Origin of the sequence: Luteimonas terrae (assembly GCF_004358165.1) — a bacterium.
Classification (GTDB): Bacteria; Pseudomonadota; Gammaproteobacteria; order Xanthomonadales; family Xanthomonadaceae; genus Luteimonas; species Luteimonas terrae.
In genome coordinates this window covers 619960-673592 of record NZ_SMTG01000002.1, presented here as the reverse complement: position 1 = coordinate 673592, position 53633 = coordinate 619960, and the positions used below count along the sequence as shown (strand labels likewise).

General features: G+C 68.8%; 58 protein-coding genes, 2 tRNA genes, 1 other RNA gene, 2 pseudogenes and 1 riboswitch (2 of these 64 only partly in view). Of the genes and pseudogenes, 35 read left to right on the top strand and 28 right to left on the bottom strand.

The features are described from left to right. Nucleotides 1-211 carry the 3' end of an SsrA-binding protein SmpB gene (gene smpB, locus E2F49_RS03365; RefSeq protein ID WP_055247952.1) on the top strand. The gene continues 296 nt to the left of window position 1, outside the view, so 211 of the gene's 507 nt are visible here — the last part of the coding sequence; the start codon falls outside the window, past its left edge; it ends in the stop codon at nt 209-211. A 48-nt stretch (nt 212-259) separates the two neighbouring features. Here the strand turns inward: smpB and E2F49_RS03360 are convergent, their stop codons facing one another. Next, the gene (locus tag E2F49_RS03360) at nt 260-2455 is read right to left on the bottom strand and encodes a CHASE domain-containing protein (RefSeq protein ID WP_133392604.1); all 2196 of its coding nucleotides are present in this window, start codon (nt 2453-2455) and stop codon (nt 260-262) included. 74 nt (nt 2456-2529) lie between these two features. Further along, nucleotides 2530-2882, bottom strand: a transfer-messenger RNA (tmRNA) gene (gene ssrA / locus E2F49_RS03355). A gap of 219 nt (nt 2883-3101) precedes the next feature. After that, a riboswitch (yybP-ykoY riboswitch) is annotated at nt 3102-3262 on the top strand. A 22-nt stretch (nt 3263-3284) separates the two neighbouring features. Here ssrA and mntP point away from each other — a divergent pair. Then, the gene (mntP, locus tag E2F49_RS03350) at nt 3285-3878 is read left to right on the top strand and encodes a manganese efflux pump MntP (protein ID WP_133392603.1); all 594 of its coding nucleotides are present in this window, start codon (nt 3285-3287) and stop codon (nt 3876-3878) included. 64 nt (nt 3879-3942) lie between these two features. Beyond that, nucleotides 3943-4440 (top strand): hypothetical protein, encoded by a 498-nt coding sequence (locus E2F49_RS03345; RefSeq protein WP_133392602.1) that lies wholly within the window; start codon nt 3943-3945, stop codon nt 4438-4440. A 5-nt stretch (nt 4441-4445) separates the two neighbouring features. On the opposite strand, the gene E2F49_RS03340 is transcribed toward E2F49_RS03345, so the two are convergent. The 4 genes from E2F49_RS03340 to serS all read right to left on the bottom strand — a co-directional run bounded on the left by E2F49_RS03340 (nt 4446) and on the right by serS (nt 7781). Further along, nucleotides 4446-4916, bottom strand: coding sequence for a hypothetical protein (locus E2F49_RS03340; protein WP_133392601.1), 471 nt, complete (start codon nt 4914-4916; stop codon nt 4446-4448). 97 nt (nt 4917-5013) lie between these two features. Next, nucleotides 5014-5103: transfer RNA gene (locus E2F49_RS03335), tRNA-Ser, on the bottom strand. Between the two features lie 282 nt (nt 5104-5385). Then, a complete protein-coding gene (locus E2F49_RS03330) occupies nt 5386-6387 on the bottom strand; it encodes a LysR family transcriptional regulator (RefSeq protein ID WP_133392600.1) in 1002 nt (333 codons plus the stop codon). A 113-nt stretch (nt 6388-6500) separates the two neighbouring features. Further along, complete coding sequence (serS, locus tag E2F49_RS03325; RefSeq protein ID WP_133392599.1) at nt 6501-7781, bottom strand: serine--tRNA ligase; 1281 nt, start codon at nt 7779-7781, stop codon at nt 6501-6503. 110 nt (nt 7782-7891) lie between these two features. Between serS and E2F49_RS03320 the strand changes: the two genes are divergently transcribed. Together E2F49_RS03320 and E2F49_RS03315 are read left to right on the top strand one after the other, a co-directional pair. Next, complete coding sequence (locus tag E2F49_RS03320; protein WP_165971107.1) at nt 7892-8551, top strand: energy transducer TonB; 660 nt, start codon at nt 7892-7894, stop codon at nt 8549-8551. 90 nt (nt 8552-8641) lie between these two features. Further along, entirely contained in the window at nt 8642-9178 is a 537-nt protein-coding gene (locus E2F49_RS03315) for an energy transducer TonB (RefSeq protein WP_243713392.1), read from the top strand. Between the two features lie 68 nt (nt 9179-9246). Here E2F49_RS03315 and aroA read toward each other — a convergent pair whose 3' ends face one another. From aroA to serC, 3 genes are read right to left on the bottom strand one after another with little or no spacing between them, the layout of a single operon-like run. Further along, nucleotides 9247-10560, bottom strand: a complete 1314-nt coding sequence (gene aroA, locus E2F49_RS03310) for a 3-phosphoshikimate 1-carboxyvinyltransferase (protein ID WP_133392596.1) — start codon at nt 10558-10560, stop codon at nt 9247-9249. Next, a complete protein-coding gene (gene pheA, locus E2F49_RS03305; RefSeq protein WP_133392595.1) occupies nt 10557-11735 on the bottom strand; it encodes a prephenate dehydratase in 1179 nt (392 codons plus the stop codon). The genes aroA and pheA overlap by 4 nt, the downstream gene beginning before the upstream one ends. After that, nucleotides 11728-12828 carry a 3-phosphoserine/phosphohydroxythreonine transaminase gene (gene serC / locus E2F49_RS03300; RefSeq protein WP_133392594.1) on the bottom strand — a complete coding sequence of 367 codons (1101 nt, stop codon included), beginning with the start codon at nt 12826-12828 and terminating at the stop codon, nt 11728-11730. Before serC ends, pheA begins: the two co-directional genes overlap by 8 nt. 136 nt (nt 12829-12964) lie before the next feature. Here serC and msrP point away from each other — a divergent pair, with 136 nt between their 5' ends. Together msrP and E2F49_RS03290 are read left to right on the top strand one after the other, a co-directional pair. Beyond that, the gene (gene msrP, locus E2F49_RS03295) at nt 12965-13933 is read left to right on the top strand and encodes a protein-methionine-sulfoxide reductase catalytic subunit MsrP (protein ID WP_133392593.1); all 969 of its coding nucleotides are present in this window, start codon (nt 12965-12967) and stop codon (nt 13931-13933) included. Then, nucleotides 13930-14616 carry a protein-methionine-sulfoxide reductase heme-binding subunit MsrQ gene (locus E2F49_RS03290; protein WP_425481352.1) on the top strand — a complete coding sequence of 229 codons (687 nt, stop codon included), beginning with the start codon at nt 13930-13932 and terminating at the stop codon, nt 14614-14616. Before msrP ends, E2F49_RS03290 begins: the two co-directional genes overlap by 4 nt. Before the next feature lie 111 nt (nt 14617-14727). On the opposite strand, the gene E2F49_RS03285 is transcribed toward E2F49_RS03290, so the two are convergent. Continuing rightward, the gene (locus tag E2F49_RS03285) at nt 14728-15525 is read right to left on the bottom strand and encodes an FHA domain-containing protein (protein WP_133392592.1); all 798 of its coding nucleotides are present in this window, start codon (nt 15523-15525) and stop codon (nt 14728-14730) included. A 95-nt stretch (nt 15526-15620) separates the two neighbouring features. Between E2F49_RS03285 and E2F49_RS03280 the strand changes: the two genes are divergently transcribed. Further along, nucleotides 15621-15893 (top strand): polyhydroxyalkanoic acid system family protein, encoded by a 273-nt coding sequence (locus tag E2F49_RS03280; RefSeq protein ID WP_055249810.1) that lies wholly within the window; start codon nt 15621-15623, stop codon nt 15891-15893. A gap of 189 nt (nt 15894-16082) precedes the next feature. Here E2F49_RS03280 and E2F49_RS03275 read toward each other — a convergent pair whose 3' ends face one another. Next, nucleotides 16083-16799 (bottom strand): DUF8198 family protein, encoded by a 717-nt coding sequence (locus E2F49_RS03275; RefSeq protein ID WP_133392591.1) that lies wholly within the window; start codon nt 16797-16799, stop codon nt 16083-16085. Between the two features lie 87 nt (nt 16800-16886). On the opposite strand from E2F49_RS03275, the gene E2F49_RS03270 reads away from it, so the two are divergent. The 3 genes from E2F49_RS03270 to E2F49_RS03260 all read left to right on the top strand — a co-directional run bounded on the left by E2F49_RS03270 (nt 16887) and on the right by E2F49_RS03260 (nt 19838). Further along, nucleotides 16887-18128, top strand: coding sequence for a patatin-like phospholipase family protein (locus E2F49_RS03270; RefSeq protein WP_133392590.1), 1242 nt, complete (start codon nt 16887-16889; stop codon nt 18126-18128). Nucleotides 18129-18187: 59 nt separating this feature from the next. Next, nucleotides 18188-18784, top strand: a complete 597-nt coding sequence (locus tag E2F49_RS03265; protein WP_133392589.1) for a phasin family protein — start codon at nt 18188-18190, stop codon at nt 18782-18784. 142 nt (nt 18785-18926) lie between these two features. Next, a complete protein-coding gene (locus tag E2F49_RS03260) occupies nt 18927-19838 on the top strand; it encodes a restriction endonuclease (protein ID WP_133392588.1) in 912 nt (303 codons plus the stop codon). A gap of 24 nt (nt 19839-19862) precedes the next feature. Here E2F49_RS03260 and E2F49_RS03255 read toward each other — a convergent pair whose 3' ends face one another. Next, nucleotides 19863-21851: an SDR family oxidoreductase gene (locus E2F49_RS03255; protein ID WP_133392587.1), complete on the bottom strand. Its 1989-nt coding sequence runs from the start codon at nt 21849-21851 to the stop codon at nt 19863-19865. Between the two features lie 155 nt (nt 21852-22006). Here E2F49_RS03255 and E2F49_RS03250 point away from each other — a divergent pair, with 155 nt between their 5' ends. From E2F49_RS03250 to E2F49_RS03225, 6 genes are all read left to right on the top strand, one after another. Beyond that, a complete protein-coding gene (locus E2F49_RS03250) occupies nt 22007-22264 on the top strand; it encodes an acyl-CoA-binding protein (protein WP_133392586.1) in 258 nt (85 codons plus the stop codon). A gap of 10 nt (nt 22265-22274) precedes the next feature. Beyond that, a complete protein-coding gene (locus E2F49_RS03245) occupies nt 22275-22901 on the top strand; it encodes a TetR/AcrR family transcriptional regulator (RefSeq protein WP_133392585.1) in 627 nt (208 codons plus the stop codon). A gap of 31 nt (nt 22902-22932) precedes the next feature. Beyond that, entirely contained in the window at nt 22933-23784 is an 852-nt protein-coding gene (locus E2F49_RS03240; protein WP_133392584.1) for a tetratricopeptide repeat protein, read from the top strand. Nucleotides 23785-24080: 296 nt separating this feature from the next. Continuing rightward, nucleotides 24081-24155: transfer RNA gene (locus tag E2F49_RS03235), tRNA-Val, on the top strand. 213 nt (nt 24156-24368) lie between these two features. After that, the gene (locus tag E2F49_RS03230) at nt 24369-25196 is read left to right on the top strand and encodes a transglutaminase domain-containing protein (RefSeq protein ID WP_133392583.1); all 828 of its coding nucleotides are present in this window, start codon (nt 24369-24371) and stop codon (nt 25194-25196) included. Between the two features lie 22 nt (nt 25197-25218). Then, nucleotides 25219-26283, top strand: coding sequence for a zinc-binding metallopeptidase family protein (locus E2F49_RS03225; RefSeq protein WP_133392582.1), 1065 nt, complete (start codon nt 25219-25221; stop codon nt 26281-26283). Nucleotides 26284-26316: 33 nt separating this feature from the next. On the opposite strand, the gene E2F49_RS03220 is transcribed toward E2F49_RS03225, so the two are convergent. Together E2F49_RS03220 and E2F49_RS03215 are read right to left on the bottom strand one after the other, a co-directional pair. Continuing rightward, a complete protein-coding gene (locus E2F49_RS03220) occupies nt 26317-27000 on the bottom strand; it encodes a glutathione S-transferase family protein (protein ID WP_133392581.1) in 684 nt (227 codons plus the stop codon). Nucleotides 27001-27129: 129 nt separating this feature from the next. Continuing rightward, nucleotides 27130-27600 carry an FKBP-type peptidyl-prolyl cis-trans isomerase gene (locus E2F49_RS03215; protein ID WP_133392580.1) on the bottom strand — a complete coding sequence of 157 codons (471 nt, stop codon included), beginning with the start codon at nt 27598-27600 and terminating at the stop codon, nt 27130-27132. Between the two features lie 215 nt (nt 27601-27815). Between E2F49_RS03215 and E2F49_RS03210 the strand changes: the two genes are divergently transcribed. The 3 genes and pseudogenes from E2F49_RS03210 (at nt 27816) to E2F49_RS16305 (ending at nt 29796) form a co-directional block, all read left to right on the top strand. Then, nucleotides 27816-28295: a YaiI/YqxD family protein gene (locus E2F49_RS03210; protein WP_133393431.1), complete on the top strand. Its 480-nt coding sequence runs from the start codon at nt 27816-27818 to the stop codon at nt 28293-28295. Between the two features lie 98 nt (nt 28296-28393). After that, nucleotides 28394-29354: pseudogene (gene rlmF / locus E2F49_RS16775) on the top strand (23S rRNA (adenine(1618)-N(6))-methyltransferase RlmF). Nucleotides 29355-29436: 82 nt separating this feature from the next. After that, nucleotides 29437-29796, top strand: a complete 360-nt coding sequence (locus tag E2F49_RS16305; protein ID WP_165971106.1) for a hypothetical protein — start codon at nt 29437-29439, stop codon at nt 29794-29796. A 16-nt stretch (nt 29797-29812) separates the two neighbouring features. Here the strand turns inward: E2F49_RS16305 and E2F49_RS03195 are convergent, their stop codons facing one another. Beyond that, a complete protein-coding gene (locus E2F49_RS03195; RefSeq protein ID WP_133392578.1) occupies nt 29813-30142 on the bottom strand; it encodes a DUF3140 domain-containing protein in 330 nt (109 codons plus the stop codon). Next, nucleotides 30139-30357, bottom strand: a complete 219-nt coding sequence (locus E2F49_RS03190) for a hypervirulence associated TUDOR domain-containing protein (RefSeq protein WP_133392577.1) — start codon at nt 30355-30357, stop codon at nt 30139-30141. The genes E2F49_RS03195 and E2F49_RS03190 overlap by 4 nt, the downstream gene beginning before the upstream one ends. A 234-nt stretch (nt 30358-30591) precedes the next feature. Between E2F49_RS03190 and E2F49_RS03185 the strand changes: the two genes are divergently transcribed. The 6 genes from E2F49_RS03185 (at nt 30592) to trmY (ending at nt 34515) form a co-directional block, all read left to right on the top strand. Beyond that, entirely contained in the window at nt 30592-31083 is a 492-nt protein-coding gene (locus E2F49_RS03185; protein ID WP_133392576.1) for a DUF4126 family protein, read from the top strand. A 151-nt stretch (nt 31084-31234) separates the two neighbouring features. Then, the gene (locus E2F49_RS03180) at nt 31235-32104 is read left to right on the top strand and encodes an MBL fold metallo-hydrolase (protein ID WP_133392575.1); all 870 of its coding nucleotides are present in this window, start codon (nt 31235-31237) and stop codon (nt 32102-32104) included. Between the two features lie 86 nt (nt 32105-32190). After that, on the top strand, nt 32191-33018 hold the full coding sequence (locus tag E2F49_RS03175; RefSeq protein ID WP_133392574.1) for a plasmid replication/partition related protein: 828 nt from the start codon (nt 32191-32193) through the stop codon (nt 33016-33018). A gap of 88 nt (nt 33019-33106) precedes the next feature. After that, nucleotides 33107-33268 (top strand): hypothetical protein, encoded by a 162-nt coding sequence (locus tag E2F49_RS16300; RefSeq protein ID WP_165971105.1) that lies wholly within the window; start codon nt 33107-33109, stop codon nt 33266-33268. Nucleotides 33269-33355: 87 nt separating this feature from the next. Next, nucleotides 33356-33835 (top strand): VOC family protein, encoded by a 480-nt coding sequence (locus E2F49_RS03170; protein ID WP_133392573.1) that lies wholly within the window; start codon nt 33356-33358, stop codon nt 33833-33835. Nucleotides 33836-33921: 86 nt separating this feature from the next. After that, nucleotides 33922-34515: a tRNA (pseudouridine(54)-N(1))-methyltransferase TrmY gene (trmY, locus tag E2F49_RS03165; protein WP_133392572.1), complete on the top strand. Its 594-nt coding sequence runs from the start codon at nt 33922-33924 to the stop codon at nt 34513-34515. 3 nt (nt 34516-34518) lie between these two features. Here the strand turns inward: trmY and E2F49_RS03160 are convergent, their stop codons facing one another. Both E2F49_RS03160 and E2F49_RS03155 read right to left on the bottom strand, forming a co-directional pair. Continuing rightward, a complete protein-coding gene (locus tag E2F49_RS03160) occupies nt 34519-34989 on the bottom strand; it encodes a YehS family protein (RefSeq protein WP_133392571.1) in 471 nt (156 codons plus the stop codon). 67 nt (nt 34990-35056) lie between these two features. Continuing rightward, complete coding sequence (locus tag E2F49_RS03155) at nt 35057-35590, bottom strand: hypothetical protein (protein ID WP_165971104.1); 534 nt, start codon at nt 35588-35590, stop codon at nt 35057-35059. Nucleotides 35591-35666: 76 nt separating this feature from the next. Between E2F49_RS03155 and E2F49_RS03150 the strand changes: the two genes are divergently transcribed. Next, nucleotides 35667-36389, top strand: a complete 723-nt coding sequence (locus tag E2F49_RS03150; RefSeq protein ID WP_133392569.1) for an rRNA pseudouridine synthase — start codon at nt 35667-35669, stop codon at nt 36387-36389. A gap of 50 nt (nt 36390-36439) precedes the next feature. Here the strand turns inward: E2F49_RS03150 and E2F49_RS03145 are convergent, their stop codons facing one another. Further along, nucleotides 36440-36715 (bottom strand): hypothetical protein, encoded by a 276-nt coding sequence (locus tag E2F49_RS03145; protein WP_055247882.1) that lies wholly within the window; start codon nt 36713-36715, stop codon nt 36440-36442. 707 nt (nt 36716-37422) lie between these two features. Between E2F49_RS03145 and E2F49_RS03140 the strand changes: the two genes are divergently transcribed. From E2F49_RS03140 to E2F49_RS03130, 3 genes are read left to right on the top strand one after another with little or no spacing between them, the layout of a single operon-like run. Further along, entirely contained in the window at nt 37423-38583 is a 1161-nt protein-coding gene (locus E2F49_RS03140; RefSeq protein WP_133392568.1) for an SPFH domain-containing protein, read from the top strand. Between the two features lie 20 nt (nt 38584-38603). After that, entirely contained in the window at nt 38604-39929 is a 1326-nt protein-coding gene (locus E2F49_RS03135; RefSeq protein ID WP_133392567.1) for a TFIIB-type zinc ribbon-containing protein, read from the top strand. Beyond that, a complete protein-coding gene (locus E2F49_RS03130) occupies nt 39926-40216 on the top strand; it encodes a hypothetical protein (protein WP_133392566.1) in 291 nt (96 codons plus the stop codon). The genes E2F49_RS03135 and E2F49_RS03130 overlap by 4 nt, the downstream gene beginning before the upstream one ends. 86 nt (nt 40217-40302) lie before the next feature. Here the strand turns inward: E2F49_RS03130 and E2F49_RS03125 are convergent. Beyond that, nucleotides 40303-40815 (bottom strand): annotated as a pseudogene (locus tag E2F49_RS03125) (hypothetical protein); the annotation flags it as partial. A gap of 141 nt (nt 40816-40956) precedes the next feature. Here E2F49_RS03125 and E2F49_RS03120 point away from each other — a divergent pair. Further along, entirely contained in the window at nt 40957-42141 is a 1185-nt protein-coding gene (locus tag E2F49_RS03120; RefSeq protein ID WP_133392565.1) for an FAD-dependent monooxygenase, read from the top strand. Between the two features lie 4 nt (nt 42142-42145). Here E2F49_RS03120 and E2F49_RS03115 read toward each other — a convergent pair whose 3' ends face one another. The 4 genes from E2F49_RS03115 to E2F49_RS03100 form a co-directional block, all read right to left on the bottom strand. Beyond that, a complete protein-coding gene (locus E2F49_RS03115; protein ID WP_425481351.1) occupies nt 42146-42697 on the bottom strand; it encodes a lipocalin family protein in 552 nt (183 codons plus the stop codon). Nucleotides 42698-42784: 87 nt separating this feature from the next. Beyond that, on the bottom strand, nt 42785-43741 hold the full coding sequence (locus E2F49_RS03110; protein WP_133392563.1) for a D-2-hydroxyacid dehydrogenase family protein: 957 nt from the start codon (nt 43739-43741) through the stop codon (nt 42785-42787). Nucleotides 43742-43747: 6 nt separating this feature from the next. Further along, a complete protein-coding gene (locus tag E2F49_RS03105) occupies nt 43748-44623 on the bottom strand; it encodes an ABC transporter substrate-binding protein (RefSeq protein ID WP_133392562.1) in 876 nt (291 codons plus the stop codon). Nucleotides 44624-44683: 60 nt separating this feature from the next. Further along, nucleotides 44684-44884 (bottom strand): hypothetical protein, encoded by a 201-nt coding sequence (locus tag E2F49_RS03100; RefSeq protein WP_133392561.1) that lies wholly within the window; start codon nt 44882-44884, stop codon nt 44684-44686. Nucleotides 44885-45056: 172 nt separating this feature from the next. Between E2F49_RS03100 and E2F49_RS03095 the strand changes: the two genes are divergently transcribed. After that, entirely contained in the window at nt 45057-45491 is a 435-nt protein-coding gene (locus E2F49_RS03095) for a VOC family protein (protein WP_133392560.1), read from the top strand. A 77-nt stretch (nt 45492-45568) separates the two neighbouring features. Here the strand turns inward: E2F49_RS03095 and E2F49_RS03090 are convergent, their stop codons facing one another. Then, nucleotides 45569-46657 (bottom strand): DNA glycosylase AlkZ-like family protein, encoded by a 1089-nt coding sequence (locus tag E2F49_RS03090; protein ID WP_133392559.1) that lies wholly within the window; start codon nt 46655-46657, stop codon nt 45569-45571. 64 nt (nt 46658-46721) lie between these two features. After that, the gene (locus tag E2F49_RS03085; RefSeq protein ID WP_133392558.1) at nt 46722-48851 is read right to left on the bottom strand and encodes a prolyl oligopeptidase family serine peptidase; all 2130 of its coding nucleotides are present in this window, start codon (nt 48849-48851) and stop codon (nt 46722-46724) included. Nucleotides 48852-49046: 195 nt separating this feature from the next. Here E2F49_RS03085 and E2F49_RS03080 point away from each other — a divergent pair, with 195 nt between their 5' ends. Continuing rightward, nucleotides 49047-49424, top strand: a complete 378-nt coding sequence (locus E2F49_RS03080; protein ID WP_133392557.1) for a VOC family protein — start codon at nt 49047-49049, stop codon at nt 49422-49424. Between the two features lie 15 nt (nt 49425-49439). Here the strand turns inward: E2F49_RS03080 and E2F49_RS03075 are convergent, their stop codons facing one another. Next, nucleotides 49440-50180: an ABC transporter permease gene (locus tag E2F49_RS03075; protein ID WP_133392556.1), complete on the bottom strand. Its 741-nt coding sequence runs from the start codon at nt 50178-50180 to the stop codon at nt 49440-49442. Then, complete coding sequence (locus E2F49_RS03070; protein WP_133392555.1) at nt 50177-51094, bottom strand: ABC transporter ATP-binding protein; 918 nt, start codon at nt 51092-51094, stop codon at nt 50177-50179. Before E2F49_RS03070 ends, E2F49_RS03075 begins: the two co-directional genes overlap by 4 nt. A gap of 408 nt (nt 51095-51502) precedes the next feature. On the opposite strand from E2F49_RS03070, the gene E2F49_RS03065 reads away from it, so the two are divergent. Together E2F49_RS03065 and E2F49_RS03060 are read left to right on the top strand one after the other, a co-directional pair. Further along, the gene (locus tag E2F49_RS03065; RefSeq protein WP_133392554.1) at nt 51503-51943 is read left to right on the top strand and encodes an FKBP-type peptidyl-prolyl cis-trans isomerase; all 441 of its coding nucleotides are present in this window, start codon (nt 51503-51505) and stop codon (nt 51941-51943) included. 541 nt (nt 51944-52484) lie between these two features. Continuing rightward, on the top strand, nt 52485-53633 hold the 5' portion of the coding sequence (locus E2F49_RS03060) for a S1 family peptidase (RefSeq protein WP_165971103.1). Its footprint extends 27 nt past the window's final position; only the first 1149 of its 1176 coding nucleotides appear in the window; the start codon lies at nt 52485-52487; its stop codon lies off the right edge, out of view.

Sequence of the window (53633 nt, the reverse complement as noted above, 5' to 3'; positions counted from 1 at the left end):
CAAGCGCGAGATCGACATGCTGATCGGCCGCGTGCAGCGCGACGGCTACACCATCGTGCCGACCGCGCTCTACTGGAAGGGCAACAAGGTCAAGGCCGAGATCGCACTGGCCAAGGGCAAGCAGAACCACGACAAGCGCAATGCCGAACGCGACAAGGACTGGCAGCGCGACAAGCAGCGCGCGATGCGGGCGCACAACCGGAACGCCTGAGCCGCACCTGCACATCCCGGGGCGCTTGCGGATGCCCCACGCGCCCTCTCAGCGGCGCGGCGACGACGCCAGCGTGAAGCGGAACGTCGCGCCACCGCCCGGGCGTCCCTCGGCGGTGATCGTGCCGCCATGGCGCTCGACGATGCGTCGCACCGACGCCAGCCCCACGCCGTGGCCCTTGAACTCGTCGTCGCGATGCAGCCGCTGGAACGGTCGGAACAGCTTGCTGGCGTAGTCGGCGTTGAACCCCGCGCCGTTGTCGGCGACGTAGAACACGCCACCGGGGGCCATGCCGAATTCGATCGTCGCCTGCGCGGTATTGGCGGTGAATTTCCAGGCATTCCCGAGCAGGTTCTCGAGCAGATTGCGCACCAGCGCCGCGTCACCTTCCGCGCGCAGCTCCGGGGCAATCCGCACCGCGATCTCGCGCGCGGGCTCGGACTGGCGCAGTTCGCCGAGCACCTCGCCGGCCATGCGGCTGAGGTCGAGCGGCGTGCGCTTGAACTCGCCGCGGCTGATGCGCGACATCTTCAGCAGCGCATCGATCAGCGCGTCCATGCGCGCGGCCGCGTTGCGCACGCGCGCCAGATAGTCCTGGCCCTGCGGATCGATGACCGCATCGTAGCGTTCGGAAAGGATGCGGCCGAAGCCGTCGATGCTGCGCAGCGGCGCGCGCAGATCGTGCGAGACGATGTAGGCGAACGATTCCAGCTCGTGGTTCGCCTGGGTGAGCTCGCGGGTGCGCTGCTCGACGCGTGATTCCAGCGTGCGGTTGAGCGCGTGTACCTGCGCCTCGGCGCGCAGGCGCTCGGTGACGTCGTCGACCTGCACCAGCCGGGCGACGTCGCTGCCGTCATCGCCGGGCATCAGGGTCGAGGCCAGATGCACCTCGCGGATGTCGCCGTCGTACCGCTGCAGGCGTCGCGTGCTGCGGAACACGCCTTCGCGCAAGGCCTGCAGCTCCTGGGTGCGCGAGACATCATCGTGCCCGTCGATGAAGTAGCGCTTGAAGGCCGTGCCCGCCAGCGCCGCCTGACTCACCCCTGCGATCTCGGCCATCGCCGGATTGCTTTCCAGAATCGCGCCATTGCGGTCGAGCAGCACCATGCCGATCGCCGAGTACTGCATGGCGTTGCGGAAGCGCTGTTCGCTGCGCCGGTAGGAATCGCTGAGCCGGTGCGCCAGTGTCTCCGCGCGCGACTGGGTCTGCGCCAGCGTCATCACCACCGCGAACAGCAGCAGACAGGCCAGCACGCCGGCGATGAGCGTCGCCTGCAGCTCGCGCATGCCGCCCGAGGTCAACGGTCCCACGTGCTGGAAGTCGTACCGCCAGCTGCGACCGTAGAGCTGCTGCGTCACGCTGTGCAGCGTGTCCGGCGCCTCGGCGCCGTCCACCCAGCCGTCGGACGCAAGCAGGGGCACCTGCTTGCCGTCGGTCACGTCGACGATGCGGAACGCCAGGTTGTAACCGACCGGAATCATCGAGCGGTCGATGAACTCTGCGGTGCGGAACGGCGCATAGACCCAGCCCACCAGTGCATTCTCGCGACCGGCGCGCGACACCGGCAGGCGCGCGGTACGATAGACCGGCGCGAACAGCAGCACGCCCGACTGTCCCTCGCGCCCGTATTGGCGCAGGCGCACCGGCGCGCTCATGCGCACTTCGCCGCTGTCGCGCGCGGCCTCCATCGCCTCGCGCCGCACCGGATCGCTGTACTGGTCGTAGCCAATCGCCAGGCGGCTCGATTCGATCTCAGGCTCGAAGTACAGAATCGCGCCGTAGTTGGGCCGCACGCCGCGCGGCGACAGCATGAAGAGTCCCTCGCCCGCTTCGCGCTGCCGCAACTGCAATTCGGCGAGCGAACGCGGATCGAGCCAGGCCACGTAGCCGATTCCCATCATGCCGGGCAGCTGGCGCCGAATATCCAGTCCGTCCACATAGCCACGCCACTGGCGTGCGGTCGGCGTTTCGACCGCCGCACTGTGCAGCGCGACACCGCCGCGGAGACTCAATTCGTACTGCAACAGGCGCTGGCGCACGGTGTCGGCGAGCTGGTCGGCGTCGGCGATGAAGCTTGCCTCGGCCAGCCGACGCTCGCGCTCGCCGGCGCCGCGCGCATACAGCGCGACCATCAGCAGCGAACCCACCAGCACCAGCACCGCGAGCACGTGGCTGCGACGCGGACGCCGCGGCAGTCGCGCACGCGCGGCTTCGATCTCTTGACGTGGCGTGGACGCGGCCATCACAACAGCATAACGAGCGCATGCGTTTCGGCCAAAGAAAAAGCCGGACCCGAGGGCCCGGCTTTCCTTGAAGATGGTGGAGGTGGCGGGAATTGAACCCGCGTCCGAAGGCACTCCATCCCCGGTACTACATGCTTAGCGCACCGTTGGATCTCGTCCCGGAACAGCACGGTGCGCGAAGCGCATCCCGGAACCAGCCTGTGAGTTCAACCACGGCAGACAGGCGGCCGCCGCGGCTGGTTCTCGTGATAATGACCCTACATCCACGAGCACGAGCACAAGTGGGTTCGGGGCTTACGCCTTAAGCGGCGAGAGCGTAGTTGTCGTCGTTGGCAACTAGAGTTTTGCCGCTGGATTTACGAGGAAAGCTGCCCCCTCGGCATGCACCAGGCAATTTCGCGACCCCCGTCGAAGCCAGTGCACCCCCGGGAATCAGAACATCGCTCTGACGTCGGCAAGTATAGGGCCGCGCACGTGCATCTCAAGCGCCGCGGTCAAGACGGGTGCCGGCGGTTTACATCGGCGGGCGCGATACGGCGTGGTGCGCGCGTGGCGGCAACAACGCGGCATCCCAATCGTTCCATCTATGATGCATGTCATCGGCTATACGTGTGCATTGTGCCGCGCGCGCCATTACCATGCGCGTCCCCTTGGGGAGTAGCCGGCTTCCGCATCGCGGAGGCGCCTGCATCAACACACTCGATCCCATCCGATCGTGGTGCAGGCAACCAGACACGGTAGGCGAGACCAGCGGAGTGCCGGCGCAACGGAGGTTGGGCGTGCCGGCGCGCCGTGCATCGTCTCTGCCCGACCCGAACGCAGTCATCGCATGTCCTTTCTCTCGATCATTCTGATCGGCTTCGCCATGTCCACCGATGCCTTTGCCGCCGCGATCGGCAAGGGCGCGGCAATGCAGCGTCCGCGGTTCCCCGAGGCCTTGCGGGCGGGCGCGATCTTCGGCGCCATCGAAGCGATCACGCCGGTCATCGGCTGGGCGCTCGGCCTGGCCGCGGCCGCCTACGTGACCGCATGGGATCACTGGATCGCGTTCGTGCTGCTGGGTGTACTCGGCCTGCGCATGGTGCGGGCCGGCCTGCAGCAGGACGCCCCGGCGGACGATGACGACGACGCCAGGCCGCACGGCTTCTGGACACTCGCCGCGACCGGCTTCGCGACCAGCATCGACGCGATGGCGGTCGGTGTGGGTCTGGCGTTTCTCGACGTCAACATCCTGCTGGTCGCTGGCGTCATCGGCGTCTGCACGCTGGTCATGGTCACGACTGGCGTCATGCTCGGTCGCGCGCTTGGCGCGATCGTCGGCAAGCGTGCGGAAATCATCGGCGGCCTGATCCTCATCGCGATCGGCAGCGTGATCCTCTACGAACATCTGTCCGGCAAGGGCGGCGGCATCGGCCTGGCGTAGGTTCACGGGCGGCAGACGAGACCGCGGGGAAGCTGCGCGCACCGCTTCCGGCCCGGAGTCGCCCGTGAAAGTCCGCCGTGTCTACAGCACGCCATCGGTGCAGGACGCCGAAGCCGCGGTCCGCGCAGCGCGCGATGCCGGTGTCGAAGACCCCGACGTGTCGCTGATCGCACGCGGCGACATCGAACTGCAAGCGCTGCCCGAGCACAAGAAGGAAGCGCCGACCGACTTCAAGCACGCGATGCTGCGTGGCGCCGGCATCGGCGGCGCGAGCGGACTGCTCGCGGGTCTGGTCGCTGTCGCCGTGCCGCCACTGGGCCTGACCTTGGCCGGCGTTGCACTGACCACACTCGGTGGCGCCGCCGTCGGCACCTGGGCGTCGTCTCTGGTCGGCGCCGCCCTGCCCGACCCGATCCGCCGAAAGTTCGAGGACGAGATCGAGAGCGGCCGCATCCTCGTCGTGATCGATGCCGATGACAAGACGCTCGCCCGCGCAGAGCCCGCGCTGCTGCAGACTGGCGCCCGGCACTTGCCGTTCGAGGAACCGTCCGCACTCAGCTGAGTGGTTCAGGCAAGCTCGCAGGCGATGTGAGCGACCACCTCATGGCCGCGGTCGACCCAGACCGACGGCGCGCGATCCGGCCGGGTGATGACGACCGCCTTCGTGAATGCCGGGGAAGCCCTGTCTTCTTCGGCAGCCACTGCGACCTCCATGCAGACGATTTGGCCGTCCTGCAGCACCCGCTCGTTGCGGAATTGCGCGTCGGCGGTTCCCCGCAGTTGCTGGATGATCAGTGCACGCGCCGCCTGCAGGCGATGTTCGGACGTTGGCATGTGTGCAGTACGCGGCACTGCCTCTGGCGCTTGGGTCGTGGCTGCATCGAGATGACTTGAGACCGCGCCGTCGTCGATCGATAGCGGGGTCGAGGCAATCGCTTCGGGATCCGCCACATTGCGCGAACACGATGCGGGCAGCCCGAGAACCACGCAAGCGAGCAGCACGGTAGAGACTCTTGAATGAATCATCCGGATGCTCACCCGAACGCAATCGCAGTCGCAGTCGCAGTCGATGCTCTCGTCATCCGGGCCCTCTCGCAATCGTGATCCGCGCGCGATCGGCGGCTACGAGCGGAATTGGCGGAGAGAGTGGGATTCGAACCCACGGAAGGTTTGACCCTTCGGCGGTTTTCAAGACCGCTGCCTTAAACCACTCGGCCATCTCTCCGTTGTCTGCTGCTTCGCCACTTGCACCGCTGACGCGGTGGCGGCGGTTTGGCCATCGACCTGCGGTCGACGTCTCCTCCGGCCTTCGGCCTCCGGATCAAGACCGCTGCCTTAAACCACTCGGCCATCTCTCCGTTGTCCACCGCGCTGCTACTGCATGCTGACGGTCTGATCATCGACCTGCCGGCAGATACTCTGCCGGTTCCTCTTTTCGAGCTCGAGATCCGAGCTTCAGGCCGTCCAACCGAAAACAGAACGCCACGCTCCGCGTGGCGTCGCTGCGTCAGGCCATTGTCGCACGCACGGCGGCGTTCGAGATGCGCGGCGGCGGGACGGCGCCCGGCATCGGCTTCTTCTCGCAGTTGCGGCAGTCGAGGCTGGAGGCTTCGATCAGCGGCGGCAGCTTCTCGGCGAGGAAGTCGATGAAGACGCGCACCGCCGGCAGCAGGCCGCGGCGCGAGGCGAACACGGCGTGCGCGATGCCCTGCGGCAGGTGCCAGTCGGGCAGCACCACCTCAAGCTCGCCGTTGCGCACGGCTTCGGCGCACAGGGTCTCGGGCAGCATCGTGATGCCCAGGCCCTGCTTGGCCAGCGCCATCAGCATCGGGAAGTCGAAGCCGGCGACGCGCGGCTTGAGTTCGACGCGGCGCGTCGTGCCGTCGGCGGCCTGCAGGTCCCAGCGCTGCTTCACCTCGTCCTCGCCCATGCTCATCGTGGTGTGCTGGTCGAGTTCGTCGGGATCCTTGGGCCGGCCCATGCGGTCGAGATAGCCGGGGCTGGCGACCAGCAGTTCCTGGATCTGGCCGAAGCTGCGCATCACCAGGCTGCCGTCGTCGTCGAGCTTGGAGCGCACGCGCACTGCGACGTCGAAGCCCTCGTTGATCACGTCGACGCGTCGGTTGCTGACATGCAGCTGCACGCGCACCTGCGGATAGCGCGCGAGGAACTCGGGCAGCATCTGCGGAATCGACTGCTGGGCGATGCTGACCGGCACGCTGGCGCGCACCAGGCCGCGCGGCTCGGCGCTCAGACGGTCGACGACCTCACGCGCGGCCGTGGCCTCGGCCAGCATCGACTGCGCGTGGCGGAACACGCTCTGGCCGACGTCGGTGACCGCGAAGCGGCGCGTGGAACGTTGCAGCAGCCGCACGCCCAGGTCGTTCTCGAGCTGGCTGATGCGACGGCTCAGACGGGACTTCGGAATACCGAGCGCGCGCTCGGCCGCCGCGAAACCGCCGTGCTCGACGACCATCGCGAAGTAGTACAGATCGTTCAAATCCTGCATGGGGGAATCTCGCTATCAGGACAATCCGCGATATTCCACCACTTGCATTCCAATTTTGCAACAGACTATGCCTATCGGCGCGATTCGTTCCAGCAAACGCCTCAAGGGCGTCGTCAGGCGATCCGGGTGAGCCCGCCCATATACGGATGCAGCACCGCGGGCACCTCGATCGAGCCGTCAGCCTGCTGGTAGTTCTCCATGACCGCGATCAGCGTGCGGCCCACCGCGAGTCCCGACCCGTTGAGCGTGTGCACCGGTTCGGGCTTGCCGCTCTCCGGGTTGCGCCAGCGCGCCTGCATGCGCCGCGCCTGGAAGTCGCCGGTGTTGGAGCACGAGGAGATCTCGCGATACGTCTCCTGGGAGGGCAGCCAGACTTCGAGGTCGTAGGTGCGGCGCGCGGCGAAGCCCATGTCGCCGGTGCACAGCAGCAGCTTGCGGTACGGCAGGCCCAGCTTCTCCAGCACGGTCTCCGCGCAGCGGGTCATGCGCTCGAGTTCGGCGTCGCTGTCCTCGGGCCGCACGATCGACACCATCTCGACCTTCTCGAACTGGTGCTGGCGGATCATGCCGCGGGTGTCGCGGCCATGGCTGCCGGCCTCGGAGCGGAAGCACATCGAATGCGCGCTCATGCGCAGCGGCAGGCGATCGGCCTCGACGATGGTGTCGCGGACGATGTTGGTCAGCGGCACTTCGGCCGTCGGAATCAGATAGCGCGTCTCGTCGCCGAATGGCGTCGCGAACAGATCGTCCTCGAACTTCGGCAACTGGCCGGTGCCGCGCATCGTGTCGGCGTTGACGATCAGCGGCACGCTGGTCTCTTCGTAGCCGTGCTCGGTGGTGTGCAGATCGAGCATGAACTGCGCAAGCGCGCGATGCAGGCGCGCCAGCTGGCCACGCAGCACGGTGAAGCGGGCGCCGCTGAGCTTGGCGGCGGTCTCGGCGTCGAGCCAGCCGTGGCGCTCGCCGAGCGCGACGTGATCGCGGACTTCGAAGTCGAACGTGCGCGGCGTGCCCCAGCGCGAGGCCTCGACATTGTCGGACTCGTCGCGACCCACCGGCACACCGTCGTCCGGCAGGTTCGGCACGCCGAGCACGATGGCCTCGATGTCGGCCTGGATCTCGACCAGACGTGCCTCGCTGCTTTTCAGTTCGTCGCCGAAACCGGCGACCTCGGCCAGCAATGGCGCGACGTCCTCGTCCTTGGCCTTGGCCTGCCCGATTGCCTTGCTGCGCGTGTTGCGCAGGTTCTGCAGCTCCTGCGTGCGCACCTGGATCTGCTTGCGTTCGGCCTCCAGCGACTCGAGCTGCGACACCGGCAGGTCGAACCCGCGGCTGTCGCGCAGACGCGCGGCGGTGTCGGCGAGATGCTGGCGCAGGAGGCTGGGATCGAGCATGACGGGTGGTTCGCTTTCGATGAACGGATCGCCATTATCGCCCGGAACCCCGCCGGCCGGGCCGGCGCGATGCCTGTGCCAGAATGCGGCCCCGCGTCGAGGAGTCCGCCATGCCTGCCGCTGCCCCCACGTTCGCCGTGCGTTTGCGTCGCACGGTCCGCGACACGCTGCCGAGCGGGCACGCGTGGTGGCTGGTGCTCGGCGGCTGCGTCGTCGGCGTGCTGCTGTTCGCGGTGCTGTGGCTGGGGCGTCCTGCGCCCGACCAGAATCCCGAGTCCGTCCCCGCGACCGCGGACGGCATGCGCTTGCCGCCGTTGCCCGCCCCGCTGCCGGCCGGTGATGGCGCGCGCGGCGGCTTCGAGTACACCAGTCCGCAGGACACGCAGACGCCGGTGCGCATCGATGCGCACGTGCCGCAGGTCGCGCCCGCACCACCGCCCGTCGCCGAGCCCGCCGCGCCGGCGCCGCCGACGTCGGTCGCCGCGGCCGATCTGCCCAGCAGCCTGCCGCGTCCCGTGACGATGCCGCAGCCGGACTACCCGCGGGCCTCGCTGCGACGCGGCGAACAGGGCGAGGTGCTGCTGCTGGTCAAGGTGGGTGCCGATGGCCGCGTCGATGGCGTCGACGTCATCGGCAGCAGCCAGCATCGGCGACTGGACCGCGCCGCGGTGTCTGCCGTGCGCCGCTGGCGCTTCGAACCGGCGCAGCGCGACGGGCAGCCCGTGGCCGGCGAGCTGCGTGTGCCGATTGCATTCTCGCCGGCCGGCTGACACGTCCGATCGCGGGCGTCGCCCCCGTGACATGACATGCACATCTTGCGTGGGACGCTCCGCCGCACCCATTCAGGAAGGAGGTGCGGCATGAACACGCCCGTGCAGCGTCCCATCGAGCCCCCGCCGCAGGAGCCACCGCGCAAGGGCTCCAGTCCACTGTTGTGGATCCTCTTGCTTGTCGTGCTGGTAATCCTGGGCTGGTACGTGCTGAGCCAACGTGGCGCCCGTGAGACCACCGAACTGCCACCGACGCCGGTCATCGACGATCCCGCCGCTGCGCCGGCCGAGCGCGAGCCCGCCGCACGTACCACGCCGCGCGAGACCGCGCCGGCGCGTCCCGCCGATCGCGAAGCCCGTCCGGTCGCGCAGCCCGAGATCCCCTATCCGCCGGCGGCTGCGCGCAGCCGCGAGGAAGGCTCGCTCGTCCTGCTGGTGCAGGTCGACGCCAACGGCAACGCCACCGACGTCACTGTCGAAAAGCGCAGTGGCTTGCGTGATCTGGACCGTGCCGCGCAGCAGGCGGTGCGCGACTGGAAATTCGAGCCGGCGATCAAGGGCGGCAAGCCGACCGCGAGCGCCGTGCGCGTGCCGATCGACTTCACGCTGGCCGATGCGCCGCGTTGATCTGATCCGATGGAATCTGCAGCCGGAACGCCCGCATCGCAGGATGCGGGCGTTTTCTTTTCGATGGATTACGGCGCGCGTAATGCGAAGCCGACCCGTCCGGCCAACTGCACGAAGCCCGGGAACGACGTCGCGACGTTGGCGGTGTCGCCGATGACGACCTCTCCGCGCGCACGCTGGCCGGCGATCGCGAACGACATCGCGATGCGGTGATCGCCGTGACTGTCAACCGTGCCGCTGCCGAAACCCTCGGCGCTGCCGGTGATCGTCACGCCGTCCTCGGCCTCCTCGATCGCGACACCCAGCGTGCGCAGACCCGCGGCCATCGTCGCGATGCGGTCCGATTCCTTGACCCGCAGCTCGTGGGCGCCCGTGACGCGGGTGGCCCCGGACGCGCAGGCCGCGGCGACAAACAGCGCCGGGAACTCGTCGATCATGTCCGGCACGTGGACTTCCGGCACATCGATGCCACGCAACTGCGCGTGACGCACGCGCAGGTCGGCAACGGGCTCGCCGCCCTCCTCGCCCGCATCGGATTCGACGATGTCGGCGCCCATCAGACGCAGCACGTGCAGCAGGCCGGTGCGGCGCGGATTCATGCCGACGCGGCGCAGCAGCAGGTCGGAGCCGGGAATGATCGACGCGGCGACGAGGAAGAACGCCGCCGACGAGAAATCGGCCGGCACACGCACGTCGGTGGCGCGCAGGCGATGGCCGCCGGTCAGGCGTGCGATACCCGGCGCGAAGGTGATCGGCCATCCGAACGCGGCCAGCATCCGCTCGGTGTAGTCGCGCGTCGGGCGGGCTTCGTGGACGACGGTATCGCCGTCCGCGTACAGACCGGCCAGCAGCAGGCAGGACTTCACCTGTGCGCTGGCCAGCGCATTGTCGAATTCGATGCCGCTGAGCGGCGCGCCGCCATGCACCTGCAGCGGCGGCACGCCGCCTTCGCCGGTGTCGATGCGCGCGCCCATCTGCGCCAGCGGCCCGGTCACGCGGCGCATCGGCCGCTTCGACAGCGAGGCGTCGCCGATCAGCGTGCTGTCGAAGGCCTGGCCCGCGAGCAGGCCGGCGAGCAGGCGCATGCCGGTGCCGGCATTGCCGCAGTCCAGCGGTCCATCGGCGGCGCGCAGGCCATCGATGCCGACGCCGTGCACGATGCGTACGCCGGGCTCGGGCGTTTCGATCGCGACCCCGAGTCTGCGGAAGATTGCCTCGGTCGCGCGGGCGTCCTCGCCTTCGAGAAAGCCGTCGATGCGCGAGGTGCCATCGGCCAGTGCGGCCAGCATGATCGCGCGGTGCGAGACCGACTTGTCGCCGGGCACCCGCACTTCGCCGCGCAGCGGCGCGCCGGGCGCCGCGATCCACAAGGCCTCGCTCACGGCACTGCCACCGGGTAGGAGCCGAGCACACGGACTTCGCCGGCGAAGGCGTCGATCTCGCCAAGGGCATCCTTCAGCGGCGATTCGTCGACGTGTCCGTTGACCTCGATGAAGAACGCGTACTGCCACAGCGCGCCGTGCGCGGGCCGCGACTCGATGCGGTTCATGCTGATGTCGCGGCGCGCCAACGGCTCGAGGATGCGGTACAGCGCGCCGGGCTGGTCGCGGATGAAAACCATCAGTGAGGTGCGGTCGTTGCCCGAGGGCGGGAACGAGGCGCGGCCGATGACGAGAAAGCGCGTGGTGTTGTCGCTGCGGTCCTCGATCGGGCCGGCGATGACCTGCATGCCGTAGACGTGCGCGGCATTCTCGCCTGCGATCGCCGCCGCGTCGTCGGACTTCTTCGCCCGGCGCACCGCCTCGGCGTTGCTGACCACCGCGTGCTTCTCGACGCCCGGCAGATTGGTCCGCAGCCACTGCTTGCACTGTGCCAGGGACAGACCGTGCGAGTAGACGCGCTCGATGTCGTCCAGACGGCCGGTCCGCGACAGCAGGTACTGGTGCACGCGCAGTTCCACTTCGCCGCAGATCTTCAGCGGCGAGGTCAGGAACATGTCGAGCGTCGACTGGATGGTGCCCTGCCCCGAATTCTCGACCGGCACGACGCCGAAGTCGGCATTGCCGGCCGCGACTTCGTCGAACACCTCCTCGATACTCGCCAGCGGCAGGCCCTTGGCCGAATGGCCGAACTGCTTGTGGACCGCCTGCTGCGAGAACGTGCCCTCAGGCCCGAGATAGCCGATCTTCAGCGGCTCCTGCTGGGCCAGGCACGCCGACATGATTTCGCGGAACAGGCGCACCAGCTCGGCGTCCGACAGCGGACCGTCGTTGCGATCGACGACGCGGCGCAGTACCTGCGCCTCGCGTTCGGGCCGGTAGTAATCGACGGCGGCGGCGAGCTTGCCCTTGGCCTTGCCGACCTGCCGCGCGAACTGCGCGCGCTCGGCGATCAGCGTCTGGATCTGGCGATCGATGCCGTCGATCTGCGCGCGCACCGCGTCGAGATCGGGCTTGGCCACGCCTGCCGTCGCGGCCGCCTTCGCCGCCTCCACCTTGGCCGCCGCCGGCGTCTTCGTCCCGGCGGCGCCTGCGGTCTTTTTCTTCGAATCAGCCATTGCGCTTCTGAAAATCCTGCATGTAGTCGACGAGGGCGCGGACGCCGTCGACCGGCATCGCGTTGTAGATGGACGCGCGCATGCCGCCGAGCACGCGGTGTCCCTTGAGGCCGATCAGGCCCGCTTCGCGCGCGCCGGCGAGAAACGCGTCGTTGCGCGCCTCGTCGGCGAGGAAGAACGGCACGTTCATGCGCGAACGCACCGCGACATCGACGTCGTTGCGATAGAAGCCGCCCGAACCGTCGATCGCGCCGTAGAGCAGCGCCGCCTTCTGGTCGCTGAGCCGGTCGAACGCGGCGGTACCGCCTGCGTCGAGCATCCAGCGGAACACCAGACCGGCCAGATACCAGTTCCAGGTCGGCGGCGTGTTGAGCATCGAATCGTTCGCGAGCTGCGCGCGGTAGTCGAAGATGTTCGCGCGCGGCTGGCCGGCACGTTCCAGCAGATCGCGGCGGATGATCACCACCGAGATGCCGACCGGTCCGAGATTCTTCTGCGCGCCGGCGTAGATCACCCCGTAGCGCGAGATGTCGATCGGCTCCGACGCGATGCTGGAACTGAAATCGGCGAACAGCGGCACGTTGCCGGTGTCGGGCGCGGGCTCGCCCCAAGCCGGGCGGAACTCGACGCCGTGGATGGTCTCGTTGGCGGTGATGTGCACGTAGGCCGCGCCGGGGGTCAGGCGCCAGCTGTCGCGCGCGGGAATCGTGCGCCAGCCGTCGGCCTCGCCGCTGGCGGCGACGTTGAGCTGCACCGACGGCGTGAGCTGCTTGAGCGCGGTCTTGCCCCAATGGCCGGTCACGACGTAGTCGACCGTCGCGCCCGCATCGGCGAAGTTCAGGGGCAGCAGCGCCTGGGCGGTGGTCGCGCCGCCGGGCAGGAACAGCACCGCGTAGTCGTCCGGAATCGCCAGCAGCGTGCGCAGGTCGGCCTCGGCACGCGCCGCGACCTCCATGAACTCCGGTCCGCGGTGGCTCATCTCGACGATCGACGCACCGGCATCGCCCCACTCGAGCATGTCCGCCTGTGCCTGTTTCAGCACGCTTTCAGGCAAGGCCGCCGGTCCGGGAGCAAAGTTGTACGCACGCGCCATTGAACACTCCACGGAACGGATTTCGGGGCCGGCAAGTATGCCGCAGCGCAGCAGTTTGACGCGCATCCAATGGTTGCGCTGGCAACGTATGAGTCGATGTTCCAGTCGCGGCGCCGAGCGCCCAGGAGTGTTCCCGATGTCGCTGCGCGAAGCCCTGCGGATCCGAGAATCCGAAGTCACCGACGAGGCCGTCTACCGCGACCGCCGCCGCCTGCTCGCCCTGATGGCGGCCGCGCCGGCGCTCGGCCTGGCCGGGTGCGCGGATGCCGAGCCGCCGCCGGCCTCCACGACCCCGGTGACGCCCGCCCAGGCGCGCAGCGGGTTTCGGACCGACGAGCCGCTGACGCGCTACGAGGACATCACGACCTACAACAACTTCTACGAGTTCGGCACCGGCAAGGGCGACCCGTCGAGCGCGGCCAAGACGCTGCGCACATCGCCGTGGACGGTCGAAGTCGGTGGCGAGTGCGCCAAGCCCGGACGGGTGTCGTTCGAGGATTTGCTGCATGGCGTCGCCAACGAGGAACGCATCTACCGCCTGCGCTGCGTCGAGGGCTGGTCGATGGTGATTCCCTGGAGCGGCGTGCCGCTGGCCTCGGTACTGCGCAAGTTCGAGCCCAACTCGAAAGCCAAATTCGTCGCGTTCACCACGCTGGCCGATCGCGAACAGATGCCGGGCCTGCGTTTCCGGTCGATCCGCTGGCCGTATCGCGAAGGCCTGCGGACCGACGAGGCCATGCATCCGCTCGCGTTTCTCGCCACCGGTCTCTACGGCAAGCCGCTGCCGCAGCAGAACGGCTCACCGCTGCGGCTCGTGGTGCCTTGGAAATACGGCTTCAAGAGCATCAAGTCCATCGTCGGCATCCGCTTCGTCGAGCGCATGCCCAGCACCGCCTGGAACGATCTGCAGCCGTCTGAGTACGGGTTCTTCAGCAACGTCAATCCGGCGGTCGATCACCCGCGCTGGAGCCAGAAGACCGAACGCCGCATCGCCGGCAGCGGCAATCGCCTGCTCGCCAACCGCATCGACACCCGCCCGTTCAACGGCTACGCCGACCAGGTGGCCTCGCTCTACGCGGGCATGGATCTGCGCAAGTGGTATTGAGCCCCGGGCCGCGCGCGCCTGCGCGCAAGGCGTCCACGCCGACCGGAGTGATCGTCGGCAAGGTCCTGGTGCACCTGCTGTGTCTGGCGCCGCTGGCCTGGCTGGGCTGGCGGGTGTGGCAGGTACTCGGTGGCGCGAACGTCGACGCGCTGGGCGCCGAGCCCGTGGTCGCGATCGAGCACGAACTGGGCATCGGCGCGCTGCGCCTGTTGCTGATCACGCTCGCGATCACGCCCTTGCGCCAGATCAGCGGCTGGACCACGCCGGTCCGCTTCCGGCGCATGCTGGGTCTGTACGCATTCGTCTACGCGAGTCTGCATTTCGCGGTGTGGCTGGCGCTGGATCTGGTCGGCGACCTGTCGCAGGTGGCGACGGAAATCGCGCGGCGTCCCTTCATCACCGTCGGCTTTCTGGCCTGGCTGCTGCTGGTGCCGCTGGCGGTGACGTCGACCAAGGGCTGGATGCGCCGCCTCGGCCGCAACTGGGGTCGCCTGCACAAGGCGATCTATGCGATCGCCGCGCTCGCGGTGCTGCATTTCTGGTGGATCGTGAAATCCGATTGGCGCGAGCCGGCGCTGTATGCAGGCATTCTCGCGCTGCTGCTCGGATGGCGCGTGTGGAAGGCGCTTGAACGCCGACGCGTGACTGCGGCCGGCGCCCGCCGGGCACAGCACGGACGATGAGCGTCGCCGCTACCCGCCTGGCGCGACGACGTTGCCTGACACGTTGTGCTGGCGCCGGCTGCTGGAAGCGCCTGAAGTGTTTTTCCGGGTCGGGTTGGCGCGTGGCGCGCCTCAGGCCGCGCCGAACAGCAGCAGCGCACCGAGCAGTCCGGCCAGCAGGACCGCCGCCAGCAGCAGCCACGGCAGCCGCAGGCCACCGCGCGGAGCAGGCAGGTCGTCGAGCAGCGGCGTCGGTTCGACATCCGGGTCGTAGCCGAGCCCGCGCGAAGCACGCGCCGGCGCCTCGACGACGAAACGATGGTGCGCATCGAACACGATCTGATCGCCGGCCTGCAGCACGGCGTCGCGCAACAGTTCGCCGTTCACGACGCTGCCTTCGGCCGAACCCAGATCGGTCAGGCGGACCATGCCGCCGACGCGCTCGAGCCGTGCGTGGCGGTCGGCGAAGCCGGGCTCGTCGATGCGGATGTCGGCCTCGCCGTGACGCCCCACCAGCCGCGGCCGATCGAGGGTGAAACTGCGGCCGTGATACCGACCGCCCACGCCACGCAATACGACGCGCGGATCGGGCTCGTCGCCCTCGTCGTCGGCCGGATCCGGCGGCACGATCTCGGCCAACGGCGTGGCCGAGACCAGCCGCAGCTCGTGCCCGTCGACGAAGATCGCGTCGCCGGTGCGCAGCATTGCCATGCGGCGGACCTGTCGGCCGTTGACGTGCACGCCCTGCACGCCTTCGCTGACGGTCAGCCACACGCCGCGGCGATCGACGCAGAAACGCACGCTGGGCTCGCTGCCGTCGGCGACCGGCGCCAGTGCGCCACCGCCGGCGCGGCCGATGCCGTGCACACCGATGTCGAGCGGCAGTTCGGGTTCGTCGGACGTGGGGAAACGCAGCTTGAGCGCAGTCATGCGCCGGGAATCTAGCACGCTCGCGCGATGCGCTGTCGCGCCATCACGCGGCCCCGGGCACAATGCGCCTCCACGACAACCCGCGGGAGCTGCGCATGGCCGGCATCGACATCACCCATCCCCATTCGCTGCCGCCGGAGAAGGCGCGCTCCGCGGTCGAGGCCGTCGCCAAGAAGCTCTCGGAACGGTTCGACATGAAGTACGGCTGGGACGGCGACAAGCTCAACTTCAGCCGCTCGGGCGTGGACGGCGCGATCGCGCTGCTGCCGGGCAACCTGCGCGTGACCGCGAAGCTGGGCTTCCTGCTGTCGGCGATGCAGGGTCCGATCGAGGCGGAGATCCGCCGGGTGCTGGCGGAGAAGTTCTGAGCGCTTCTCAAACTTCCGAGCAAGCAGTTTCGGCCTGTGAATGTGGAATCCGCGCCGAGCGAGTTTGTCGTCGCCCCAGCGAAAGCTGGGGTCCATTTTGATTTTGGCCTTCGTCGCCTTTGATCTGAGGCTCTGAAGAGCAAATGGATCCCAGCGTTCGCTGGGATGACGAGCGAGAATTCCGATCAATTATTGAAATCCGTAAGGATCCGGATCCCCGGCGAACAACCGCCGCGACACCTCCCCCTCATCCCGCTCGATCTCGGCGACGAACGCGTCGGGATCCCCCAGCGCTTCGAACGCCGCATAGCCGCGTTCCAGAAATCCCTGCAGTTCGGTGAGCCCGGCCAGTCGCGCCGGACCACGCGAGAACGCGAGCAGCGCCGAGACGCCGCGCATCTTCAGGGCTTTGCCGAAACCGCGGCCGACCCGCCCGATCAGTCGCACCTGGCGCCTGCGCAGGCCTGCGCGACCCACCTGCCGATACGCCGCCGCATACAGCGCGTCGTCGAGCTTGCGCCGGCGCGGTGCCAGCGTCTGCAAGGCCTCGACCATGCGCAGGTCCAGCGCCTGGCTCAACGCGCCGAGTTCGATCGCATCCGACACCGTTTCCAGCAGGCGCGCCGGCAGCAGGCGCCGCATGGTCGGCAGGATGCGGGCGATGTCGGCATCGCGTCGGGTGAAGTCACGGTCGCCGTAGACGTCGCCGAGGAAGAACGTCGCTGCCGGCGCGCGCGTCGGGTCGTCGAGGAAGTGCGCGAAGCTGCGGCGCAGACGCGAGGCCTGGTAGCGGCGGATCTCGCCCAGCCAGTGCGAGCCGATGCGCGGATCATGGTCGGGGTTGTGCAGCGCCTGGTGCCAGGCCAGTCGCGTGGCCAGGCGCGCCGAAAGATCGGAGGCCGTCATCGCCGCAGTGTCGGCGCTGGCCGTGTCTGGAGCAATCCTTCAGAAGTGTGTGGCTAGACTCGGTCGGACCCTCCGCCAGGCCACGCCATGCTGTCGTTGCATCCCGCCGGACATCGCCGCAAGCGCGCTTCGAACCGGGCGCCGAAGATCGGTCTGGCCATCGCCGGCGGCGGTCCGCTCGGCGGCATGTACGAACTGGGTGCGCTGCGCGCACTCGACGAGGCGCTCGACGGGCTCGACCTGACCCGGCTCGACAGCTACGTCGGTATCAGCAGCGGCGCCTTTCTTGCCGCGGGGCTCGCCAACCGGCTCGACGTCGAGGAGATGTGCCGCGCCTTCATCACCGGCGACAGCGACGATCTCGAATTCCGCGCCGACGTGTTCCTGCGCCCGGCGTTCGGCGAATACGCGCGGCGCGTTGCCGGCCTGCCGCGCCTCGCCGCGGACTGGACCCGCGCCCTGCTGCCCGGCGCAACGCGTGCACCGCTGTTCGGCGGCGTGGTGCCGACCGGCGTGTTCGACAACCGGGGTGTCGAGCGTTTCCTGCGCGACGTGTTCTCGCGGCGTGGTCGCAGCAACGATTTCCGCACGCTCGAGGCCGCGCTGCATGTGGTCGCGGTGGATCTCGACAGCGGCGAGGCCGCGCTGTTCGGCCAGGGCGACCTGCGCGATGTTCCGATCTCGCAGGCGGTCCAGGCCAGCGCCGCCCTGCCCGGGCTCTATCCGCCGGTTCGCATCGGCGGGCGCCATTATGTCGATGGCGCGCTGCGACGGACGATGCATGCCTCGGTGCTGCTCGAACGCGACATCGACCTGTTGCTGGGACTCAACCCGCTGGTGCCCTACAGCGATCGCGAAGCCGCCGATGCGCCGCGTCGACGCCGGCGCCGCCCGCTCGCCGATGGCGGCCTGCCCGCGGTGCTGTCGCAGACCTTCCGCACGCTGCTGCAATCGCGCATGCAGGTGGGACTGGCGAAGTACGCGCAGCAGTATCCGGACGTCGACCAGCTGGTGTTCGAACCCGGCGACGACGCGTCCGAACTGTTCTTTCTCAATGCGTTCAGTTTCTCCACGCGCCACCGCGTCTGTGCGCTGGGCTACCGCCGCACCCTCGACGACCTGCGTGCGCGTCGCGACGTGCTGGCGCCGGTGCTGGCGGCGCATGGCATCGCCTTGCGCGAGGACATGCTTGCCGACACGGACCGCACCCTGCTCGATGGCCTGCCGCCGCGGCGCAGCCGCCGCACCGAGACCACCGCACGCCTGCATCGCGCGCTCGACGATGTCGAGCGCCTGGTCACCGCGTCACCCCGCAAGCTCCTGAAGTAGTCAACCCGGATCGCAACACGCGATTGCGCCCCTCATCCACCACCCGCCCGGAGACCCCGATGGCCACGTTCAAGAAGACCGCGAAGAAAGCCACGAAGAAGTCCGCTCCCCGCCGCAAGCCCGCCGCCGATGCCGCGAGGGGCGAGGCCCTGTCGAAGTCGATCAGTGAATCCGCGCAACAGATCTGGCTCGCGGGTGTGGGCGCATTCGGCCGCGCGCAGGCGGAGGGCTCGCGCCTGTTCGAAGGCCTGATGAAGGAAGGCGCCGGTCTGGAGAAGACCGCGCGCGAGTTCGCCAGCACCCGCGCCGGCACCATGCGCAGCGCAGTCGAGACCGGCGTAGGCCAGACCCGCGAGCGCGCCGCCGATACCTGGGACCGGCTGGAGAAGGTCTTCGAAGACCGCGTGCAGCGCGCCCTGGTCAAGCTCGGCGTGCCCGGCCGCGAAGACGTGCGCGCGCTCAGTGCCCGTGTCGACGCACTGACCGAGGCGCTGCAGCGTCGCGGCGCCAGGCCCGCCGCGAAGAAGACCGCGGCGCAGCGTGCGCCCGCGAAGAAGGCAGCGACGAAGAAGAGTGCGGCGCCGCGCAAGGCCGCCAACGGTGCCAAGCCGCCGGTGCGCAAGCGGGCCGCGAAGAAGGCCGCACCCGCAGCCTGAGCTCTCGTGCCCTCCCCCGCGGCGGGGGAGGGCCGGGCACGCCAGCAGGTGCCGCGCCGCTCGTCGCGCACTGCGCCTCCACGCCGCAGGCATCGCGCCCTCGGGTATCCTGCCGCCCCTGCCCGCGGATACGGATACCGGCATGACCACGCAGTGGATCGCCGCCATCGGAGTGGCGATCGCCATCGGTGTCGCGGCGTCGTTCTACTTCCTCACCATCCAGCGTCGTCGCGACGAGACCGCGGCCGGCATCGTCGCGCTGTCGGCGATCTCCTGGCGCGGCTTCATCGGCATGGTGCTGCAGGCGCTGCGTCGTCGCGGCTACGTGCAGGTGGTCGACCTGGAGGACGCGTCCGGCGACCGCGACTACATGCTCGAACGCGAAGGCGCGCGCTGGCTGCTGTCGTGCAAGCACGCGTCGACCTACGTGCTGGGCCGCAACGCGGTGCAGGCTTTGTCGAGCGAAGTGCTGCTCAAGAGCGCCACCGGTGGCCTGCTGGTGACGCAGGGCAAGATCGACGACGAGGCGCGGAGCGCCGCCGGCAAGCAGCGCATCGAACTGCTCGACGGCCGGACCCTGTGGCCGGAACTGCGCGATCTGATGCCGCCCGGCGAACTCGACGCCATCCGCACGAAAACCGGCCTGGCCGCGCGTCGTCGCACCCTGCTCGGCTGGCTGTTCGCGCTGCTGGCCGGCGTGGCCACCTTCCTCGCGATGCCCGAACCCGCAGCGCCGGCAAGTGCCGCCGCCACACCGGTGGCCGCCGCGCCTGCCGCGCCGGTCCGCATCGAAGCTCCGCCGCATGCGCCGATCGAAGACCAGCGCAGCGACCTGGTCCGCAGCCTCGTCACCCTGCCCGACGTCGAGCGCGCAGCCTGGGCCACCGGCTCGACCCTGCAGGTCTTCGTCAGCCGCGGTGACGACCAGGCGGTCGTCGACGCGATCTGCGCGCTGGTGCTGCGTCAGCCGGACCTGACGTCTTCGCGCCTGCAGATCACGCCGCCGCCCGGCAGCGGACAGCAGACCCGCTTCCTGCAGTGCCGGAGCTTCTGAAGCAGCGCCGGCACCGCAATCGCGTCACCAGTGCACGCCGCGCATCATCGCGGCAAACGCGATCTGTTCCTGACTGGGCGTTTCGTCGCGTAACGCCGAACGGTCGCCCCTGGCGGCGGCCGAGTCGGGGAACAGTTCGAACGCGGTGCTCATGACGATCTCGTAGGCCTTGGGCGCGACCGCGTTGACGAGGGCTGCGAAGATGCCCAGACGCGTGGTGATGCGACTGGGTTTTTCGATGATCGCCTTGACCAGCAGACCGGCCGCCTCGTCCGGCGTCAGCGTCGGCACGCTGTCGTACATCTTGGTCGGCGCGATCATCGGCGTCGCTACCAGCGGCATGTTGATCGTCGTGAAACTGATGCCCTTGCCCGACAACTCGCCCTGCGCGCAGCGGCTGAAGGCATCCAGCGCCGCCTTCGATGCCACATAGGCCGAAAAGCGCGGCGAGTTCGCCAGCACGCCGATCGAGCTGATGTTGATGATGTGGCCCTTGCGGCGTCTGGTCATCGACGGCATGAAGCCCATGATCAGGCGCAGGCTGCCGAAGTAGTTGAGCTGCATCGTCCGCTCGAAATCGTGGAAGCGGTCGTAGCTCAGTTCGATCGAACGCCGGATCGAGCGCCCGGCGTTGTTGATGAGAATGTCCACGTGACCGTGATCGGCCAGCACCTGCTGCACCAGCCGGTCGCAATCGGCGAGATCCGCCAGATCCGCCGTGTACGCGAACACCTTGCCGCCGGCTGCCTTCATCGCATCGCGCGCGGCGAACAGTTCCTCTTCGCGCCGCGCGACGATCACCGTCACCGCGCCCGCCTCGGCCACGCGCTGCGCGGTCGCCAGGCCGATGCCCGACGAGCCGCCGGTGATCACCACGACCTTGTTGCGCACCTTGCCCTTGAGCGTGCGGTCGATGAAGAGGTCCGGGTCGAGGTGGCGCTCCCAATAGTCCCACAACCGCCACGCGTAGTCCTCGAGCTTCGGCACCTCGATGCCGCTGCCGCGCAGCGCGCGCTCGGCCTCGCGGTTGTCGAAGCGCGTGGGATAGGTAATGAATTTCATCACCTGCTTCGGGATGCGGAAATCGCGCAGCAACATGCCGACGAACCGCTTCACCGGCGGCAGCGCGCCGACCGCGCCGCGGATCGACGGCGGCACGAACGCGAACATGCGCGCGTCCAGACGCATCGTCATCTCCGGCGCGTGGCCGGCGCGGCAGAACAGGTTCAGCACTTCGCCCACACGCAATGGCTCGGGGTCGGTGAGGTGGAAGGTGTGGCCGTCCAGACGCGGCTTGTGCGCGATGTGGTCCATCGCATCGGCGACGAAGTCCACCGGCACGATGTTGATGCGCCCGCCCTCGAGACCGAGCATCGGCATCCACGGCGGAAACACGTCGCGCAGCTTCTTGATGAGGGTGAAGAAGTAGTACGGCCCGTCGATCTTGTCGATCGCACCGGTCTTCGAATGCCCGACCACCATCGCCGGCCGGTAGATGCGCCATTTGATGCGCGTCTCGCGGCGCACCAGACCTTCGGATTCGTGCTTGGTACGCAGATAAGGATCGTCGAGGCCCTCGGCTTCGGCATACATGTCTTCGCGGAAGATGCCCGGGTACAGACCGGCGGCCGCGATCGAACTGGTGTGGTGGAAGCAGCCCGCCTCGATGGCCGCGGCAAGGTCGAGCGCATGCTGGGTGCCGTCGATGTTCGCGCTGCGCTGCGCTTCGAGCGACGCGGTCAGGTCATAGACCGCGGCGAGATGGAAGAAGTGCTTGACCTTGCCTTTGAGCGAGCGCAGCTGCGCGGCCGACACGCCGCAGCGTCCGGCGGTCATGTCGCCTTCGACCACGGCCAGGCGCTTGGCGTCCCAGCCGAGCTCGCGCACCAGCGCGTCGAACTTCTTCCTCGAATCCTTCCGAACCAGCACGTGGATCGTGCCCTTGCGCTTGAGCAGATTGCCCACGAGGTGACGACCGATGAAACCGGTCGCACCGGTCACGAAGTAAGCCATTCGCATCCCTCCGCGGCGCCCGCGGTGCCGGGCGTCCTCCCGCCGGCTACGGTGCCAGAGGCGTCGGCGGCCGACAATCTTCCCTCCGCCGGCGCGTGGTTGCCTTGCCGCGGCGTCGGTGCTGTGATGGCGGCCGGCTTCCTGGAGGGATGACGATGTCCGAAGTGACACAGGCGTTCGAGGCAGCGGCGCAGCGCGTGCAGGCGCTCGACGAGCGGCCCGACAACGACACGCTGCTGCGGCTCTATGCGCTCTACAAGCAGGGATCGGAAGGCGACGTGCGCGGGCCCAAGCCCGGCTTCTTCGATTTCGTCGGCACCGCCAAGTACGACGCCTGGGCGAAGCTGGCCGGGACGGAAAAGACTGCTGCGATGCAGCAGTACATCGCGCTGGTCGACAAGCTCACGGGCTGACCCACGCTCGATGGCCCGCGACACCCGGCAACGCATTCTCGATTGCGCCCTCGCGATGTTCAACGCCCAGGGCGAGCCGCGGGTGACGACGAACCACATCGCCGACGAACTCGAGATCAGCCCCGGCAATCTGTACTACCACTTCCGCAACAAGGACGACATCATCGAGCAGCTGTTCGCGGGCTACGAAGCCCGCATGGACGACGCGCTGGTGGTGCCGGACGGGCGGCTGCCGGAACTGGAAGACATCTGGCTGCAACTGCACCTGGTCTTCGAGTGCATCTGGGACTACCGCTTCCTCTACCGCGACCTGCTGGAGATCCTGAGCCGCAACCGGCGCCTGCGCGTGCGGTTCTCGCGGATCCTGCGCCGTGCCAGCGAGCGGGCACATGCGGTGATCGCGGGACTCGCGCGCGCCGGCATCCTGCGGGCGTCACCTGCGGAGATCGACGCGGCGGCGACGAATCTGATCGTCGTCGCCACCTTCTGGCTCAACTACAGCGCCACGCGTGGCGACCGTGACGAACAGGTCGCGATCCGCGAGGGCATCGTGCAGGTGATGATGCTGCTGGCACCCGCACTGCGCGATGCCGAGCGCGTGCACCTCAACGCGCTGGTCAAGGCCTATACCCACTGACGGCGCAGATGCGCCTTTGCGAGGAATCACGATGGCCAAGTCCACCTGGGCGCCCTTTCCCCACGATGCCACCGCGTTCGCCTATCCCGCCGATGCGCTGAAGAAGGCCTGGCCGCGGCTGCATGCCGGCGATGCCGAACCGTTTCCCGATGCCAGACGCGCGAAGGCACTGATCACCGCCGCCGGCAAGGCCGCGCCGAAAAGACTCGATGCCGATGACCTCGCGACCGCCCTGCAGGACGCATGGCGCGCGTTCCATGCCGGCGATTTCAAGACCGCCTTCGAGGCCGGTAGTGCGCTCGGACCGGTCGGCGCGTCGGTGGCGGTCAAGGCGCTGGGCATCCATGCCACGCATCTGGTGACGTCGGAAGCCGAACAGCTCAAGCGTTACGAACAGGCGGCCGCCCTGGCCGAGGCCGCGATCGCCGCATTGCCCGACGAAGCCAACAGCCATTACCGGCGCGCCTACGCGCTCGGCCGCTACAGCCAGGGCATCAGCATCACCAAGGCGCTCAAGCAGGGCATCGCCGGCAAGGTCCGCGATTCGCTGCACACCGCGCTGGAACTGGCACCCAAGCACGCCGAGGCGCATACCGCGCTGGCGCTGTACCACGCCGAGATCATCGACAAGATCGGCGCGATGATCGGTGGCCTGACCTATGGCGCGAAGGCGGCCGAGGCCGAATCGCACATCGCCACCGCGCTCAAGCTCACGCCCCAGTCTCCGATCGCGCACATCGAGCACGGCAATGTGCTGATGTTGCTGCACGGGGCGAAGAAGGAAGCGGCGGCTGCGGCGGCCTACGAGAAGGCCGCGAAGCTCAAGCCGGCCGATGCGATGGAAGCGCTGGACGCGGCATATGCGGCAGAGCAGATCGAGTGATGTGTCGCGAGCTGTGGCCCTTGCCGTGTGATGGCAATGCTCCAGCTCGTCACCCCAGCGAAGGCTGGGGTCCATTTTCGCGGTAAAGCTCCAGATCGAAATGGGTGACCGCCCTTCGGCTGTTGAAAAGCGCTTCCAGCTTTCGCTGGGACGACAGCACGATACGAACCGATCGACACCCCCGCTTGTCGCCAAACCATTTCGCCCGTAGAATTCGCGTCCCGATCGCGCAGCCCCTTACAGGAACGGCGCTCCGGAGACGGTCCAGGCCTTCGTGCCGGCCCTCCGAACGATCCGGGCGGTTAGCTCAGCGGTAGAGCATTGCCTTCACACGGCAAGGGTCACAGGTTCGATCCCTGTACCGCCCACCAGACACCAAGCGTGTGCGAGAAGCCGGCCCCGTGGGCCGGCTTTTTCGTCTGCACGTCGCAGCATCTGCAGCTTGCCCGTCGTTTCGATCATGACGCGTCCGATCCGCATGTCGTGAGCGGTCGTCGACGCCGTGCTTGTTGAACCCGCGTCCTGCACGCGCGCTGCACGATCCCGCGCCTACCGTGGCGCACCTTCAAGGAATCCTTCACCCGATGCGTGTCCAGGCCGGCTGCGAACTCTCGATCGAAACCGACGCTGCCAGCCCGGTCATTGCGATGCTGCGTCCGCGCGACGGACGCGCGCAGTGGCAGGTCAACGGGCGCCGCGGTTTCGCGCGCAGCCATGGGTTCGACGAGCACGTCGACGGCTTCGGCAACCGCTGCCAGCGGTTCGTGCTGCCCAAGGGGCTGACTCGCGTCCGCGTCGATGCGACCGTCGAGACCGCGCCGGACATCCGCGTCGCGCCCGACGCGCCGGCGATCGAACCGGCCCACCTGCCTGCCGACACGCTGCAGTTCCTGCTGCCCAGCCGCTATTGCCCGTCCGATCGCGGCGCGATGTGGGAACAGGCCCGCGCGATCGTCAAGGACGCCGCGCCGGGCTACGGCCAGGCCGAGGCCATCCGCCAGTGGATCGCCACGCACCTGGACTATCGCTACGGCGTCAGCAACGCCAGTACCGATGCGCAGGACACCCTGGCGCACGGCGCCGGCGTGTGTCGCGACTTCGCCCACGTCGGCATCACCCTGTGCCGAGCGCTCGACATTCCCGCGCGGATGGTCGTGGGCTGGCTGCACGACCTCAAGCCGATGGACATGCATGCCTGGTTCGAGGCGTACCTGGGCGGCACCTGGTACACCTTCGACGCGACCCAGTCGGCGCCGCGCGGCGGGCGCGTGGTGATCGCGCACGGGCGCGATGCGGCCGACGTGGCATTCCTGACCAGCTACCGGCCGCTGCGCACGCTGTCGCTGCGGGTCTGGGCGGACCTTGACGACGCGTCCCGGAATTTCGACGACGACCTCGGCCACGCGGCCTGATCCTTCCGGGACATCCCCTCGCATGCAACTGTTCAAGTGCTCGCATTGCGAGCAGGTGCTGTACTTCGAGAACACCGCGTGCCTGCGCTGCGGGCATACGCTGGGCTTCGATCCCCAGACGCTGACGCTCGAGGCGCTCGAGCTCGACCAGGGCGACTGGCTGATTCCGGCACGGCCCGGGCAGCGCTACCGCTTCTGCGCCAATGCCGACCATTCGGCCTGCAACTGGCTGCTGCCTGCAAATGATCCGCACACGCTGTGCCGCGCGTGCCGCCACAACCGCACGATTCCCGACCTCGGTGATCCGGAGCGGCTGGCCGCGTGGCAGAAGATCGAGGCAGCCAAGCGCCGCCTGTTCTACACACTGCTGCGCCTGCGCCTGCCCACGCCGGTGCCGGGCAGTGGCGATCCGCAGCCGCTGTCCTTCGATTTCCTCGCCGATCCGCCGGACGGTCCGAAGGTGATGACCGGCCACGACAACGGCCACATCACCCTCTCGCTCAACGAGGCCGACGACGCCGCACGCGAGGCGACGCGCGTGGCGATGGGCGAGCTCTACCGCACCCTGCTCGGCCACTTTCGCCACGAGGTCGGCCACTACTACTGGGACAAGCTGGTGCGCGATGCCGGCGAGGACGAGCTGGCCCGCTGCCGGGCGCTGTTCGGCGACGACCGCGAGGACTACGGCGAGGCCCTGCAGCGCTACTACGACGCAGGTGCGCCCGCCGACTGGCAGTCCGCGCACGTCAGCCCCTACGCGACAATGCACCCGTGGGAAGACTGGGCGGAAACCTGGGCGCATTACCTGCACATCGTCGACACCCTGGAGATGGCGTCCGCGTTCGGCATCCGCATCTCGCCCGACCTTGCCGACGATCCCTCGATGGAGGCGACGATCGCCTTCGATCCGCATCGCGTCGCCGACGTCCGGCGTCTGGTCGACGCCTGGCTGCCCCTGACCTGGGCGATCAACAGCCTCAACCGCGCGATGGGTCAGGCGGACGCATATCCGTTCGTGATCGCGCCGCCGGTGGTGGAGAAGATGGCCTACATCCACGGCCTGGTGCGGCGCGCCCAATCCGCCTGAGCCCGACGCGCCGCGCGTGACCGGGCGCTGCGGCTATCCGGTCTTCAAGGCGTCGTATCGCATGTCGACCTGTGCATGCGCGTCGATGGTCGCGCATTGCTCGGCAATCGCCTCGCGGTGCGCGGGCCGGTCCCAGCAACGTTGCGCGTAGCGCTGCAAGGCGTCGAAACCCTCGAGCAGGTCGAGCCTGTCGGCGATCTTCAACACCGAGGACAGCATCAGATCGGCCACCGAGAAGTCATCGCCGACCATCCACGTGCGATCGCCAAGCGCGCCCTGCAGCGCATCGAGCCGCTGGCGCGCGAAGGCGTCGACGACCGGGCGCCGTGCGGCCTGCTGGGCCTCGTCGCGCGTGAAATACGCGACCTCGGCGACGTTCATCAACGCCGGTTCGATCGAGTTCAAGGCCGCGACGAGCCAGCAGATCGCCAATGATCGCTGGCCGGGGTCCTCGGGGAGCAGACGGTTCGCGCGCATCGCGACATCGAGCACCACCGCACCGGATTCGAACAGCGTTGGCCGGCCATCTTCCTCAAGCACCGGCACCTGGCCGAAGGGCTGTGCGTGGCGGTAGTCCGGCGATTTGAGCGTCGGCGCGTCGAGCAGACGCACCTCGTAAGGCCAGCCGACTTCCCGCAGGACCCAGCGCAGGCGGTGGTCGCGCACCTGGCCGGCGGCGAACGGTGGAACCCATTTCAGGGCGGTGATCCGGATCATGGCGCGCGCCTCCCGCGGGATCGATGCGCGCAGGCTGCGCCCCGGCCACGCAGGACCGGGTGAACGGCTTGGCGCCGCCCGGATCCCGCGGGACCGCCCCGGCACCAGGACCGGGACGGCCTGCCGGCATCAGGCCTGTGCGAGGACCTGGCCGGCCTGCTTTTCCTCTTCTGTGGACTCGCGCACGTCGACGATCTCGATCGCGAAATGCAACACCTGGCCGGCCAGCGGGTGGTTGCCGTCGATCTTGACCTCGGCATCGCCGACCTCGACCACGGTCACCATCATCGAGCCACCGCCACCCTGCGCCTGGAACTGCATGCCCGGCTCGATCGCGTCGATGCCCTGGAAGGCCTCGCGCGGCACCGACTGCACCATGGCGTCGTTGCGCGGGCCGTAGCCCTCTTCGGGCTGCACGTCGACCTGCAGCGTGTCGCCGGCCTTGCGGCCTTCGAGCGCCTTCTCCAGGCCGGGCACGATGTTGCCGGCACCGTGCAGGTAAGGCAGCGGCGTGCCGCCCTGCGAGCTGTCGATGACCGCGCCCGCGTCGTCGGTGAGGGTGTAGTGGAAGGTGGCGACACGCGCAGCGGCGATCTCCATGGACTGGCTCCTTGGATTGGATAGAAAACGGGAGGGAAGCTGCAGCACACACCGGCAGACCCACGGTGCAGCAGCGATGCAGTGCACTCACGATACCGGCCGGGTCCATGCGGCGCAAACGCGGCACGTGCATCGTTCGAGGCCCGTACACTTGCGCACCCGCGACGATCGGCCGCTGTCGCCGCCGCGCCTGGTGTCCCGTTTCCGTCATGCAGATGCCCGACCACACCCCGCCACCCCCACAGATCTGGGTGGATGCCGACGCCTGTCCCGTGGTGATCCGCGACATCCTGTTCCGCGCCGCCGAACGCGCGCAGGTCCAGGTGACCCTGGTGGCCAACCAGTGGCTGCGCACGCCGGGTTCGCGCTTCATCCGTGCGCTGCAGGTCTCCGGCGGCTTCGATGTCGCCGACGATGCGATCGCCGAGCGCGCGCGACCGGGCGATCTCGTCGTCACCCAGGACATTCCGCTTGCCGCGCGTGTGGTCGAATGCGGTGCCGACGCCATCGACCCGCGCGGCGAACGCTTCACGCGCGACAACATCGCCGAGCGACTGTCGATGCGGAACTTCATGGACGAACTGCGCGGCGCCGGGGTGCAGACCGGTGGCCCGGCTGCGTTGCACACGCGCGACCGGCAGACGTTCGCCAATCAGCTGGATCGCTGGATCGCGGGGCGAAACGTGCAAAGGTAGGCGGAAAGCCCAGGCAACGTCGCCCCAGCGAACGCTGGGGCCCATTTTGATTTTTGCTCCAGGCCGAACCCCGACTTTCCGGCACGCTTGTGCATCCCATGCCCGCCCCCACGCCACGTCTTCATCCCCGCAACCGCCATCAGGGCCGCTACGAATTCACGCGCCTGACGCGTGCGTCGAAGGCGCTCAAGCCCTTCCTGCTGCGCACGCCCGCCGGCGAGACGAGCATCGATTTCGCAGACCCGCGCGCCGTGCGCGCGCTCAACCAGGCGCTGCTGAAGGCCGATTACGGGATTGCGCACTGGGACCTGCCGGACGGCTATCTGTGCCCGCCGATCCCCGGCCGCGCCGATTACATCCACGGCCTCGCCGACCTGCTCGCCGACGATCGCGACGGCGAGGTCCCGCGTGGCGCGCGCGTGCGTGCCTTCGATGTGGGCACGGGCGCGAACCTCGTCTATCCCCTGCTGGGCCACGCCGAGTACGGCTGGCGATTCACGGCCTCGGACATCGATGCGAAGGCGCTCGCAATCGCCGATGCCGTTGTGCGCGCGAACGCGCTGGAGCAGGCGATCGAGCTGCGTCGTCAGCACGTCGCAGGGCAACTGTTCCGCGGCGTCGTGAACGCCGGCGAGCGTTTCGACGTGACGCTGTGCAATCCGCCCTTCCATGCATCGGCGCGCGAAGCCGCGGCGGGCAACCGGCGCAAGCGCGGCAATCTCGCGGCGCGCGGCGCCCGCCTCCGCCCGGCACAACTTCGGCGGCCAGGCCGGCGAGCTGTGGTGTCCGGGCGGCGAAGCCCGTTTCGTCAGCCGCATGATCGGCGAAAGTGTCGACTTCGCCTCGCAGGTGCTGTGGTTCACCAGTCTGGTGTCCCGATCCGATCACCTCGCGCGCCTGCGATTCGAGCTGCGCAAGGCGGCCGCCGTCGACGTGCGCGAGGTGACCATGGCCCAGGGCGCCAAGCAGAGCCGCTTTCTCGCGTGGACGTTCCACGATGTCGACGCCCGGCGCGCGTGGTGGCACGCGGCGCCGACCGCGCAGCGCGGCAAGGCCTGACCTGCCCGCACGACGTCTGCCGCTGCGCGGACGGTCCCCGTGTGCGCAGGCTGTACCTTCCGTACGCCGCCAGGACGGACCGATGTCCGCACGCCGTTTCGCAGCACTGCTCGTCGCGCTCGGATGCATCGCGTCGCCGCTGGCCGCGCAGGTCGGCGAACAGGGCCTGACGTGGCGAGCCGGTGATCCGTTCGTCTTCTGCCGGTACGGCATGTCGCACAGCCCGCGCGCCTGGTACCCCGTGCCGGACTACGCGCGATCGACACCGCTGCCAACGCCCGGCTACTGCCCGTGGCCCACACCGTACTGCCAGTACCTGCGCGGCTGGTCGATGGAGGAAATCTTCGCCTACACCGCATATCTGCGCATCTGCCCGCAGGCCGAGCGCTCGGGACGCTGGGAAGGCGCGGGCGACGGCACGCGCGCGCCGTTCTCCCACTGAGGCCGCGGCCCCTGCGTCAGGCCGGGTCGTGGCCCCAGTTCATCAGCGAATGCCGCCACGGGGTGTCGGTGACATCGCCTTCTGGACGTTGCGCGACGTGGCGATGCACGTAGCCGACAACTTTTCGCATGTGCGCGAAGTCGTCGGCGGTGTAGTCGTCCTGGCGCTTGCGCAGCAGCTTGACGATGCGGCGGCCGGACGCGTGCCCGACCGACTCGCCGCCGCCCTCGCCCTTGTCGCCGACCGCGCGCGATGCGTCGGTGTCGAGCCAGCGCTCGAGTTCGGCGGGCGCCATGTTCACCGCCTCGCGGAAGGCGTCGAGCGTCTCGCGATCCGCGTCGTTCACGACTTGCCCGCCCGCTTCAACGCGCCGGGCTTGTGCGCGGCCTTGGCACCGGTCTTGTCGCTGACGACCAGATACTGCGGGTCGTCCTTCGACGCGGAGACCTTGTGACCCTTGATCGTCGTGTCGGAGGTCAGCTTTTTCTCGACCTTGCCGTGTGTCGTGCCCTGCGAGGTCTTCCAGGACACCTCGGTGCCCTTCTTCAACGAGCCGGCCATGCGCGAACTCCTGTGCTGTGGTGGCCGGCAGCCTGCGGCGGCGCCTGCGCGTGGCGGGTGAAATCAGGGTGTTCAGTCTCTGCTTTGGCCGGTCGCCGCCCCCCATGGCCGGCGCCGGTGAAACGGGCGCGGACCACGGCCGTCCGGTCCCCCGACGACGACACCGGATTCACCGCGCGACTGGCATTGATCGCGTCCACCCCGCCCGTCGCGGGACCGACGAGGGCTTTCCCGATGGCACTGATCCATTCGATCCTCATGGGCGCCGTCGCCGGCATGCGCGCGATGACGCCGCTGGCGACCGTCGCCAATGCCGCCTGCAACGGCACGCTGCCCCGCGACAATGGCGCGCCGCGCCTGCTGTCCAACCGCTTCGCGTCGATGGCGGCCAAGGCGCTCGCGGCCGGCGAACTGGCCGGCGACAAGCTCGAGGACGCACCTGACCGCATCGTGCCGGCGGGTATGCTGGCCCGCATCGTCACCGGCGCGATCGCCGGCGCCGCGCTCGCGCCGCGCGAACAACGCGGGCTGGCTGCGGTCCTCGGTGCGGGCGCCGCGGTCGGCACGGCCTATCTCACGTTCAACCTGCGCGTCCGCGCGATGCGGCGCTACGGGCAGAAGACGACCGGCGCCGTCGAAGACGCCATCACCTTGGGCAGCGCGACACTGATCGCCCGCAGCGCGCGACCGCGGCCGCGCGGATTCGCGCGCCTGCGCGGTCACTGACCCGCGCGCCGTGTCCCGAACGATGCGCTAAGCGACGCACGCTGCCCGACCGCGTGCACGATGCGCACGGCAGGCAGAACTTGTCCGCACGGTCACGGGTGTCTGACCGGCCGCGCAAAACACTGCAGCCCCCATTGCGGAGGCGCTGCCGATGCGGATCCATCACCTCAACTGCATTTCGACCTGCCCGCTCGGCGGCCGTCTGATGGACGGCCGCACGCCGGATCTCGCACGCGGCCATCTGACCTGCCACTGCCTGCTGGTCGAAACCGCCGATTGTCTGGTGCTGGTCGACACCGGGTTGGGCTTGCGTGACGTCGCGCATCCACGCACCCGACTGAGCGCATTCTTCCTTGCCCTCGTCCGTCCGGAATTCCGCGCCGAGATGACGGCGGCGCGGCAGGTGCAGCGGCTCGGCTTCCGGCCATCGGATGTCCGCCACATCCTGCTGTCGCATCTGGACTTCGATCACGCCGGCGGCCTGGACGACTTTCCGCAGGCCACCGTGCACATGCTCGCCCGTGAACGGGAGCACGCGCAGCTGCAGCGCAGCTGGCTCGACCGCCAGCGCTTTCGCCCGCAGCAGTGGTCCAGTCGCGACCGTTGGCGCACCTACGCGGCCGGACATGGCGAACGGTGGATGGGCTTCGACGCCGTGCGCGACCTCGCCGGCCTGCCGCCGGAACTGCTGCTGGTTCCGTTGCCCGGCCACACGCACGGCCATGCAGGCATCGCCATCGACACGGGATCGCGCTGGCAGCTGCTGGCCGCGGATGCCTATTTCCACGCGCGCGAGATGGACGTGCGTCCGCATTGCCCGCCGGGCCTGCGCGCCTACCAATGGATGATGGAGCTCGACCGCGACGCCAGGCTGCGCAACCAGCAACGCCTGCGCGCATTGCGTCACAGCGGCGCCGACGTCGACATCTTCTGCTCGCACGACGTCGAGGAGTTCGAACGGCGCAGTGGTCGCCCGGCGCGGCTCCCGGCCGGTGCGCTGGCCGCCGGCGCGCGGCACTGAGCGCAGATCGCCGCGCCGCGCAAGTCTCAACATCCGCGGACCGCCGCTCCTACAATGCGCGCCCCCTCGCGCAGCGGTGCCCGTCCATGCACATCGTCGTCCTCGAAGAACTCAAGGCCTACATCGACCCGTTGACCGCGGACGAACACGAAGCGCTGGAGCGCAGTCTGCTGGCCGAGGGCTGCCGCGATGCGCTGGTGCTGTGGAACGACATTCTCGTCGACGGTCACAACCGCTACGGTATCTGCCAGGCACACGGCATTCCGTTCAACACTGTGCAGAACACGCGCTTCCAGTCGATGGAGGACGTGCACCTGTGGATGATCGAACAGCATCTGGGCCGCCGCAGCGTGTCCGACTACCAGCGCGGCGTGCTGGCGCTGCGCAAGCGCGACATCATCGCCGCGCGCCAGCAGGCGCAGCGCATCGCGGCGCTGCAGACCGCACCGGCCACCGATGCGCCGCTCGAAGACACCGAAGACCGGCCGCCGTGGGACGACGCGCCCTCGGCGGTGAGCCGCGCCGAGCTTGCGCGCGAGGCCAAGCTGAGCGCCAACCAGGTGGCGATGATCGAGCGCATCCACGCCTCGGCCACGCCGGAGCTGGTCGAAGCGCTGAAGACCGGCGCGATCTCGATGAGCGCCGCGGCCGCGGTCGCCAGCCTGCCCGAGGACGAGCAGCGCAGCGCGGCGCAGGCCGGCAAGGCCGAACTCAGGCAGGCCGCCAAGCGCGCACGCGATGCGAAGAAGCGCCCGAAGGCCGGCGGTGACGGTGAGGATGCTGGCGAGGACGCGGCGCCCAAACCCGACCTCAAGGCCCTGCAGCGCCGCGTCAGCCAGCTCGAAGCCGAGAACGAGGACCTGCGCGGGCAGATCGAAATCCTGCAGAACCAGATCGTGCGCCTGCGCGGCTGAGCACGCGCCACGCGCCACTCGGCGCGGCGGAATCAGCCGCCACCGGGCGCAGATGCGACACTGTGCCGGTCCAACCCAGGGAGTTTCCGTGGCCAAGCCCAATTATTCATTCGAAAAGCGTCAGCGCGAACTCGCCAAGAAGAAGAAGCAGGACGAGAAGGAAGCGAAGAAGCGTGCCGAACGCGAAGCCGCGAAGAACCCGGCTGCGCAGCCGGACGCGGACGTCGCGGACGACACCCCGGCGGCGTGACGCTCCGGGCCGGCGGTCGCGCATTCCGCACGCCGGCTTAACCGCGGCAGTGGCCTGCTGGGCACCCATCGCTGCCGGAGTGCCGTCGTGATCGCCAAGAACACCATCTGCCTGTGGTTCGACGGCACCGCGCTCGACGCGGCCGAGTTCTACGCGAAGACCTTTCCCGACAGTGCGGTGACCGCGGTGCATGCCGCGCCGGGTGACTACCCCGATGGCGAGGCCGGTGATCCGATCACGGTCGAGTTCACGGTCTGCGGCGTGCCGTGCATCGGCCTGAACGGCGGGCCGCAGTTTCCGCATACCGAAGCGTTCTCGTTCCAGATCGCCACCGACGACCAGGCCGAGACCGACCGGCTCTGGAATGCGATCGTCGACAACGGCGGCCGCGAGAGCGACTGCGGCTGGTGCAAGGACCGCTGGGGCGTGAACTGGCAGATCACCCCGCGCGTGCTCACCGAGGCCTACACGAGCAGCGACCGCGCGGCGGCCCAGCGCGCGTTCGCGGCGATGATGACGATGCGCAAGATCGACGTCGCCGCGATCGAGGCCGCCGTCCGCGGCTGACCGACGCGTGCCCGGCGTCGACCACGCGCAGCGATGCGGGGACAATGCGCGCTGCGCTCCTGCACGCTGCGAGTCCCGCCATCCCAATGCGAACCTTCGTTCTCCGCGCGCGTGCGGCGCCCACCGACAGCCGCGCCCTGCTCGCGGGTGTCGGCCAGGACGCGCACACCGAGATCCTCGCGCACACGCTGATGAACGCCCTGTTCGTCGCGCAGTCGCACCGGCCCGACGTGGTTGTCTATCTGGTGCTCGAGAGCACCCGGGACTACTCGCGCACGGTCCGCTTCGAGATCAACGCGATGCACGACATCGGCGGTTTCGACGAGGCGTCGCTGCTGGGCAAGGTCGCCCGGGCGCTCGACGTCTCGCGCGGGATGGCCAAGGACGAAACGCGCGCCGTCGAAGCCGGCATCGAGGTGCGCACGACGAGTTTCGAGCGTCTCGTCCAGGGACTGGCGCAAGACCACCAGCTGTTCCTGATGGACCCCAAGGGCACGCCGATCCGCGAACAGGTGTTCGCCGATCGGCCGTGCTTCCTGCTGACCGACCACATCCCGATGCCGAAAAAGGCGATTCCGGGCCTGGAACGCATGGGCGCGAAGAAGATCGCGCTGGGTCCGAAGATGCTGTTCGCGTCGCAGTGCGTGGTGCTGATCCACTACGAGCTGGACCAGGCCTGAGCCTCAGCCGCCGCGCACGCGCAGCGTCAGCCCCTTGAGGAAGTTGCGCAGCACCTGGTCGCCGCAGGCCCTGAAGTTGCGGTGGTCGGGCTGACGGAACAGCGCCGACAGTTCGGGCTTGGAGATCGGGAAGCCCGCGGCGGCGAAGACCGCCAGCATGTCGACCTCGGTCAGTTCGAAGGCCACACGCAGCTTCTTGAGGATCATGTTGTTGCCCAGCCGCGTCTCGAACGGACGCGGCGGCAGCCGGTCGTCACGCCCGCGCTGGTGCACGATCAGTCCGTCGAGCACGCGCGCCAGCACGCCGTCGTCGCAGACCAGATACGCCGGATCGTCCTCGCGCAGCAGCATGCGGCGCACGTCGTCCTGCTCGATCGGGAAGTCCGCATCGACCACGCGCACCAGCGCGATCACGTGCTGGTCGGCGAGGTCGAGCATGTAGCGCAGGCTGCGCAGCACATCGTTGGCGATCATGGGACGGTGTCACGGGAAACGGCCGGCAATTCTACCGTCGATGCCCGCGGGTCCCCGCGCATGGCGTTCAGCGCACGCGGTCGAAGTGGAACGTGCGGATCACCGGCGTGCCCTGCCGGTCGTAGTGCGTGGCGGTCTCCACGAGGCGGTCGCCGCCGGGCTCGACCGCATAGACGCGCGTCGATGCCGGTCCGCCGTTCTTGGCCAGCGCCATCACCAAGACGTCGCCGGTGGGCCGCGTCAGCGCCACCGCGTCGGCTTCCAGCGTGTCGCCTTCGATGGCGACGGTGCTGCCGTCCGGCGCCACGGTCGCGGTGGAGATGCGCGATTCGCCGGCGACCGGCACGATCTCCACGCGCACCGACCACAGCCCGGACGCGGGTTCGGCGAAATCGACCGTCACGCGCGCCGGGCGCGCCTCGGGCGGCATCGGCAGCTGCGCGACGTCGACCGCCCACGTGCCGACCAGCCGTGAACCCGTCTCCGCGTGCGCGGGTACGAATGCCTGCCATGCGCACAGTGCCACGCCCAATACGATCGCCAGCCTGCCCATCGTGTCGTCTCCCGTTGGCGGTGCGGCCGCGTCGATGCGACGGACCATCGCCGCCATCATCGTCGATCGCGGCTGCATGCGGCCACGGCGGCTACACTGCCCGCCCCTGCCGTTGTCGAACCCGATGTCCGCTTCCGTCCGATTGGCCAAACGTGTCGCCGAGCTTGCCGGCTGCTCCCGCAGCGAGGCCGAGCAGTACATCCAGGGCGGCTGGGTCAGGGTCGACGGCCAGGTCGTCGAACGGCCGCAGCACATGGTGGACGGGGAAGCGGTCACGCTCGACCCGGCGGCGACGCTCGCCGTCGCCGAGCCTGCGACGCTGCTGTTCCACAAGCCGGCCGGGCTCGATGCCTTCGCACAGTCCGACGCTGCGGCCCGCGCCATTTCAGCCGACACGCGCTGGGACGAGGATGCGTCCGGCATGCGGCTGCTGCAACGGCACTTCCATCGCCTGACGCCGCTGGCGCCGCTGGAGACCGACGCCAGCGGCCTGATCGTGCTGACCCAGGACGGCCGCGTGTGGCGGCGCCTCACCGAGGATCTCGACGGGATCGAGCAGGAGTTCGTGGTCGAGGTCACCGGCACCCTGCCGATCTACGGGCTGGGCCGGCTCAAGCACGGCCTGCAGTTCGACGGCCGTCCGGTGCCGCCCTGCAAGGTCAGCTGGCAGAACGAGACACGCCTGCGTTTCGCGATCAAGGGCGTGCGCCCCGGGCAGCTGCGCGACGTGTGCGCGCAGGTCGGCCTCGGGGTCGTGTCGATCCGCCGGCTGCGCATCGGACGCATCGCCCTTTCGAAGATGCCCGTCGGCGCATGGCGCTACCTGCCGGTCGACGAACGCTTCTGATCGCGGGCCGATGCCGCGCACTCGCGGCACCGGCCGGGTGGCGCGTGGCTTCAATCGTCGACGGTGCACCCCAGGGACACGCGCGCGGTGAAATAGCCGGTCGACGGGTCCACGCCCGTTTCGAGCACGGTGATGTCCTGGTCCGAGCGTCCCCAGTTGCGGTAGCACTGCTCGTCCGCGTCGCGCCAGGCGTTGTCGATCGCTTCTTCGACCGAACGCCCGTAGGACTCGCCGATCACGTCGTAATGGTGTCGCGCCGCAAGCGCGGCGCCGCTCGCACCGAGCATGCCCAGCAGCACCACGCCGCAGATGAGTCGCTGTTTCATCGTCAACTCCGCATCACTGGAAGGAGGGCCCACCATTCCAGCCGGCCATGTCGACGGTGTTAAAGAACAGTGCCGTCGCACGCGACAGGCGGGCGCGTGCGCCGTTTCGTGACAGGTTCGACACCGCGAACGGGGCGCGCGCCTCGCGCGGGATCGCCGAGGCGTGCCTGCGACGCCGGCATCCAGGCGGTCAAGGACAAGCTCAACGCCGCCTGCACCGAGCGCAAGGGCACGCCGAAGCCCGACTCGTTCGAGGTCGTCTTCGAGCGCACCAGCGAGAACCCTGACGTGCCCAAGCCCTCACGTCGACGCGAAGATGCAGTGCGATCTGCCGGCAAGTTGATCACTGCAGTCGTGCGGGATGTGCCGATGCACGTGCTGACCGGAAGCCCCGCACGAGCGGAGCTTTTTCCATTGTCCGGAAGCTCGCAGCATCTAGCCCTCCCCCGCTCGCGGGGGAGGGTTGGGTGGAGGCGAGCCGTCGGATCGCGCCGGATAGAACTCGAGCGAGTTCGTCTACGCGCGCGAGTCCGTTCTCAGGAGAATCGAAGCTTTGCCCCCCATCCCAGCCTTCCCCCGCAAGCGGGGGAAGGAGCACGACGGAAGCGCGTTTGACCAACGAAACTGCAACGTTTCCCCACCGGCCACGGCGCTATAGTCGGCGCTTCGCCGGGCACCCTGCCCGGCCCGTATCGAAGGGCATGCACATGGGTCTGATCCAGGCGGTTTCGGGTGCGGTCGGCGGCGCGTTGGCCGACCAGTGGAAGGACTTCCTCACCGTGCCGGCCGGCCTGCCGTCGACCGCCGCGCTGTTCGCAGCCGTCCCGCAGGGCACCAATGCCGGTCGCGGTTCCAATACGCGCGGCTCGACGAACATCATCAGCAACGGCTCGAAGATCGTCGTGCCCGAAGGCTACGGCCTGCTGCTGATGCAGGACGGCGCGATCACCGCCTTCGTCGCCGAACCCGGCGGTTACGAGTGGCGCTCCGACGACGTCAATTCGCAGTCGATCTTCGCCGGCGACGGCATCGTCTCGCCGCTGATCAAGCAGTCGTGGGAACGCTTCAAGTTCGGCGGCCAGCCCGGCGCGCAACAGATGGCGTTCTTCGTGTCGCTCAAGGAACTGCCGGACAACCGCTTCGGCACGCAGTCGGAGATCTACTGGGACGACGGCTTCCTCGGCACCCAGGTCGGTGCGCTGACGCGCGGCAGCTACACGCTGAAGATCGTCGACCCGATCCTGTTCGTGAAGAACTTCGTGCCGGCCAGCTATCTCGCGCCCGGCCAGGTGTTCGACTTCACCGACATCGACAACGCGGCCGCAAGCCAGTTGTTCAACGAGGTCGTCGGTTCGCTCGCGCCGGCTTTCAGCCTGTACACGAACGATCCGTCCAAGGGCAATCGCATCACCAAGATCCAGCAGGATTCGCTGGGCTTCGCGCAGAGCCTGTCGGCTGCGGTCGAACAGGGTTACCAGTGGAAGTCGGATCGCGGCCTGGCCATCGTCAAGACCGCCATCGTCTCGATCGAGTACGACGCCAACACCCGCGAACTGCTCAAGACGGTGCAGCGCGCCGATGCGCTGGCGGGTTCGCGCGGCAATTCCAACCTGCAGGCCAGCGTGGCGCAGGGCATGCAGTCGGCCGGTGAGCACGGCGGCGCGGCCGGGCTCGTCGGTCTGGGCATGGCCTCGGGCATGGCCGGAGGCCTCGGCAGCCTGCAGCAGCCGGCGACGCCCGCCGCACCTGCAGCGCCCGCGGCGGATGATCCGGTCGCGAAGCTGACGAAGGCCAAGGAGATGCTCGACCTCGGCCTGATCACCCAGGCCGACTACGACGCGCTCAAGGCGAAGGCACTGGGTCTCTGAGCCGAAGGCGCCCGGAGCCCATGTCCGACACGAAAACGCCGCCGCCCCTGCCGCCGTTGCCGGGCCAGCCCATCGAAGGCCCCGGTTCGCCGCGCGACGTGCCGCCGCTGCCGGGCATGTCCACGCTGGATCCGGCGGAGATGCCCGATGCGATCCGCGCCGAACTCGAGGCGCCAGATCCCGCGGCCATCGACACCGGCGCCGCCGAACTCAAAAGCGGCCTCAACCGCTGCCCCAGATGCGGGTCCAGCGACATCCGCCCGCGCCTGGGCACCGACCTGCTGGTCTGCGAGTACTGTCGCCACGAATGGCACGGCGAGCGCGTCGAGGAACTGTTCGGCTTCGGCGACGGCATCGCCGGTCTGCGCGGCACCGTCATGGCCTCCGGCGCGCAGGACATCGATGCCGACGCCGCCACGCTGATGAGCTTCAAGTGCAGCGGCTGTGGCGCCGAGGTCACCGTCAACACCGAGAGCACGATGACCGCGCGCTGCCACTGGTGCCGGCACGTGTTCGGCGTCAACGAGCAGGTGCCCAACGGCGCCGTGCCCGATGCGGTGCTGCCCTTCCACATCCGCAAGGACGACGCCGTCGCGCGCATCCGCCAGTTCGTCGACAAGCGCAAGCTGCTTGCGCTCAAGGCGTTCAAGGACGAGTTCACGCCCGAGAACGTGGTCGGGGTCTACCTGCCCTACATGATCGTCGACGGCAACGCGAGCGCATCGGTCGCCGGTACCGGCGAGATCAAGACGCGCGAGTACACGCGCGGCACCGGCAACGACAAGAAGACCTACTACGACGCCGACGTGTATCGCATCGAACGGCATGTCGACTTCACCGTCGACGACCTGCCGCTGGAATCGTCGAGCGAGCGCGGGAATCTCGACGTCAATGTCAACACCAACAACATCATCAACACCATCCTGCCCTTCGACACCAAGAACGCGGTGCGCTGGAACGCGTCCTATCTCAACGGCTTCACCTCCGAGAAGCGCAACACCAACGTCGAGGCCCTGCGGCCGCGGCTGGAAGACCAGTTGCTGTCCATCGCCCGCGCGCAGGTCGAGGGCTCCACGCGGCGCTATACCCGCGGCGTGCGCTGGGAAGCCGAAGCGCTGGACGTGCACGGCACGCGCTGGGTGTCGATGTACCTGCCGGTCTGGCTCTATTCGTATCACCAGCCCGGCCGCAACGGCGGCATGCTGCACTACATCGCGGTCAACGGCCGCACCGGCGAAACCATGGGCAGCGTGCCCGTGCAGCAGTGGAAGCTGCTGCTGACCGCGCTCAGCGTGGGCACGGTCGTCGAAGCGATCGCAATCGCGATCCTGGTGGGGATGTCATGAGCGACGAGAGCGGACTCTGGCTGCTGCTGGCCGGCCCGGCCAGCGCGACCGCGGTGTACTGGGGCCTCTACCGGTACTACCGCAATACCGACAAGTCGCACGGCTTCGAGCGCGAAACCACGGTCGAGGCGCAGCCGATCACGGGCGACGACGCGAAGGTCGGTACGAACAACGGCACCACGCAGTCGCGCATCCGCGGCGAGAACGGCGGCGCGTACCGGCAGCGCGTGCAGCGCGTACAGCGCTCGAGTGACACGTCTCCGGACGCGGAGTCCGGCGGAGCCTGAGCGGCCGGGCCTCAGCCCGCCGCGGGTGCCCGGGTCGTGCGCTTGCGGCGCGGCTTCGACGCGGCCGGCGCATCGTCCTTCTCGGCCTCGACCTCGCCGTCTTCGTCCTTGGCCGCCGCCATCGCTTCGGGCTCGAGCTCCTCGACGCTGCGGTTGAGTCGCAGGAACGTGCCCCAGCCCACCAGCAGCAGCGCCGCCGTGCCGCCGATCGCGGCGGCATAGGGCAACTGCTCGGGCGCCTCGTGCAGCAGGCGGAACACCGCGACCAGGGTCTCGATCGACAGCGCCACCACCAGCACCACCATGAAGCGCGACAGGAAGCGTCGCACGCGTGTGGGCCCGCTGATCTTGACCTCGCGGCGCACCTCTTCCTCGAACACCGTCTGCGCCAGTTCGATCGACACCAGCGCGATGGTCATGATGCCGATCGCATCGAGCACCGAATCGAAGCGCGCACGGACGTCGACCGACGTCGATGGCGCCAAGCCTTCCCAGAGTTCGGCCCCGGCCAGGCCGATCAGGCCCACGCCGGCCAGCAGGAACAGGGCGATCACGGCGAGGTAGCCGAGGGTGAAGATGCGTTCGATGAGTCGCGTCATGGGCGGCACTCTGGCGAGGTCGCCACCCGGGCCATGTGAAGGCCAACGGCACCTTCCGGCTGCGGCCGATCACATGCCCGTGCGCGGGCGCGCGGGATGCTCGGCGCGCCGTCCCCGCCCCCATTTTCCGGAAGCCTGCCGATGTCGCGACGCATCCTCATCAGCGGCGCCAGTGTCGCCGGCAACACCGCCGCGTGGGCGCTTGCGCGCGCCGGTCACGACGTCACGCTGGTCGAACAGGCGCCGGACTTTCGCGACGGCGGCCAGAACATCGACGTACGCGACGTCGGCCGCGACGTGTTGCGCCGGATGGGCCTGGAACAGGCCGCGCTCGACCAGGGCACCGGCGAGGAAGGCACGGCCTGGATCGATGCGGACGGCGAGGCGGTGGCGGAGATCCGCACCGACGATGTCGAAGGCGACGGGCCGACGGCCGAGATGGAGATCCTGCGCGGCGATCTCGCACGCCTGCTGTTCGATGCGGCCCGCGAGCGCGTGACCTGCCGCTTCGGGGATCGCATCGAGGCGCTCGCAGACGATGGCACTGGCGTCGATGTGCGCTTCGAGAGCGGCACTTCGGAACGCTACGACCTGGTGGTCGTCGCCGAAGGCGTGGGCTCGGCGACGCGCGAGATGGTGTTCCCCGGCGAGAACGATCCGCGCTGGATGGACATGACGCTCGCCTATTTCACCATCGCGCGCACGCCGGACGACGACCGGTTGTGGCGCTGGTACCACACCACCGAAGGCCGCAGCATCTCGCTGCGCCCCGACCGCCACGGCACGACGCGCGCGATGCTCGGCATCCAGAAGCCGCCCGAGGGCGAGCAGGACTGGCCGGTCGAGCGACAGAAGCAATACCTGCACGAGCGATTCGCCGATGCCGGCTGGCAGGCGCAGCGCGTGCTCGAGGGCATGGACACGACCGGTGATTTCTATTTCGACGTGCTGCGCCAGGTGCGCATGTCGCGCTGGCACGCGGGCCGCGTCGTGCTGACGGGGGATGCGGCCTGGTGCGTGACCCCGCTCGGTGGCATCGGCGCGACGCTGGCCGTGACCGGCGCCTGGGTGCTGGCCGGCGAACTGGCGCGCAATGCGGAACCGACGGCCGCGTTCGCCGCCTACGAGACCGCGATGCGCAAGATGGTCGACCAGGCGCAGGGCGTGCCGAAGATCGCGCCGCGCCTGATGAATCCGCACAGCCGTCTGGGCGTGCATCTGCTGCACGGCGTGCTGGCGCTGGCGACGCGACCTCCGGTGCGCTCACTGACCGCAAGACTGTCCAACCGCAGCCTGGCAGCACCGGACATCGGCCGCTACGACTGAGCGCTCAGTCCTGCGCGCGTTGCGGCGTGTCCACCAGTTCGGCGACCGGATAGCCCATCGCGCGCGCCTGCTCGACCAGGCGCGTCCGCACGTCGGGATCGAGCTGCGGTGTGCGCGAGAGGATCCACAGATATTTGCGTGTCGGCGAACCGACCATCGCCCAGCGGTAGTCGTCGTCGAGCGCGATCACCCAGTAGTCGCCCCAGACCGCCGGCAACCAGGACAGCCAGCGCGGTGCGAAGCGCACCTCCAGCGTCGAACTGCGGCCGTCAACCATGCGGGCGACACCGTCGGCTTCGTTGAACGTGCCGTCCCGGGTGCGGCAACGGTTGCGCACCGCGACGGTCCCGTCGGGATTGGGCGTGTAATGCGCGGTGGTGTCGGCCACGCACTTGCGCTGGAAGAACATGGGCAGATGCGCCTGTTCGTACCAGGTACCGGCGTAGCGCTGCAGGTCCACCGCAGGCACCGGCGTGTTCGGCAAGGCGGGCGTCTGGGCAGCGCCGACGGCGGGTGCGGACAGGGCGGCCGCGAGCAGCAGACGGGCGATGGGCAGCGGCATGGGCGACTCGGCGGAGGTCGGGAGTGCGCGATTGTCCCGCCGACCCGCGTCCGCGGCGTGTGACGTGGCGGGGTGCGTGGCTCAGGAACGCGCCGTTGCCGCCCACGCCAGCAGGTTGCGGAACGCGCTGCCGAAGTACAGCTCGTAGCTCTGGCGCTCGACATAGCCCAGGTGCGGTGTGGCGAGTACGCGCGGATGGTGCAGCAGCGGCGAATCCACCGGCAGCGGTTCGTGCTCGAACACGTCGAGCGCGAACTGGCCTGGCCGGCCCAGTTCGAGCGCCTGCTCGATCGCGCCGGTTTCGATCAGCCCGGCGCGGCTGGTGTTGACCAGCAGCGCGGTCGGCTTCATCCGCGCCAGGTCATCGACGCCGACAATGCCCTGCGTGGCCTCGTGCAGGCGCAGATGCAGCGAGATCACATCCGCCTGTTCGAAGAATGCCGCCTGCGAGTCCGCGACGAGGCAGCCATCGACCGCTGCACGCTGGCGGCCGGCCTCGCTGCCCCAGACCAGCACCTGCATGCCGAAGGCCTTGCCGTATCCGGCCACGCGTCGTCCGATGCGGCCATAGCCCCAGATGCCGAGCACATCGCCGTGCAGGGCACGCCCGATCGACTCGGGGCCGCCCTGCACCGCATCCGACTGCCAGACGCCGGACTGCAATCGCGACACGTACTGCGGAATGCGGCGATAGGCCGCCATCATCAGCGCCCAGGTCAGCTCGGCAGGGGCGACGGGATCGCCCTCGCCTTCGAGCACCGCGATGCCGCGCGCTTTGGCCGCAGCGACATCCAGATGCGCACCGGCCTTGCCGGTCTGCGAGATCACATCCAGCGCCGGCAGCCGTGCCAGCAGCGCTTCGTCGAGGCGCGTGCGCTCGCGGATCAGCACCAGCGCATCGAAGTCGGCCAGTGCGTCCGCGAGCGCGTCGCCCGTCATCGGCCGGTCGAACACGGTGACGTCGTGGCCGTCGAGCAGCGCGAAGCAGTCGAGGCCGCGGACGAGGTTCTGGTAGTCGTCGAGGATCGCGATCCGCATGGCGTGTCAGGCGTACAGCGCGTCGTAGCCCGCGCGGTCCACCTGGCTCAGACCCAGCGCGTCGAACTGCGCCCACATGCCGCGCCAGCGCTCGGCATCGCGCTGCACCGGGCCGACCAGGCGCGGACAGGTGTCGGCGAGGATCGCGTCCATCAGCGCGTCGGGCTGCGTGTTGCTGTAGCCGTACCAGAGCTTTGCCGCCTGGGCGGGATCGTCACGGCACAGCTGGGCGCCCTGCCCGATCAGACGCACCACGGTGTCGACCACGTCGCGGTGCCGGTCGAGGAATACCTGGGAGGTGAACAGTTCCAGCGCCGAGAAGTTGTGCAGACCCACGTCCTGGGTGGCGATGAAATGCGCGTCCATGCCCGCGAGTCTCGCCTCGACGCCTTCGAAGTTGGCGAAGCACAGCCAGGCGCCGTCGAAACCCGCGCGCAGATTGGCCAGATGCTCGAAGCCGGCACTTTCGATCACGACCTGCGCCGGATCAAAGGCCGCGCCCTGTTGCCTGCACCAGCGCGACAGGATCTCGACCGCGATCGCATCCGTCACGCCGCCGGCGACCGGCGATGCCAGCCGCACCGTGCCGCCCGCCAGCAGACGCGCACCGGCCGCACGCTGCAGCAGGATGCCGCCGTCGGTCTCGAAGAAGCAGCCCAGTGCCTTCAGGCCGGGACGGTCGGCATCGATCATGTGCAGCGGCTCGTTGCAGGCGAACGCGATGTCGCCGCTGACCGTGGTGGCCAGCCCGTCGTAGTGGTCGTCGGGCACCAGCAGTTCGAGCTCCAGCCCCGCCTCGCGATACCAGCCCAGCTCGATGCCGGCGATCAGCGGCAGATGGTCGGGATTGAGGAACCATTCGAGGGACAGCTGCAGCTTCATGGACCGGCCTTTCGGGGGAAATCGGGCGCACAGACTAGTCCACTGCGCCCCGGCGCGCGCTCAGTTGTAGAAATCCACGCCGATGATCCGGCAGACCTCTTCCTCGTTGTAGCCGTGGAAACGACGGCCGCGGGTGGTGTGCGTGCGCGCGAACAGCTTGCCGTTGGCCGGATTGCGCTCGCGCTTCTCCTGCACCAGCCACTTGGCGTAGTCGCGCGTGAGATTGAGTTCCCGCGTCGGGTCGCGCTGCATTCGGGCCATCGTCTGCGTCCTCGTGTGGAGCCGCGGGCGCCGGGACGACGCGCACGGGGCGTCAGGATACGCGCCCCGCCCCGGCGACTTCCGTCCAGCCGTTCGCGAACCGCTAACGCGTCCGGGCGTACACGGACCGCTCCGCATCCCGCCGTGCCCGCACGGCCACTGGAGGAAGGACATGAGGATCGTCACCAGCCTGAGTTTCCAGGGCCAATGCCGCCAGGCCTTCGAGTTCTATGCCGACGTGCTCGGCGGTTCGGTCACCGCCGCCATTCCCTACGCCGATGCGCCGCCCGGCATGCCGATCAACGATCCCAAGTACAAGGACTGGCTGATGCACTGCTGGCTCGACATCGGCGAGGCCGCGCTGATGGGCGCGGACATGGACACCGACTGGGCGCCGCACATCGGCAAGCCCAAGAACGGGTTCGACGTCACCGTGCACACGCACGACATCGACAAGGCGCGCCGCTGGTTCACGCAGCTCGCCGATGGCGGTCGCGAAGTCATGCCGTTCGGCAAGACCTTCTGGTCGCCGGGGTATGGCGCGCTGGTCGACCGGTTCGGCGTGCCGTGGATGGTCAACACGATTCCGGCCGACGGCAACGCCTGACCGCCGCGCGACATCGAACGCCGCGACCGGTGTACCGGGCCATGGCGCCCGGCTACGCGCGCACCGGTGCGCAGGCCTCAGGAGAGGAACACCGTCATGCGCTGCAGCTCTTCGTCCAGCGCACGCCGGAAATCCGCGTCCGCCGGTTCGCCCGCGACATAGCCGAACGTCGTCTGCAGGCGTCCGTCCACGACGGAGGCGTTGGCCCACCCGATGACCCGGTCGTGCCACAGCATCGGCAGCGCGTAGTAGCCGAAGCGCCGTTTCGCCGCCGGGGTGTAGGCCTCGAAGCGATAGGTCCAGTCCCACAGCAGCGTGAAACGCCTCCGGTCCCAGACCACCGGGTCGAACGGCGCGAGCAGGCGCACGCACCCATCGGGCGCATGGCGTCGCGAGCACGGGTTCTCGTCCGCCGGCCAGTACCAGATCACACCGTCGAGGCGCACGTTCTGCAGGCGATCGCGGGCCTGCTGCAGCGCGCGCTGCAGGGGCGTGGCGAGATGCGGGGCCCCATAGCCCAGCAGGCGCACCAGATAGGTCAGGCTTGCCGCAGGCAGCGGCGCGTAGGTCACCACGATCAGATCGATCAGCGACGCGGCACGCTGCGCGCGTCCGGCCGGGCCGTCGTCGACTTCCGGGTGCTCGACCGCCGCGTAGACACGTGTGCCGCTGTCGCGTCGTGCCACGCGCAGCAGGCCGCGATAGTGCAGGCCGTCGAGCAACTGGGTGGTGGCATTGCTCGAACCGCCCCAGTAGTTGCGCACGCTGCCGTGCGCGAACTGGCGCTCGACCTCGCGCGGATGCACGCCACCGCGCTGCGCCCGTACGAACGCGAGGATCTCCGCCGCACGCCGCCGCGTCTTCGCGTCCCACACCCGGCGCGGCTGCCGCGGGTGCATCAGCGCCAGGTGCTCGCGCGGCAGGAAGCCGTAGTTGACCAGACAGTCTTCCTCGACATCGAGCCGCGGATACCGCCGCTCCAGATCGCCGGCGCGGTAGTCGATCACCCGGTGGCGCAGCGTCAGGTCCTGCGCGCGCGCCGGCGCACGGATCGGATCGGCCTGCACGAAGCCCAGGCGTCGGATCGCCCGCTGCAGCGTGGTCGGCTTGAACAGGGTGCGGGCGACCGCGTAACGGCGCAGCGCGTCGAGGTCGGGCGTGGGCATGCGGGTTCGGCTCGACCTTGCAGCACAGGGTCGAGCCAGTATGGCGCCTCCACGGCGCCGCGACTCAGGGCGTCGTCGCCTGCGCCCAGGCCCAGGCCCAGGCGTAGGTGTCGGCGAACTCCTGCACCTGCGCATCGCGCGAGGAACCGATGCCGTGTCCCTGCGCCGTGTCGACACGCAACAGCACCTCGCGCCGGTCGCCGAACTTCGCGCTGGCGCGCGCCGCGAACTTCGCCGCCATCCACGGCACCACGCGGGTGTCGTTCATGCCGACGGTAACCAGCGTGTCGGGCAGGTCCTTCGCAGTGTCGAGCATGACGTAGGCATCCTGGGCGAGCAGCGCCTCGAAGCCTTCGCGCGTCCGCGGGTCGCCCATCTCGGCGAACTGGTTCGGCCCGTTGGGCGCGGCCGCAAGACGGATCGGATCGAGGATGGCGACACGCGGGATCAGGCCGGTGAACAGATCGGCATGCTTCATCGCGGTCGGCGGTGCCAGCAGGCCGCCGGCGCTCGTCCCCATCACCAGCGTGGACGCCGGCGTCGCCACGCCCAGTGCCTGGGCGCGTTGCGCGCAGGCGGCGAGGTCGTCGTGCGCGTTCGGCTTGTTCGCCGCGCGGCCTCCCTCGTGCCAGGCGCGGCCGCGCTCGCCACCACCGCGCGTGCCGCAGAACACGAACACTCCGCCCCGCTCGACCCACGGTGCGAACAGCGGCCAGCTGAAGGGGGTGGTGGTCAGGATGCCGTAGCTGCCGTAACCCTCGACGAGCGTGGGCGCAGGACCGGACGCCGCCGGCTTGCGCAGGATTACCATCGGCACTTCGGTGCCGTCGCGGCTGCGCGCCAGCTCGCGCGTCGCGACGAAGGCCTGGGCGGGCGCCCACGTCGCCGAGTCGAGGTCAAGCGATTCGAGCTGCGCGCCACGCGCGCGGAAGTTGCGGCCGGTGGTCGTCCAGCCGCGCAGGCCGAAGACCAGTGAGTCGCCGTCGGTATCGACCGAGGGCGCCGTGAGTTCACTCTCGAACGGCAGCGCGATGGGCCGCGCGGCGCCCGCCCCGCCTTCGAGATACATCAGCTGCGACACGCCGTCGCGCGTCGCGGTGACGTAGACCCCGTCGCGGGTGGCGTGGACGCCGGAGAGAATGGCGTCGCCGGCCGGCAGGATCACCTCATTCGGCCCCGGGCCGCCCGCGCCGACCTGCCGCCGCTGCAGCACGCCGTTCGATGCCTCACGCGTGGTGATGCTGTACACCGCGTCGCCGAACAGCGCATCCGCGGCGACCTGGTCGCTGTAGTCGGCCAGCACCTGCCAGCGCGGCCTGCCGGCGCGCAGGTCCTGCAGCGTGGTCACGAAGGCGCGGGCGTCGGCCCGCGCGCCATAGGCATGACCGAACACCAGCGCATCACGCCCGTTGCCGGCCACGGCCGGAAATTCCTGCGGCTCGAACGCCGGCCCGCCTTCGAAGCGGGAGCCCAGCACGATGCGCTCGACCGGTGTGGGACCGTCCAGCGACACCACGACCGCCTGCATGTCCAGCAGCGGATCCTGCCCGTCGCCGGCCGCGTGCATCGCCCGGGTATAGCTCACGAGGTCGGGCGCCAGCCAGCTCAGGCCGAAGTCGCCGAAGGTCTGGCCGTCCATCCGGTGGCGCAGCGCGCCGGTCTGCGCATCGAGAATCTCGAAGCGCCCGAGTTCGCCACCGCCTTCGCCGATCATCACTGCGACCTGCGCACCGTCGGGCGACGGCGAAAAGCTGGCGATCGCCCGGGTCTTGCCTGCAGCCGCAGCCGGATCGACGAGTACCCGCTCGCGCCCGTCGCGATCGCGCACCACGAGCCTGGGGACCTCGGCATCTGGATCGCGTCGCAGGTAGAACAGCCGTCCGCCCGCGGACTGCACGCCGCTGTAGATCACGCCGGCGCGGGTGGCGGTCTCGAGCATCGTCGCGAACGCCTCGCGCTCGGGCAGCGCCTCGAGCCGGCGTCGGGTCGCCTCGCCCGCCGTCGTCATCCATGCCTGCAGCCGGTCCTGCTGCGCAGGATCTTCCATCCAGCGATACGGGTCGTCGATGCGGTGACCGAACACCGTCTCCTCGAACGCGACCGTGGGGGCAGCCGGCAACCGCATGGGCGTGTCCGACGCCTGGGCGGCCAGGCCCAGCAGGCACAACGGCAGGCAGACGACGCTCGCTTTCATGCACGGCTCCAGCGGCTCCGGGACGGAGCCTGATGCAGACACAACGCCGGATGCGCGCGCAGCCGGCCACTGCCGGCGCCGGAATGCGCAGACACGTCCCTGCCCGTGCGGCAACTGGCGTTTGACGCTGCCCGAACAGCCTCAGGCGCAGCGTCGTCCGCTCAGGCGCGATGCGCGCCGCCACAGGACATCGCCATGCTCCGGGACAAGACCTCCAATGCGATCGTCGCCGTCGGCGATCTGGAACGCGCGCGTCGCTTCTACGGCGAGACCCTGGGACTCGAATCCGGGGACGAGGACATGGACGGCGTGCTGGGCTACCGCACCGGCGAGAGCTGGCTGGTGGTCTACCGGTCCGACAACCCGCGGCCGGGTACCGGCAATGCGGTCGCCTGGAGCGGTGGCGGTGACGTCGACGCGATCGCCGACGCGCTACGCGCCAAGGGCGTGACGCTGGAGGAATATCCGGACCTGGGCATGCAGATCGACCGCGGCGTGCACCGCGCGGGCGACTTCGCCGCGATCTGGTTCAAGGATCCCGACGGCAACGTATTGCACGTCAACAGCATGTAGGGCGTGCGGCGCCGCTCACTGTTCGACTTCCTGCGTCCGCACGCGCTTCAACGCGATCAGATACAGCGCCACCGCCATCACCGGGCCAAGCACGGTGGCGAGGACCTGGGCCTCGACCGTCCGCGCCGTCGTCGCAACGTCCGCATACGTCCAGGGAATCAACCACCACTGTTTCGAATCGTTGGTGTACAGCCCCAGAAACGCGCCGATCACGGCCACGGTAAACGGCACCACGATCGAGCGCAGGTGCCAGCTCAGACTGTGCTGGACGACCAGCATGGCCATCGCGGCCAATGGTGCCGCCCAGAGTACGCGCGTCGAGCGCAGCGCGAAAACGCCGTCGATGTCGTAGCCGACCCATCCAAGCGCGAACAAGGCGATCACCGTCGCGACGAGCAGCAGGGCATGTGCGCACAGCATCAGTGCAACGCTCAGCAGCAGCTTGGCGGTGTATAGCGCATCGGCGTCGATTGGCAGACTGAGCATCACGCGCCAGGTGTGGTTGCGGTGCTCGTTTCCGTTGATCAGACCGGTCGTCACCGCAAGAAACAGCGGCAGCACGAGCATCGTCCACATGTCCATGACAGTAAACCAGAACTGCACCATGTCGCGGCCGGTCATCTCCGGCGGATCCCAGGCCCGAACCGTGATGACGAAGGCCAGCAGGACGATCACCAACGGGCACAACAGGGTCATGACCGCGACCATCGAGCGTCTGGTCTTCAGCAGCTCGACCTGGAACAGCACGCCGATCATCGTGCAGCTCCCTGCGCGACTGTCGTCTGCAGGAACCACTGTTCCAGGGTGGGCTTCCGATGCGCGGACTCGTAAAGCGTGATGCCGGCATCCACCAGCGTGCGATTGATCCGTCCTGCGACATCACGCGTGACCCCGGGCATCTGGACGATTCCCGCGCCGTCCACATCGGCCATGTGTCCGTGCGCCCGCAGCAGATCGACGGCATGCTCGGGCGCGTCGACATCGAGCGTCAGCGCACTGGGCAAGCCGGACACAAGCTCCCGGATCGGTGCCTGCAGCTGCACCGACCCGTGTCGCAACAGCGCCATGTGGGTCGCGGTCTTCTCGACCTCGTCAAGCAGATGACTGGCGAAGAAGATCGTGCAGCCGGCGTGCTCGGGCAGCATCTTCAGCAAACCTCGAATCTCCTGCATGCCGTCGGGATCCAGTCCATTGGTCGGCTCGTCCAGGACCAGCAGGCGCGGTCGGCCAACCAGCGCATGCGCGAGTGCCAGACGTTGTTTCATGCCAAGCGAGAAGTTTTCGATCCGCTGACGGCGGTCGCAGCACAAGGCCACCAGTTCGAGTACGCGCCCGATCTCGGTGTCGGGGTAACGCTTCAGACGTGTGGCGATCGACAGGAACTCGTGCGCGGTGAGATTCGGGTAGGCGCTGGGCGCGTCGATCAGGCACCCCACCTCCTCCAGAATCTGGCGGCGCTGCGCCCGGATATTGCGGCCGAGAACGTGCACGCTACCGCCGTCCGCCGACGCGAGGCCCGTGATCAAGCGGATCGTCGTGGACTTGCCGTGGCCGTTGTTGCCGAGGAACGCAAACACGCTGCGATCGGGCACTTGCAGGTCCAGCTGCCGCAGTACGGCATGCGACCCGAACGACTTGTCGACCGCGCGCAACTCGATGGCACTCTGCATGAGCATTTCCTTCCCTGGAAACAGGCGAGACGGGGAATCTGTACCTGGTGACGTCCGCGGAACAGGATGTCCGCATGCGACGGCATGCATTGAGACAGCGGATTCTCCCGCAAGTTCATAGCAGGCTTCGGAACACGTCCCCGCGACGCAGCCGGAACGTCGCGAGTCACATCCTTCTCAACGATTCATGTGTCGAAAGCCGGCTGTTGATCATCTTCTACCCGCTGGCCGGGAAATCACGGCCTTGGACACCTGATGACATCAGAGACAGTGTGTCAGTGCGCGGTGAACTTCGATCTGGCTTTGATTCGTCATCCCGGCGTACGCCAGGATCCAGCCTCCCGTTCTTCAACGCGCACCCCCGCCCGGCGGCTCTATCCTCGTGCGAACTCACGACATCGCAGCCCCATGACCCGGCACCCGTTCCGCTTTACCGCCCCGCTCTCCCTGTTGCTGCTCACCGCCTGCAGCAACCCGCCGCCCTACGCCGGCGGGGACGTCGCCGATCTGCAGCGCATCGACGTCACGACCGGCACGGGCACGGCTGCAAACACCGGGGACACCGTGACCGTGCATTACACCGGCTGGCTCTACGACCAGGCTGCACCCGACAGCCGCGGCGTGCAGTTCGACAGTTCGCACGATCGCGGTCAGCCGTTCGTGTTCGAACTCGGTGCCGGTCACGTCATCCGCGGCTGGGACGAAGGCGTCGCCGGCATGCAGCCGGGAGGCACGCGCGAACTGCGCATCCCGGCCTGGCTCGGTTACGGCGACCGCGGCGCGGGCGGCGTGATTCCGCCGGGCGCGTCGCTGGTGTTCGAAGTGGAGCTGCTGAAGGTCGAGAACTGAACGCACTGGCTTGAGCCGTCGCGCGTCGTGCGATGGCACCCCTGTCGGACGGGGAGGCGACCCGTCGCCACGGATGTATTCCACCGCGGTCTGCGCGGCGTACATTTCGCAGCAGGCATCACGCACATCGGCGAAAACCGCTGGCGCCATGTCACTCAGGCGGCCTGACACACCGCACATTTCCGCAATCCCATGCGTCCCGCGCGCAATCGGATGTCGCAAAAAGAGCGCTGGTTGGCGTTTAAGTCGCGTTCGCGCAGTTGACCGTGACGAGATGGCGCACCTAAGGTCGAAGCGCGCTGCCGAGCAACCTGGTCATTCCGGTCCACCCGTCTGCAGCGCATCGCACCGCATGTCCTCGCGAACCGGACGGCAGTTGCGGGGCACAACGCTTGCCACGTTCCGCGGACCTTCGCGTTGTCGTTCGACGCGGGCGCACCGGCGCATTTCCGTCATGCGCGTCGCATGCGCATCGACATCGGTCGCTTCACGCCGAACCGGTCCGCCGTGGCCACTTCCGAACTGCACAAGGAGCTCTCTGATGATGCATGCAGCACGCCGTACGCTCGCTGTCGCCGTCCTCTCCGCTGTCGCCATCGGCGGTCACGCATTCGCGAGCGACACCCCGGTTCCGAAGCTGGATGCCGGCATGGTCACCGCTCTGGAACGCGATCTGGGCATGACGCAGGCGCAGTACCTCGCGAGCGTGGACGCCGAGCGCCAGTTGCCCGACGTCGAAACGTCCGCGAAGCGGATCTATGGCGACAGCTATGCCGGGACATGGATCGAGCACGACGCGGCCGGCAACGCACGCGTGCTCGTCGCCACAAGCGCGCGCGGACTCAAGCAACTGTCCGCCGTCGATGGCGCGCAGACACGCCAGGTGACCTACAGTCTGTACCAGCTCGATCAGGCCGTGCAGGCACTCGATCTGTCGTCGAATTCGAGGATCGCGCGTCGCCTCGACGGTGTGCAGTCTTGGGGCGTCGACCTGCCCAACAACCGTGTCGTGATCACCCTTTCGCCCGGCGCAGGCCGTGCCGAGGCGGTGCTCGAATTCCTGGCACGCAGCGATGTCGACACCGGCCTGCTGCATTTCGAGGAATCCGATCTCGTGCCGACGCCGTTGATCAACATCTACGGCGGCATCCAGTACAACACCTGCTCGATCGGCTTCCCGGTGACGCGCGGCGCGACCAAGGGCTTCGTCACGGCCGGTCACTGCGGTGGCGCCGGCACCACCGTGCGGATCGGCGGCACGACGGTCGGTTCTTTCCAAGCCAGCAACTACCCGGGTTCCGATGCCGCATGGGCCACGGTGCGCTCGCAGGACACGCTGATCGGACGCGTGTGGCAGCACAGCGGCAGCACCACCACGCCCGTCGTCGGCAGCACGGAAACCGCCGTTGGCTCCGCGATCTGCCGCTCGGGTTACCGCACCGGCTGGCGCTGCGGCACGATCACGCGCACCAATGTCAGCGTGAACTACGGCGACGGTTCGGTGAACGGCCTGCGCGAATCGAACGCGTGCGCCGGCCAGGGCGACTCGGGTGGCGCCTGGATCTCCACCGCCGGCCACGGCCAGGGCGTCACGTCCGGTGGCGCGATCGGCACCGACGGCACCAACTGCGGCGTCGCCCAGAGCCAGCGTCGCACGTGGTACCAGCGTCTCACCCCGATGCTCAGCAGC

Coding starts and splice junctions, on each gene's coding strand:
- E2F49_RS03360 (WP_133392604.1), bottom strand. CDS start 2,455: ATGGCCGCGTCCACGCCACGTCAAGAGATCGAAGCCGCGCGTGCGCGA.
- mntP (WP_133392603.1), top strand. CDS start 3,285: ATGTCCTTTCTCTCGATCATTCTGATCGGCTTCGCCATGTCCACCGAT.
- E2F49_RS03330 (WP_133392600.1), bottom strand. CDS start 6,387: ATGCAGGATTTGAACGATCTGTACTACTTCGCGATGGTCGTCGAGCAC.
- serS (WP_133392599.1), bottom strand. CDS start 7,781: ATGCTCGATCCCAGCCTCCTGCGCCAGCATCTCGCCGACACCGCCGCG.
- E2F49_RS03320 (WP_165971107.1), top strand. CDS start 7,892: ATGCCTGCCGCTGCCCCCACGTTCGCCGTGCGTTTGCGTCGCACGGTC.
- E2F49_RS03315 (WP_243713392.1), top strand. CDS start 8,642: ATGAACACGCCCGTGCAGCGTCCCATCGAGCCCCCGCCGCAGGAGCCA.
- pheA (WP_133392595.1), bottom strand. CDS start 11,735: ATGGCTGATTCGAAGAAAAAGACCGCAGGCGCCGCCGGGACGAAGACG.
- serC (WP_133392594.1), bottom strand. CDS start 12,828: ATGGCGCGTGCGTACAACTTTGCTCCCGGACCGGCGGCCTTGCCTGAA.
- msrP (WP_133392593.1), top strand. CDS start 12,965: ATGTCGCTGCGCGAAGCCCTGCGGATCCGAGAATCCGAAGTCACCGAC.
- E2F49_RS03285 (WP_133392592.1), bottom strand. CDS start 15,525: ATGACTGCGCTCAAGCTGCGTTTCCCCACGTCCGACGAACCCGAACTG.
- E2F49_RS03280 (WP_055249810.1), top strand. CDS start 15,621: ATGGCCGGCATCGACATCACCCATCCCCATTCGCTGCCGCCGGAGAAG.
- E2F49_RS03275 (WP_133392591.1), bottom strand. CDS start 16,799: ATGACGGCCTCCGATCTTTCGGCGCGCCTGGCCACGCGACTGGCCTGG.
- E2F49_RS03270 (WP_133392590.1), top strand. CDS start 16,887: ATGCTGTCGTTGCATCCCGCCGGACATCGCCGCAAGCGCGCTTCGAAC.
- E2F49_RS03265 (WP_133392589.1), top strand. CDS start 18,188: ATGGCCACGTTCAAGAAGACCGCGAAGAAAGCCACGAAGAAGTCCGCT.
- E2F49_RS03260 (WP_133392588.1), top strand. CDS start 18,927: ATGACCACGCAGTGGATCGCCGCCATCGGAGTGGCGATCGCCATCGGT.
- E2F49_RS03255 (WP_133392587.1), bottom strand. CDS start 21,851: ATGGCTTACTTCGTGACCGGTGCGACCGGTTTCATCGGTCGTCACCTC.
- E2F49_RS03250 (WP_133392586.1), top strand. CDS start 22,007: ATGTCCGAAGTGACACAGGCGTTCGAGGCAGCGGCGCAGCGCGTGCAG.
- E2F49_RS03245 (WP_133392585.1), top strand. CDS start 22,275: ATGGCCCGCGACACCCGGCAACGCATTCTCGATTGCGCCCTCGCGATG.
- E2F49_RS03240 (WP_133392584.1), top strand. CDS start 22,933: ATGGCCAAGTCCACCTGGGCGCCCTTTCCCCACGATGCCACCGCGTTC.
- E2F49_RS03230 (WP_133392583.1), top strand. CDS start 24,369: ATGCGTGTCCAGGCCGGCTGCGAACTCTCGATCGAAACCGACGCTGCC.
- E2F49_RS03225 (WP_133392582.1), top strand. CDS start 25,219: ATGCAACTGTTCAAGTGCTCGCATTGCGAGCAGGTGCTGTACTTCGAG.
- E2F49_RS03220 (WP_133392581.1), bottom strand. CDS start 27,000: ATGATCCGGATCACCGCCCTGAAATGGGTTCCACCGTTCGCCGCCGGC.
- E2F49_RS03215 (WP_133392580.1), bottom strand. CDS start 27,600: ATGGAGATCGCCGCTGCGCGTGTCGCCACCTTCCACTACACCCTCACC.
- E2F49_RS03210 (WP_133393431.1), top strand. CDS start 27,816: ATGCCCGACCACACCCCGCCACCCCCACAGATCTGGGTGGATGCCGAC.
- E2F49_RS16305 (WP_165971106.1), top strand. CDS start 29,437: ATGTCCGCACGCCGTTTCGCAGCACTGCTCGTCGCGCTCGGATGCATC.
- E2F49_RS03190 (WP_133392577.1), bottom strand. CDS start 30,357: ATGGCCGGCTCGTTGAAGAAGGGCACCGAGGTGTCCTGGAAGACCTCG.
- E2F49_RS03185 (WP_133392576.1), top strand. CDS start 30,592: ATGGCACTGATCCATTCGATCCTCATGGGCGCCGTCGCCGGCATGCGC.
- E2F49_RS03180 (WP_133392575.1), top strand. CDS start 31,235: ATGCGGATCCATCACCTCAACTGCATTTCGACCTGCCCGCTCGGCGGC.
- E2F49_RS03175 (WP_133392574.1), top strand. CDS start 32,191: ATGCACATCGTCGTCCTCGAAGAACTCAAGGCCTACATCGACCCGTTG.
- trmY (WP_133392572.1), top strand. CDS start 33,922: ATGCGAACCTTCGTTCTCCGCGCGCGTGCGGCGCCCACCGACAGCCGC.
- E2F49_RS03160 (WP_133392571.1), bottom strand. CDS start 34,989: ATGATCGCCAACGATGTGCTGCGCAGCCTGCGCTACATGCTCGACCTC.
- E2F49_RS03155 (WP_165971104.1), bottom strand. CDS start 35,590: ATGGTCCGTCGCATCGACGCGGCCGCACCGCCAACGGGAGACGACACG.
- E2F49_RS03150 (WP_133392569.1), top strand. CDS start 35,667: ATGTCCGCTTCCGTCCGATTGGCCAAACGTGTCGCCGAGCTTGCCGGC.
- E2F49_RS03145 (WP_055247882.1), bottom strand. CDS start 36,715: ATGAAACAGCGACTCATCTGCGGCGTGGTGCTGCTGGGCATGCTCGGT.
- E2F49_RS03140 (WP_133392568.1), top strand. CDS start 37,423: ATGGGTCTGATCCAGGCGGTTTCGGGTGCGGTCGGCGGCGCGTTGGCC.
- E2F49_RS03135 (WP_133392567.1), top strand. CDS start 38,604: ATGTCCGACACGAAAACGCCGCCGCCCCTGCCGCCGTTGCCGGGCCAG.
- E2F49_RS03130 (WP_133392566.1), top strand. CDS start 39,926: ATGAGCGACGAGAGCGGACTCTGGCTGCTGCTGGCCGGCCCGGCCAGC.
- E2F49_RS03120 (WP_133392565.1), top strand. CDS start 40,957: ATGTCGCGACGCATCCTCATCAGCGGCGCCAGTGTCGCCGGCAACACC.
- E2F49_RS03110 (WP_133392563.1), bottom strand. CDS start 43,741: ATGCGGATCGCGATCCTCGACGACTACCAGAACCTCGTCCGCGGCCTC.
- E2F49_RS03105 (WP_133392562.1), bottom strand. CDS start 44,623: ATGAAGCTGCAGCTGTCCCTCGAATGGTTCCTCAATCCCGACCATCTG.
- E2F49_RS03100 (WP_133392561.1), bottom strand. CDS start 44,884: ATGGCCCGAATGCAGCGCGACCCGACGCGGGAACTCAATCTCACGCGC.
- E2F49_RS03095 (WP_133392560.1), top strand. CDS start 45,057: ATGAGGATCGTCACCAGCCTGAGTTTCCAGGGCCAATGCCGCCAGGCC.
- E2F49_RS03090 (WP_133392559.1), bottom strand. CDS start 46,657: ATGCCCACGCCCGACCTCGACGCGCTGCGCCGTTACGCGGTCGCCCGC.
- E2F49_RS03085 (WP_133392558.1), bottom strand. CDS start 48,851: ATGAAAGCGAGCGTCGTCTGCCTGCCGTTGTGCCTGCTGGGCCTGGCC.
- E2F49_RS03080 (WP_133392557.1), top strand. CDS start 49,047: ATGCTCCGGGACAAGACCTCCAATGCGATCGTCGCCGTCGGCGATCTG.
- E2F49_RS03075 (WP_133392556.1), bottom strand. CDS start 50,180: ATGATCGGCGTGCTGTTCCAGGTCGAGCTGCTGAAGACCAGACGCTCG.
- E2F49_RS03070 (WP_133392555.1), bottom strand. CDS start 51,094: ATGCAGAGTGCCATCGAGTTGCGCGCGGTCGACAAGTCGTTCGGGTCG.
- E2F49_RS03065 (WP_133392554.1), top strand. CDS start 51,503: ATGACCCGGCACCCGTTCCGCTTTACCGCCCCGCTCTCCCTGTTGCTG.